Origin of the sequence: Nonomuraea sp. NPDC005692 (genome assembly GCF_040631115.1) — a bacterium.
In the GTDB taxonomy this organism is placed as follows: Bacteria; Actinomycetota; Actinomycetes; order Streptosporangiales; family Streptosporangiaceae; genus Nonomuraea.
Genome location: NZ_JBEXYU010000044.1, coordinates 1 through 57,671, shown reverse-complemented (window position 1 = coordinate 57,671; position 57,671 = coordinate 1). Strand labels below are relative to the sequence as shown.

The following is a 57,671-nucleotide window of genomic DNA, read 5'->3' as shown; positions in this document are numbered from 1 at the left end:
GGGCCGAGGTAGGAGAGGGTGCCGTCGTAGACGACGGTGCGGACCAGGTCGTCATGGGCATCGACGAAGTCGACGGTGTAGGTGGGGATGTTCACCACGACGTTCGCGGCGCTGCCGGTGACGCTGCCTGACGTGGGCCGGACCTCGCCGCGCACGATGCTCGGGTCGGTGACGGACACACAGACATTCCAAGTGCCGTCGCCGACGGCGTGTCCCGAGGCGAAGTTGACGTCGATGTCGTGATGGACGCTCTCGCAGACCACCGCGAACGTGTCCTGGGCGGAGGCGGGTGGGGAAGCAGCCAGGAGGGACGCTGCGCCGAGCGCGGAGATGGCGAACAGCCTACGAATATGCATGGGGGCCCTTTCGAGGGTGCGTGCAGCGTTTGACGAAAAGGAACAGTGATGGCCGGCGAGGTCTCGTCCGAGAGCGCGACGCCCGGCATGTCCTCACTGGGTATCGGTGCCGGTGATGGGGGCAGGACGGCGTGGCGGCCACTACGCCGCATGGATTCGGCGTTGCTCAGAGCAGACGGCACGGTGGCTGCCAGAGCCAGGCTGACTACGAGCCCGGTGAGGAGTCGGCGGATCGCGGACAGGGGCCAGCCACCTCTTCTGTCAGCCGATGTGGCTGGATACCCGAGATTTCGGCGAACGCCCTAGATGGACGTGATCTCTAACGTGACGGTGGAGTAGATGCTGGAGACGGTGCCGAGGCCGGCGGTACACAGCAGTACATCGGCCGAGGGGCCGGTCACGGTTTGCAGGACGCTGTCGCCGGCGAACAGTCCAGAGGTGACCGTGCCGGTGATGGTCACGACCAGGGCCGCGCCCACGATGGTGGTCGTTCTGTTGCCGGACACGGCACTGGTCTGGCCGGTGTTCCAGGTGATGGTGAATGTTGTCGTGCCCGCGCCGAGCAGGTCCAGGCAGGACCGGACGGAGGTGTTCTGGGCTCCGCGCGAGCCGGCGGTGAGGCCGGACACGCTGGTCGACAGACATGGCCCGTATTGCGTCGAGGCGGTCAGGGTGCTCGACTGGGCGGTCGGAGTCAGTGGTGGATCGTAGATGGCGGTGTCACTGCTGGGCGGAGAACAGGTGACGTCCAGGACACCGGCTGAGGCGGCCCCGGGGAGCAGCATGATCCCCGATGCGACCGAGAGCAGAATGGCGAGAATATGCACCAGTCGATACATCGAACGGCGCTCCGTTCGTTCGGGCAGATGAGTCGTCCGCCGAATCGCCAACCGGTCGGCCGCCGGCGTTGTGCCGCCGGTGCCCGAGCCATGGCTTTCAGCCGGGGCGGACGTGCGGGCTGTGACCGCTTATAGCGGAACAGGAGCCCGAAGGTCGGCTTAGTTGTGCCGTTCCAGACGTAAAATGTCGTAGACTGGCTTGCTGTCGACATAGGCGCGCACCTCGACGATGGTATCCCCGTCGAATCTGCATACCCACACGTAGATCTGATCGTATGGCTTTCCGTCCAGCGCGACCGTTCTGCTGGTCATCTCACCGATCGCGATGTCACCGTCGATGTGCACCCCCTCGATATTCATCTGAATACCGTTTTCGGTGAGCGGCGTCAGCCGCTCGTACGTCGCCCGGCGGAAATCCGCCTTGCTGTGGTATTCGCCGGCCAGCGGATGGTTGCCGAGCAGCAGCCACCGCACGTCGTCGGCGACCTGGTCGAAGAATCTGCTCGACGTGTCGGGGCTCTCGAGGTTCCTGAACAGTTCGTTGCGCTTGTCGCGTAGTTCGTCGGGCCGTTGCATGTTGTCTCCTGAGGTCGGCCCCCGGCCCGGCATGCCACCGACGCGTCACGTGGGTCGCATGCCGGGTTCGCCGGGAGGGGTGCTCTAGAACTTGGCCAGGCTGGGCCACTGGTCGAAGCCGCCGGGGCCCAGGACGACGGTGTCGGTGTGGGGTTCACCGCCGGTGACGGAGATGCGCACCCACTGGTTCCCTGAGAACACCCAGAACTGGCTGTGCTCATTGGGGACCGGGATGACCGCGTCGACATGGTCGAAGCCCTGCAGGCTGGGCCATTCGTCGAAGCCGCCCGGACCGCGCACGACCTCGTCGCCGTGCGGCTGGCCGTCCTTCAGGGCGATCCGCACCCAGTGGTTCCCGGAGAACAGCCAGAACTGGCCGTACTGGTCGGGGACGGGAATCGCGGCGTCGATCTTCTCGAAGCCCTGCAGGCTGGGCCACTGGTCGAAGCCGCCGGGGCCCAGGACGACGGTGTCGGTGTGGGGTTCACCGCCGGTGACGGAGATGCGCACCCACTGGTTCCCTGAGAACACCCAGAACTGGCTGTGCTCATTGGGGACCGGGATGACCGCGTCGACATGGTCGAAGCCCTGCAGGCTGGGCCATTCGTCGAAGCCGCCCGGACCGCGCACGACCTCGTCGCCGTGCGGCTGGCCGTCCTTCAGGGCGATCCGCACCCAGTGGTTCCCGGAGAACACCCAGAACTGGCCGTACTGATCGGGGACGGGAATCGCGGCGTCGATTTTGTTGGCCATTTCTTCCCCTTCTCTTCTCGATCGCCCGCCGATTTATGCGGGTTACCCTCATCGTATCCGGAGAATCCCATCGACCAATGCCTGCCGACCTTTTTTGATTTGCTATTTTGCCGAAATGTCAGCGGAAAATCAGCGGAGTCCGCGGAGAACGATTCCCAGAGCGTCATGTGGCGCCGTGAAGCAGTAGAAATGGTCTCCCGGAAGGATGGCGACCTCGAAATCCCCGGCAGTATGCCGTTTCCATTCCGGCGCCCACCTGCTGTCCATGTCCGGGTCGGCCGCACCATGCATCGCGGTGACCGGAGCGGTCAATCGGGCCATGGTCGGGTCGCGGTAGGAGCAGAGCATCGCCAGGTCGGCGTCGAGTGTCTCCGTGGCGAGATCCGCGAGCTGTTCGCGTTCGCCCTCCTCTGGTCCCCCGGGCAGCCAGCGGACCCGGGTGTCCGAGCGTTCTGCCGTGGTCACGGCGGCTATCCGGGCCGGCGGTGGGCTGCTGGAGACGAAGAGGTGCTGGGGAGCCGCGTGGCCGAGGCGCCGCAGCGCGTGGCACGTCTCGTACGCCAGTATCGCGCCCATGCTGTGCCCGAACAGTCTGTATGGCTGGTCGGTCACCCATTGCAAGGCGAAGGCGATGTGCTGGGCCATGGTCAGCACATCTTCGGCCGGTGGTTCGCCGAGGCGGTCTTCCCTGCCCGGATAGGCCACGCCCCAGAGTTCGCATCCAGAGGGGAGATGCGGCAGCCAGTTGCGAAAGGCGCTGGCACCGGCACCGGCGTGCGGAAGGCAGAGCAGTCTGGTCGAGATCGCGCCGCGACCGCCCAGCCTTCTCAGCCACTGCCCTGCGGGACCTCGCCCGTTCGGGCTGATCGGCGACTCGGTCACTACCGCTCTCCGAGGTACGACCCGCTCCGGGTCACCAGCTCGGCCATACCCGCCACCGTGGCTGCCTGCAGCAGGGCACGGAAGGGGATCTCGCGCCCGAAGCGGACACCGACGGCCGTCGAGAGACGCATCGCTCGCAGGCTGTCGCCGCCCAGGTCGAAGAAGCGGTCATGGCGTGAGGTCACCGGGCGGCCAAGGATGCGCGACCACTCCTCGGCCAACGTTTCTTCCGTACGGCCCTGGGGTGGTTCCGCGGGCGCGGTCGGCGCCTCTGGCGCCCCCCAGGCCGCCAGCGCCTGACGATCCACCTTGCCATTGCTGCCGAGCGGGAATTCGGGCAGCACCAGGTAGTGCGCCGGCCACGCGTACTGGGGCAGGCGGCTCTCGGTGTGCCGCTTGATCTCTGCGATGTCCATGGTCTCGCCTGCCGGCAGCAGGTAGGCGATCAGACGTCGGCTTCCACCCAGACCGGCGGCCACTGCAACGGCACGCGCGATGGCTGGGTGCGCTGCCAGAACTGCTTCGATCTCACCGAGCTCGATGCGGAAGCCATTGATCTTCACCTGGTGGTCGGCGCGTCCTTGGAACTCCAGGAGGCCGTCAGGCCAGTACCGGCCCAGGTCTCCCGTCCGATACCAGGGTTGCCCGCCATGCTCGACGAAACGCTCCGCCGTACGGGAGGGATCATTTCGGTAGCCGCGAGCGACCCCTGCCCCGCCGATCCACATCTCCCCCGTGACCCACTCGGGCCGGTCCCGGCCCTGCTCGTCAACTACGCGATATCGCTGGTTGCCCAACGGGCGGCCGTAGGGAATGGACGGCCATTGGGGATCGACGCGATCCACCTGGAAGTAGTTCGAGTAGATCGCTCCTTCGGTGGCGCCACCGCAGCCGACGAACACGCAGCCGGGGACAAGCGCGTGCAGTCGGCCAGGAAGGTCCATGCTGATCCAGTCGCCGCCGGTGAGCACCAATCGCAGGCTGCTGGGTGCCTGCCCCGTTTCTTCCGCGGTCGTGATGAGCATGTCCAGCAGTACCGGCACCGAGTCCCACACGGTGACGGAGTGGTCGCGGAGCAGTCTCACCCACGCCTGCGGCTCGCGTGCCGATTCGGCGCCGGGGATCACCACGGCGCCACCGGCCATGAGCGGACCGAAGATCTCGTACACGGACAGATCGAAGTCCAGTGCGGAGATGGCGATTCCGCGGTCGGAAGCGTCGACAGACCACCGGTCGTTGATGTCCTCCACCGTGTTGACCGCCGACCGGTGTGAGATTTCTACGCCTTTCGGCGAACCTGTCGAGCCTGAGGTGAAAATGATGTAGGCCAACGAGGAGGCCGGGACGGCGACGGGACGGACCAGCGGCTGGGCGGCGGCGGCCTGTTCCAGCGTCACCTGCCCCGGTGCGGTACGGTCGCCGATCGTCAGGCGCACGCCGGCGGTGCGCCGGATGGCCTCGTGGCGTCGGCTGGGCTGATCCGGACCGATCGGGACGTAACATGCACCCGCCGCCAGGATTCCGAGTACGGCGGCGATCTGGTCGATGACGTCCGCAAGGGAGACAGCGACCGGCTCGCCCGCGCGGACGCCCCTCGAACGTAGCAGGCCGGCCACTCGAAGCGCACGATCGGCCAGGGTGCCCCGGGAGACGATGGACCGCTCACCGATCAGCGCCGGCTCGTCCGGATCTGACGCGGCCAGCGCGAAGAAGCGCTCGTGCAGAAGCCACCCGCTCTCCGCTCGCCGGGTGTCGTTGACCAGGGCCCTGGTACGCCGCTGCGCCGCAGGCAGGTGGACCGGAGGCTTGTCGTCCCAGTTCGACGTGGCGAAGGCGGCCAGGACGTCGCCGCAGTACTCGGTCATCCCGTCGAGCATGCCGGGCGGGAAGATCTCCTCGGCCGCGTCCCAGGACAGCCGCACCCCGCCGTCCTCCTGTTGGGCCAGGCAGTCGAGCCACACCTGCGATGTCTGGGTGATCATGCAAGAGAGTCGCCCGAAGCAGCGTTGGGCCCGGTCGGGGATCAGGTCGACGTCGAGCAGGTCGGTGAAGACCACTCCGACTGGCGACACCGTTTCGTGCCGCTCACGCCATAGACGCCGCAGGGCCGCGGGAGCCGGTGCAAGGCGTGGCGACATCGCCGCGAGACGGCCCTGGTGTGTGATCTGCGCCAGTTGGCGGAGACTGACAGCGCTGTTCGGGGCGATGCTGAGCAAGTTCAGGCGGGTGAAGTCCCCCACGATGCGTTGAGCGTCGGGATGCGTCGCCGAGCGATCGAACGACGGCAGATTGAGCAGGAAATCCGGGCTTTGGCTCCACCGCCCCAGGGTGTGGGCGTAGGCAGCTAGCAGCACGGACCCCCCGCTCAGGCCCTCCGCGCGCGCCTTCCGCGTGATCTGCTCCCACAGCGCGGGAGAAAGCGTCATGTCCCGACGGGTGAAGCGGGCTCCGGAAACGCTCAGGGGAGCCTTGAGCAAGGCAAATTGGGGCGGCTGCAGGCTGCGCCCCTTGGTCAGACGCTCCCACCCGCGAATATCCGGTTCGGCAGGCTCAGGGTTCGCTTCCCGGTAGGCGGTGAAGTCGTAGTGCAGCGGAGGGAGGGTCCCGTCCGCGAGGTAGAGGTCGGTGAGATCGGCCAGCAGGATGCCGAGGCTCGGCGGGTCCGCGGCGAGCAGGTCCACATCCAGATGCAGTCGTGTGGCGCCGCCCGGCAGGAGCGACAGCCGTATGTCCATGACCTGGCCGCGATCCACCTCCAAAATCTGGGACGTCATGTGATCACGGACGTCGTCCGGGCGTGCCGTGCGTACTGTCGTCAGCCGCCCGACCGGCCCTTCCAGCGGCGTGCCGTGATCGGCCTCGTGGGAGAAGGCCGTGCGGAGCAGGGGATGCCGAGCCTGCAGGCGGATCAGAGCGGCGTCCAACCGCTCCGGTTCCACCCCGTGCCCGTCGAACTCGACGTACATGTGGCAGCCCACACCGCCGGCGGGCTCATCCACGCGGCGGCCCAGCACGTAGGACTGCTGGACTGATGTCAGTGGAAAGGGCTTCGTGGAGACGAACCGATCGCTGGGCGGGGTGACGCTGTGGCTGCGTGACATGGGATGTCCTCCTCTCTGGTCTGCTTCTACGTCAGCCCTGACGTGCTCGGCGCGTGGCCTCCGCGATGATGGCGATGCCTTCTCGCGCCTCCTGCTCGTCGAGGGTCAACGGAGGCATGATCCGGACACAGTTGTGGAACGTTCCGCCAGATCCCACCAGGAGCCCTCGTTCCCGGCAGTGCTCCTGAATGTCCGTCGCCATCTCAGGAGCCGGGCGCGTCGTCCCTGGATGGGTGTATTCGACGGCCTGCAACAGCCCCATCCCGCGGACCTCGCACACCCAGGGCTCGTCCTTGAGCTCCTGGCGCAGCCCCTCCAGCAGAAGGGCACCGGTTCTCCCCGCGCGGGCCGGCAGGTCGTGCGCGTCGATGTAGTCGAGTGTGGCGTGGGCCGCGGCGGTGGACAGGGGGTTGCCACCGAAGGAAGAGATCGACTGTGCGTCGTATGCCGACATGATGTCCTTGCGGGCGACCACACCGCCCATCGTCAGGCCGTTTCCGACGCCTTTGGCGAAGGTCAATATGTCGGGTTCGATCCCGTACCACTGATATCCCCAATAGCGGCCGGTCCGTCCCCATCCGGTCTGGACCTCGTCGGAGATCATCAGGATGTCGTTTTGCTTGCATACCTCCTGGTAAGCGGCTAGTTGGCCGGGTGCGGGGGGAATCGCACCGGCGATACCTTGGACCGGTTCGACGATCATGGCGGCCGTGCCCTGCGGCGTGGCGGTGTTGATCAGCTCCTCAAGGTCCTCGACGCATGCGCGCACATACTGCGAGTCGTCGAACGCTTCCATGCCTCCGTGTTTACGCTCGCCGCTACGCGCGAAGGCGACTCGAAGGGGAGACAGCCCTTGCGATTGCCAAGACCGATCGCCGGTGGACGACAATCCACCGAACGTACGTCCGTGGTAGGCGTACCGGAGCGCGATGATCTGCTGGCTCTGCCGGTAGTGCGTGGCGAGAAGCAGCGCGGTCTCCACCGCCTCACTACCGGAGCAGGTGAAGAAGACCATGGCGTCAGGGATGCCGGACAGAGCCGCGATCCGCTCGGCGACTTCTATCTGAGCACGGATCAGATAGAAGGTGGAGGTGTGCACGACCCCGGTGCGCAGCTGTGTTTCCAGGGCTTCGCGGAGCTCGGGGACGTTGTACCCGAGGATATTGGTGGAAATGCCCGAGTAGAAGTCGAGGTAGTCGTTCCCGTCCGAGTCGGTGACCCGACGCCCTCTGCCCTCGACGATCTCCAGAGGGTTCTGGTAAAAGAGCGGAACCCAGGGCGGCAGCACCGCGCGGTGGCGTCTGAGCAGGTTCTCGTTGCTGGGGCTGTGCGATTCCATGCTACGGAGTCCTTTCGCGTGCGCGGTCCTGACGCCGCAGCGCATCACGGAGCAGGTCGAAATTGCTGCGAGCGGCTTCCAGGTTGTTGCTTGCTGTGGTGATCGTCCTGTCCAGCAGTTCGGGCGTGCGATCGGCGTGATTGATGACGTTGAGCAGGTTTGCGGCCACGAGCATGGCCGGTCCGGCGACCTCGACGAACATCCGGTCGTGAACGGCAAGCGCCTCCGGCAGCTCGAGGGCGGTGCGGTTGAGCCGGTCATTGAGCATGACCGCCCACCATCGCGCGGCAGCCTGCCCGTCGTGTCCGGCCAGCTCGAGCAGCATGGCCAGATAACCCGTCCCCACGTCGCGCAGCCGGCTGAGTCGTAAGTCCTGGCAGGCGGCCTCGACGGCCGCCAGCAGTGCGCCGAGCAGGTATGCATCCGTGGGGATGCCGTCTCCTCTCTCGCACACACTTGCGTGGCCCAGTTCTGCCAGTGCGGAGGAGGCCTGTTCCGTCGTGATCAACAGCCCTTGGTCGTGCTCTCCCATCGGGACCTCGCCCTTCTGTCGGTGGGTAACGAAGCCGCCTCTGAACGAGGCGCTCAAGCCTGGGAACGGTTGAGAATGTGGAGCATCTGCCTTTCGAGCGCGGGCGACGGCGACAGGCCGGCTTCTCTGGCGAGAGCCACTCGGGCAAGGTGGTAGATGCCCAGCGCGTCCGCCGGGCGGCCCGCCCGGCAGAGGGCGGACATGAGCTGGGAGTAGAGCCGTTCCTCCAGCGGATTCCGCAGCACCAGTGCCTCGAGCTGAGGAATGATCTCGATGTGACGGCCCATGTCGAGACTGATCTCAACAAAGCTGGCAGTCATCAGCATCCGTTGACGCTCCAACCGCTGAGCGGCCTGATCTCTCATCGGAGCGGACGGCACGTTCTGCAGCGCCGGGCCGCGCCACAGTTCGAGCGCCTGGCGGAGCAGTGCCATCGCATCCTTCGGACTGGTGGACAGCAGAGCACTGGCCTTCGCACAAAGTTCATCAAACCGAACGGAGTCGATATGGTCGCCCGAGACCAGCAACGCGTATCCCGGAAACCGAGTCTGCAGTTCTATCGGCACTCCGGAGTCGGCACACCACCGCTTCACGGTGTGCCGCAGTCGAGATACATGCGCGTGCAGGGCGTTCTCCGCATGATCCGGTGGATCACCCCGCCAAAGCTCGACGATGAGATCATCCACGGACACCACCTCACCGTGTTTGAGGAGCAGAACGACAAGCAGACTGCGCCTCTTCCGGCCGGTGATCTCAAATCGATCGCCGTTCAGGCTGACTTCCACGAGCCCCAGCAAGTCAAACGAGATCATTTCGGCCCTCATCTCAAATGATTCATTTCGCCAAAGCGGGGAGAGAAGATAAAAGATCATTCGGCGGAGTCGCGCCGGGAGCGCGCTTCACAATACTCTGCAAACTCTTCTGATCAATGGCCCTTGTCTTTGAGCGTCGCAACCGTCTCCGACTTCTTCGGAGCTCCCGGCCTACCCACTGTCGATGACATGGAGGTGACACAGCGCTGACGCGACTCTGACATCGCCGACCGCATGGTTTGCCGCCCTACGGCCGCCCTCGAGCCCGCGCGCGCCGCGTTCCCCCTCCTAACAGCAAGCGCCCGAGAGAAGCCCGGTAACAGCGCTGATCGATTTGCGAGTATTGAGTTGAGTGAGCCCTTCTAGCCACGGGCCTGGCCCCCAAAAGATTCGAGGGCACAGTGCCGGAGAACGTTGTTCGGCGCGAAGGTGAGGGTAGGGCGGAGAGCCCGTACAACATGCGTATCGTGCTCATCATCTGCCCCTCTGTTGTGCTCACTGCCCCGGACCAGTGAGCACAACAGCCTCACCAAGGCCGAGCGCACCACTCCGTCCGTCCAGTGCCGGCTCCAGCCGAGTTTCGCGCGGGGAAAGGGTTTGCTCAGCGATTCGCCGAACGAACAGGGCTCTTAGGTCAGAATGTTCCGCCGGTACGCGCAGCCCCTTTCGGACCCGACATCGATCGTTCACACTCGTGCCGGTCTACCCACGCGCTGGAAGAATGGCGGTCCTTCTTCCTCGGTCTGATGTCAGCCGGCATGCGCGGCCGCCACTCGAAGCACCGACCACGCCAGGTGGCTGGTCGTGGTTGCTCAGGGCCGATCGAAAGGCGAGAAGTCTCTTCAGAGTGAGGACGCACTTATCTTTTGGCGGCATTTTTGTCGCACGGGAGCATATGGCCCCGCCATGATCCAAGTGGCAGCGTGGGCTGCCCCTGGCGAGGGCCGCCTCCGGTGGAAGGGATCCTATCCTTCCCCTCTTTATGGAGCATCCCATTGCGGGTACCCATTCATGCGCCATCGCTCACTGCACCCTTTCATCAGGGCAGCGGTCAGCACCCTACCCTTTATTACCGCCGCCTCGACCGACAGCTGCGCGGGCCCTCTCCAGCACATGCAGCAGCACGCACGCGCAAGATGTGTTCGCTGTGATTTGTGAGACCGTCCACCACGACATCCAGGTCAACTTCACCGCCGGGACTTCCCCGTTTACGCCGTCGGCTTCCTTGACCCCAGCGACGACCTGGTCCGCACCGTGACCTTCAGCGGGAGCCTCACCTACGTCGATCCGCTTCCCGGCGGGATGGTCGAGACGGTATCCGCTGTCTCCGGCACCAGCACCGTTGGAGCCGGCACTGCCACTCGTATCTGTCCTCCCGGCACCTTCTGCGACTACAGCGAGCAACACCGTCGCCTCCGTGGGGGTCGCCTACTGATCAGCCTCGCCCGGCCCGATCCTCCCTCACTCCTGTAAGGAGCCCTCGATGAAACGATTCCTGACCCGGTTGGTCCCCGTAGCTCTGCTGTCGTTGGTCCTGTTCCCGCTGCCCGCACAGGCCGCCGGCAGCGACGGAATCCTGACCTGTCCGCTGGGCACCATCACCAGCACCTACGACCCTCCGCTCAGTCCGGTCACCCAGCAGGTCGCGCTCGACATCAACGGCACGGTCACCGGATGCCTGCCCAACACCCAGAACATCACCGGAGGACAGTTCCACGCCGACTCCACCGGGAACATCAACTGCCTGACCGGCGGCCCCAGCATGGGGGTGTTCTCCTTCACCTGGAACACCGGCGAGGTCACCAAGGCGAGCTACCCCGAAATCACCATCAGCCCGCGCCCGGTCGGGGTGACCGTCATCCTGCTGACAGGTGAGGTGATCAGCGGCCCCTATGCAGGAGGCACCATGGTCCTGCAGACCACCGTGCTCGACTTCGACGTGACGGCGTGCCTGCGTGGCGACGTCGACGCCCTCGGAGGGGCCATCGAGGTGGTCTTCACCGACCTGTGATACCGAGATCAGGTCGGCCATACGCGGGCCTGATCTCATGTACGCAGTAGCGTCGGGGCCTTCTCGCCTCGCTCGCCGGCCTCAACTGCCGGCCTGACGGACCGACCTGATTGGACTAGCAACGCCATGGGTCATCATGAAAGCACCGCGCTGGTCTTCGGCCAGAGCCTGCACCGAGTGCTCAAAGAGATCGAAACGGCGCTCAGCCGGGCCGACCGTACCGTCGCAGCCGACTTCATCAATGAATTACGCGAGGCGAAAGCGGTCTACACCACCGGTGCCGGCCGGTCGGGACTGGCGGTCGCATCCTTCGCCATGCGACTGGTGCACCTGGGACTGACCGCCCATGTCGCCGGTGATGCGACGACTCCGAGCATCGGCCCAGGTGACCTCCTGGTCGCGTGCAGCGGTTCGGGGGAGAAACCGACGGTGCTGGTCCTGGCCGAGACCGCCAAACAGACCGGGGCGAGGGTGGTCGCGGTGACCGCAGCCGAACACTCCTCGCTGGCCTGGCTGGCGGATCTCGTCGTCACCCTGCCTGAGGGGCGTGGCGGCTATGACTCCTGCGACAGCGAGCAATTCATGGGCACGCTCTTCGAGCAGGCGGCGTATCTGTTCTTCGACAGCGTGGTGCTGACCATGCAGAAGCTTGCTGACATCGAGACCGACGAGATGCGCGACAGACACACGAATCTCGAATGACGGCCGGCCCTCCGCTCGAACCCGATGGCCGGTCATGACCAACCTTGTGGAGGAGCGATGCCCGACAACGCCGAGACATCCGACGGTAAGCCGTCCAGCATGGTGCCACGGCCCCTACCGGACTTTCTCACCGTGACGAACACGAAAATGCGGCTGGGCATGCATGGTCTGCGAAGCTGGATCAGCTCTCTGCTGCAGGAGTCGGACCGGCTCGCTGCGGTGGGATTGTTCGTGTTGGGGCCCTATCCGGCACTGGGGCAGATCGGTCGGCTTCTGGCGGGCAGCGGGCTGGCTTACGGCGCCCAGAACCTGTGGCCTGACGTACCGGAATGCACCGGAGAGGTGAGCGCGGGGCTGCTGGCCGAACTGGGCTGTGCCTACGTCATGGTGGGGCACGCCGACCGGCGGCGCGTCTTCGGCGAGGACGACGCTCTGATCGCCGCGAAGGCCGAATCCGCCGCACGGGCGGGGCTGGTGCCGGTTCTCTGCGTGGGGGAGAGCCGGCCCTGCAGCCGCCCTGAAGTGACACATGTGGTGATCGCCCAGATCGAGCCGGTCCTACGGCAGCTACCCCCCGACGCCGCGCTGGCGGTGATGTACGAGCCGGCATGGACGATCGGCGGCGACAGGGCCGCGGACCCCGCCGACGTGGCAGCCGTGTTCGACGCAGTGACCCAGCAGACCGCGCACCGCGCCGGGCCGACCCGCCTGTTGTACGGTGGCGCCGTGATGCCAGGAGTAATCACCCGACTGGCCTCCACCGTACGTCTGGACGGAATCGGTCTCGGGCGCGCCGCCTACGACACCGACATGCGCCGACGCATCCTGAACGAAGTCCTCGAACAGCGCTGAACCCTACTTCGACGCCTGGATGCCGACCGCGCCTCTTGACGGGCAGGTCACCAGCATGCGGGTTGCAGTGCTTCGCGCCTCGTTCGGTCGTGATCTGACCAGAGTTGGCGGCGGGAAAGCCCAGCGAAATGAGCTCCAACTGACGCAGCTGTGCATGGCTTCCCCTACTTGGCCACAAATCCGTTCGCTGCGGCCGTGCGGGCGCCAGCCGCCGTCGGGAATGTGGCCGAGTCGTCGACGTCCGCGTGGATCGTGTCGCCGGGTGCGGCACCATGGCAGCGGGTGCTGGGCCGGGTGGCACGGCTGGGGACGTCGTGGCGGCGCAGGATGCGGGGTGACGGTCACGTCTCGCTGTGTCGGGCACTTCAGCCGGCTGCATCAGGATGGGCCCTTCTCGTGGCCAGAGCTGTCCCCATGACATCGGCCAGTTCATGAATCGCTGCTCGGCCCTCGGGGACGAGGGAGGCGAACAGGTAGAAGTCATGCCACATGCCGCGGGTGAATCGATAAGTGACCGGCACCCCCTCAGTTCTGGCCCGTTCGGCAAGGGCCCGCGCTTGGTCTCGGAGAATTTCCCGCTCTCCGCAATAGATGATCAATGTGGGCAGCCCTGCCAGCGGACGCAGGGCAGGAGAAACCTGCTCGGGTGATGCTCCTGCTCGGTACAGGGCGGCCGAGAGCCGCAGGGCGCGTTGGGAGATCACCGGGTCAACAGCCGAGTGCCGGACGGCCGTCGCTGTCCAGGGCGACAGCAGCACGACGGCCGCCGGCCTTGCGTGCAGATCACGTGCTCTCATCGCCGCTTCCAGGGCGAGTGCCGCTCCGGAGGAGTCGCCGGCGATGACGAGGCTGTCAGGCGACTTCCCACAGGCGAGCAGCGCGCAATAGGCATCGCTCGCGTCCTCGGCAGGAACGGGATAGGGGTGTTCGGGGGCGCGCCGGTAATGCGGGAGAAAGACGGCTACATCGGCGGCCAGGGCCAGATGGGCGGCCAGAGACAGTGCCAGGCGGGGGGTTCCGGCCACGAATCCACCGCCGTGCAGGAAGAGGACCGTACCTGTGGGTTCGGCGGGTGGCGTCACCTCGAGCGCATCCAGATGCCCGAGTGTGGTGCGTCTGACGTGCACGGCGGCGGGGACGGGGATGGCCCACGCCATCATTGCGACCCACGCGCGCTGAAGCCTCAGCGGAAGAGGCGAGCTCATCACGGACTTCAGGGCGAGGCGTACCAGCCGCTCCATCAGCCAAGCGGGCAGCGAGATCACGAGATCGTGACCGCCAGGCTCTCAGCCACACACTGACCCAACAGATCTGAGTCACGGATCACGTTCGGGTCGATGTTGACAGTCAGGTGACAGGAGTGGCGATACGACAGCAAGGTGACGGTCAGCGCGGAGCCGAGTGTGGGAGCGATGGCGTAGATCTGGGTGGCCTGAGCCCGTCCGATGCTCAGAGGTGCGTCCGGGCCGGCCATGTTACTGACGACGAAGTCGTGGGAGGCGCACAGGCGCAGGAAGGCGGTTTCGAACACGGCCTGCGGGATCAACGGTGACAGGGTGGCGATGGCGCCCATCCAGTCGATGGAGTCACGATGGTAGGCCGTCTTGACGGCGTTGCGGACCATGGCGATGCGATCGGTGATTTCAGGCACGTTACCGGGGACGGCGAAGCGGACGATGAACCAGTGGTTGCCCGCCAGCGCGGGATCGTGTCCGCCGCCTGTCGGCGGACGTCCGTATGGGGAGAAGACCCGCATGTGCCTTCGTGCCGTCCGATGATGCTGGTTGTAGCGCCGGCAGCCCTCCATGACGGCGGCGACCAGCGCGTCGTGAACGGTGCCACCGCCGGCGAGGGCCAGTTGCTTGAAGGGGGCAAGCGGTACGACTGTGGTGTAGAAGCGCCTGGCGAAGTGGCCGTCGGCGGGGGGTACTGGATGGGGCAGGTTGAGCATGTCGCGCCCGGCCTGCGCGAGGAACCATCCGGCCTTGCCGCCGCGCCTGGCCAGGTCCCACCACGAACGTTTCTCTCGCTGTGGCGGGGCGGGCGGGAGCATCGGGTCGATGACGGACCAGTCCGCACCGGCGTGGGTGGCGTCGTTGGCGGCGTGGCGCAAGAACAACTCGCGCAGACGGATGCCGTCGGCCATACTGTGGGAGATTTTTAGCAGATAGGCCGAGCGGCCGCCGTCCAGTCCTTCGATCAGGTAGCCGTCCCAGGGGGATCTACCGTGTTTGAAGGGCACCTCGGCCAGGGTCTCCGCGGTGTCCAGCAGGTCTCGTTGCAAGCCTTTCCCCTTCACCGGCACCCGCTTGAGGTGATGGGACAGTTCGAAGTCGGGGTCTGGCGTCCAGTGGGACCGGCGAAGGAGCCCACGGTGGTTGACGACCTTGGCACGCATGCGTGGCATGAGTGCGATCAGCCCTTCATGCCAGGTGATGAGTTCCTGCCAGTCCAGGGGGCCGTCGAATTCCATGATGGCCAGGATGACCGGCCTGGCCCGATGGCCGGTTTCCAGGCGCCAGACCATCTGGTCCTTTGGGCTCATTTCGTCGGCGTCGTCACGAATGCTGTGACGGTTGGCGGTGAACATCTGTCGTCTCCTGTCGGCCGTGCTAGGGAGCCAGTTCCAACCCATCGATCCGGATGATTACCTCGCCTTGCGGTGTCGTGGCGATGGCCTGAATGCCGCCATGGGTGGCGGCCACCGGAACTCCGGCGGGATGACGGCTGAGCACCTGCAGGTCGTTGAGCTGAGCGGTTGGCTCGATGCGGAGGATGCGATGGGGGGTGGGCCGGCGGCTGGAGCCCGGTGTCGTGCCGGCCGCCTGCAGGACCGCGTCGAGCAGGAGCCAGGGCAGCCGCATGAGCGAGAAGTGTTGCTGTTGCCTCTCGGGCAGTTCCGCCCGCCAGGTGGCTCGCACGCCGTCGGCGGCGTACCGGACGTCGCGCAGGCCGTCGAACGGCCTCGCGAACTCGGTGTCCGCTGATGTCGGATCCCCGTGGCCGCTGATGCTGTCCAGCGCTTCGATGGCAGTGGTGAGGACGGGCACGGCAGAGTCGGCGGCATGCGGCACCCACGGCAGGTCAGTGACGATGTCGGCCTGGAAGTGCAGGCTCGATCGCAGGGCGGGCGCGGGTCTGGAGCGGATTTCTGCGCGTACGACGCCGTCTGCATAGGAGGCAAGGAGATGGTACTCGCTCCGCTCGGGCGCCAGGGCAATGGGGGCGCGGAACCATGCGTCGCGAACGACCAGGAGTGGTGCTCCTCCGGTGAGCCAGGATGCCGCCTGGGCCGCCAGTTCGATGGCCAGCGCCCCGGGCAGAATGCAACGGCCGCGGCGCCGGTGGCCGCGCAGATAGTCGTGGCCGCGCAGATCCAGCTTCCACGACACCAAGGTTCCGTTTCCTTCGACGGGCATGGTGAGGTAGGCGTTGCCGTCGGCGGGCAGCCGGGGAAACTGCGTGCGGATCGTGTGGTGTTCGGCCAGGCCCAGGTGCACGATCACCGCGTGCTGCGGGCCCCGATCTGCGCGGAGTTCGTCGCCGAACAGCCGCTGCCCTTCCAGATCGGACAGGAGACTGAGCCGTCCGGTAGAACGGGTGTATTCGGTGAAACCTGAACGAGGCCCGAGCCCGGACTCGCCCCACATGGTCCAGCAGATGGCAAGCTCACGACATCCGAAGTGGGTACTTTCATAGCGGGCGGCCAGGTTCAGCAGGTCGTTGGCGGGGCCATAGTCGCTCTCACCGGTCAGGCCGATGGCTCCGGCGATGGAACTGAAGCTGCACCACAGCTCGGGAGGCGGCGAACAGAAGGCCGATTTCAAGTGGCGATATCCGTCGATCTTCACGCCGCGCACGCGGCGGAAGACGTCAAGGGATTTGCCGGCGAGCGCGCGGGCGCCGCCGATGCCGGCGGCGTTGACCAGCAGGTCCACGCGTGAATGCGCCCCATACACCTGTGCGGCGGCTGCGTCCACGGCCGCCGGGTCGGTGACGTCACAGGTGAGATAGTGCACGTTCGCAGCGCCGCAGCGCGCTCTCATCGCCCTCAACATCCGCCGCATCTCGGCGATGCGGCGCAGCCGCTCGTACTCCTTGCCGTGCTCGGCGGGGTGAGAGCCAGGTGAACGGCGCAGGCTCTCGCGTATGTAGCTGGCGCGGTCGACACCTTCCGGAAGTGTCGTCGAGCGGGTGAGGTCGGTCGCGGGAGTGCTGCCCAGCAGCCACAGGGTCGGCCGGGCAGTGCCGAGCAGGCCCAGCAGCGCGGTCGCGGTGATACCTCGCGCACCACCTGCGGCCACCACGATGCTGTCGTCAGTGAGGACCGGTGCGCCGCTCGCCGCGGTGAGCGGCGCAGGAACAAGCCGTTCCTCCCACCGCCGACCGTGCCGATAATGGGCGACGGGCAGTCCCCGCTGATACGTGGACTCCACCTCGAGCTGGCCGAACGCCTGATCCATCGGCGCGTCGGTGACGACAGCGTACGTCTCGTGGCCGGTCAGCTCCCAGGTGGCGCACTTGACGAACCCCGTCAGCAGAGCCGAGTGCGGGTGTGGCACGCCGCGGAGCAGCGGATCCAGCACCAAGACAGCCAGCGATCTGCCGACCGGTGCGGTGATGGTGGCCATCCGGCGCGCGGCCAGGAACAGCAGTTCCTGCAAGGTGAGCAGCCGCTCAGGGACCGATCTCGGCCAAGGGGCGTCGTGCAGCGACGTGATCGCACACACCCGTGCAAGGGCGTTCTCGGGTGTGCCGACGAAGGTGTCCTCGGTCGCGTGCGTGATGATCTGACCTGTCCGAGCGCTGGGGTCAGTGCACACGACCGTCGTCTGAGTCGCCTCCGGCATGGCGGAGATCTGCTCGGCGAGACAGGGTGTGTCGGTGAGGACCAGCGTGCCCGGAGGCAGGGCAGGGATGGGGGGCCGGATGGGCATGCCCGGCCGCGGATGAAACACCGCCAGGTGGCGCTCTAGCATGGCCTTCCTTGTCCGCTCGTCTGCGGGACGATGGTGATCGCCGGGCTGTACGGGCCGGTGATGGTGCGGGCCGTGCCGGCCTCGGCGGCGCGCAGCACGTCGACAATCGCGTCGGCGGCCAGATAGGTGGGCCGCTGCGGCGCACAGGCCGGTGCCGCCCAGACGGTAGGGGGGGAGGTGGCGCGTAGCAGCGCGGAAACCGGCCAGCGGCGTTGTCGGGCGAGCTGTAGCCGGGTGAGAACCAGCAGGAACGCGCCCTCCGCGATCTGACCAGGGTCCACGCTGTGATGGCGGGCATGCTGCTCGGCGGGGCCGGTGTTGAGGCCGATCACAAGGGCCAGATCAACCTCGGCGCGCCGCAGGTAGGCGATCGCGACGTGCAGGGCGCTGAGTCCGGAGGAGAGACCGGAGTCCACCATCATGGTGGGCCCGTGCAAATTGTTCCGGTTGGCGATCCAGCCCAATGCCACGCAGGGCATCCGGCCAGGAAGGGTGTAGGCGCCGATGGGCGGGGTCGTGTCGCGATGCCGGGCGAAGAAGGCGGCGCCAGCCGGATCCTCGTCGGTCCCGGCCAGGGCGTGCTCGATGCGGTCGGCAAAGCAGCGCAACGCCGAGTCGCAGGCGAGATGGGTGGGGCCATAGTGTGCGCCGAAGACGGCGGTGCGTTCCTCGAGCCCCTTCCAGAATCGGCCATGCCGATCCGCAAGGTCAGCGGTCACTGACAGCGCCATGAGTTGGCTCCGGTCGAGTTGCGAGGCGATGCCGGGGGCCACTCGAATGCGCTCGAAGGGCGGCACCATATAGCTTTCACCGAAGTGCGGCTCGGCGCTCAGCGGCGAGCCGGCGGCGAGATTGCGCCGCACCTCCTCCCAATCGGGGCCGCCCGGCAGATGAGCGCTCCACCCGATGAGTCCCACCTCATCGGTGAGCGCGGGCGGGCTTGAGACAAGTCCTCGACTGGGCCGCTCGGGATGTTGCAGAAGCAGATACCCGTTGATGCCGCCCAGGCCGCAGGCGAAGACGCCGACCACCGGGCGAGGCTCGGGGAAGGCCGTGTCTCTCCGTGGGATCCTGGCGGGTGAGTTCGCATCGGCCGCCCGCGGCGCGGTGAAGCGGTGCTGCACGGGGACGGTTCCGTGCGCCAAGCCGGACAGCGCCTGGACGACCGAGACGACGCCGCAGGCCATCCCGGTGTGGCCGACGATGGACTTGTTCGAGGTCACCCATGTCCCGCCGGGATATGCACTGGCGATCGAGTGCAGTTCGATCTGGTCGCCGGTGATGGTCGCGGTACCGTGCGCGATGGTCCACGCGACATGCTCGGCGGGCAGATCGTTGACCAGATGTGCTCGCCGTATCGCCCTGACCTGGCCTTGCGAATGCGGCGCGAAGATCGCCTTCCCCTGCCCGTCGCTGGCACCGCCGAAGCCCACCAGAAGTCCGAGTACGTCATCGCCGTCGCGCCGCGCGTCGTCCAGGCGTTTGAGCGCCACCATCGCCGCGCCATCGGAGAACATCGTGCCGTCGGCGTCCGCGTCGAAGGCCCGCACGTCGCCGGAGCGCGACAGTGCTCCCACCTTGGCGAAGTAGACTTGGCGCAGCGGGCCGTGGCTGCTCACGCCGCCACAGAACACGACCTTGGCCTCACCGTCGAGCAACCGCTTGACCCCCAGGTCGACGGCGTAGAGCGCGGCAGGGCAGATGTTGTCCACCACAAGGACTTGGGCGTGGCCGGGCAGCAGGCCATCCACGGCGCGCAGTACCTGAGCATGAGGCAAGAAATCGGCGTGGGGCCGTTGCGCGCACGAATCAGCCTCGGCCAGGACGCGCCGCAGACGGTGGCGGTGCTGTTCAGGATCGCCGTCCAGAAGACGGGCCACACCGTCGGCCGCGAGGTCCGCGGCCAGGGCGATGTCGAGTTCGTGGCTCGCCTCGGTGCTGGCCGCCACGATCACTGCGCACGGCGCTTCTGCTGCGACGGCCACGGTGTCGAGAGTCTGGAGCAGGCTGTGCCGTAACCATGCCACCTGCAGATCGCTGCGTGAGCGTGCCCAGACGGATTCCAGACGCGGATGCGGACTCCAGTCGATAATCTCACCATACATACGGCCATAGGTACGGTCTTCGGCAGCGGGATCGGCGGAGTAGAAGTCACGCGCGTTGAAGCGGCGTGGCTCGCGGAAGACCGGCACGGGCTGCCGGGTGAGGTTCCAGAATTCCTCTGGACTGCTCGCGCCGGGCACGACCAGGCCCGCCCCGACCACTGCTACCAGCGCCGACGTTCCTCCTTCGCTGTTCACGTAGCGTTGAGAAGTTGATCGGCGATCGCCTCCACCGTCAGGGGAGTCGGCTGGTCGTGATCCTTCGGAGTGAAGTGGAAACGGTCCATGACGCGGGCCATGACGAGCCGGTGCTGGAGTGAGTCCAGGCCGAGTTCGGCCTCCAGGTCGATGTCGCTGGTGACGATCTCTGCGGGATATTCCAGCACTTGGGCGTACATTGTCCTGAGCTGCGCGATCAGTTCTTGACGAGTGGGACTCATCTCTTTCCTCCTATGGGCGGCCGGGCATGCCGAGAGTGGCGCGGATGTGGGCCGGAGTCGTTCGCGTCCTGAACGGCGCGATGGCCTGGGCGCTGGGCACAGCCGCCTCCACCAGGTCGCACAGTGTGCGCTTCAGGCCGCACTCCACGAAGGTCCGCACGCCGCTCGCGTGTAGTTCTCTGACGGCGCTCAGAAAGTCGACCGGCAAAATCATCTGCAGGGCCAGAGACAGGGCGAGGTCGTCACAGCCGAGGTAATAGCGACCCAGGACCGGCGAGTAGACCAGGCAGCTCAGCGGTTTCGGCTTGATGCTCCCCAGGCTTTGCAGATAGTCCTGGTAGGCCCGGGCGAGCAGGGGATGGTGTTGCGGGTAGGCGCCGGTACGCAGCCGCTTGGCGGGGCCGACCTGGCCATCGCTGTCGCGCAGCAGCCGGTCGATCTCTTCTGCCGGTCCGGACAGCACCACTTGTTCCGGACCGTTGATCGCCGCGATCACTGTCTGCCCGTAGGCCGCCACCTGTTGGCGGGCTTGCCGGGGAGTAAGGGACAGCGCCAGCATCGCGCCCGCAGGGATGGCATGACGGCGAAGGGTAGCGCCGCGCTCGCACAGCAGCGTGGCGCCGTCGGTGACCGACAGCCCGCCGGCGGCGACGAGCGCCGCGTACTCGCCGAGGCTATGGCCGAACAGCACGTCAGCGGCGAGGCTGCCACTCTGCGCAAGCAGGCGATGGCAGATGACCTCGGCGGCGAACACCGCCAGCACCATCAGGTCCTCGCCGGGTGGTTGTCCGCCTGCGGCGGGCGCGTGAAGGAGTGCGGGAGTCATCGAGGGCAGGCCGTATGGCCGTGACGCGGAGTCAACCTGCGCCGCAACCTCTTCGACGATCCGGCGCCCCTGCGGGCATGCCGAGAACGCGGCGGGGAAATAGGAGCCGAGGCCGGGGAACATCAAGGCCGTGCGTCCCATCATCGCTCTCCGAAAAGCAGGATCGGCTTGAGGCTGACGCCCTGTTCGCAGTCCGCGGCTGCCCGGTTGATCTCGTCGAACGGATAAGCGGTGATCATTTTGTCGAACGGCAGGCGCCCTTGGGCGTGCAACTGGGCCAGAAGCGGGATGAAGACCTGGGGAACACTGTCGCCCTCGACGATGCCGCGGATCTGACGGCCGAACATCAGACCGGACATCTCCAACGCCACCTCGGTGCCGGGAGCGGCGCCCCCCAGCAGGCCACACGCACCGTGAGCAGTGAGCGAGTCGACCGCCATGCGCAACACGGACGGCACCCCGGCGGCCTCGATGCTGTAGTCGACGCCCTGGTTCGCCGTCAGCGCCCGCACTTCCTTGACGGGATCGGTCTTGGCCAGGTCGATGGTGTGGGTGGCCCCAAGTTCTTCGGCCAGCCGCAGCCGGGCGGGGTTACGTCCGACCGCGACGATGGGCGCGCATCCGGCGATCACCGCCGCCATCACCGCACTGCAGCCGACCGCGCCCGCCCCGAACACGGCGATGCTACTGCCGGGTTCACAGCGCAAGCTGTTGAGCACGCTGCCGGCTCCGGTCTGCACGCCGCAGCCCAGGGGCCCGAGCAGGTCGAGGGGAAGCTCTTCGGGAACCTTGCTGACGCAGCGCAGCGATGCCAGGGAGTGGGTGGCGAAGGAGGACTGGCCGAAGAAGCCGTGCACGGGCGCCCCGGCGAGCCGGATCGCGGTCGTGCCATCCCGCCTGGTGCCACTGAAGTTGCGCGGTACGAAGTTCGCGCAATAGGCCGGGGCGCCCTGCAGGCAGGACCGGCAGGTGCCGCAGGAATCGAAGCTGAGGACGACGTGGTCGCCTACGCTGAGCGCCGTGTCGCCAGCCGGACCGGCTCCGATCGCCTCGACTATGCCGGCGCCTTCGTGTCCGAGCACGACGGGCAGAGGCACCGGATACCACTGATCACGGACGATGAGGTCGCTGCGGCAGATCCCCGAACTCACCAGCCGGACGAGAACCTCTCCGGCGGACGGTTCTGCCAATTCGACCTGCCGTAATTCAAACGGGGCTCCGGCCGCCTTGGTCACGGCCGCGGTCATCAACATCGAGCTGCTTTCCCTCACTTGTGCTGCACGCTCAGTCATCAGGTCGAGGCATAAAACTGCCGCGGCTGCCATGGCGAGCAAATCACTCTTCAGGCAATCATGCATTTACTCATGTGTCAATGATGCGTGAATTTGCATGTTGACGCACTGCATGCGCCCCACAATTACCATCGAGCAAGCTCTGTACCTTTTACGAACAGACGTTACAGTGCGAAAAGGAATATTGTGTGTATGATGACCTGAGATTATGGAGGTGTATTTTGACAACCGACCCATCCCCAGCGGAGTATGTCGTGGTCGGAGGAGGATCAGCAGGCAGCGTCCTGGTTCGCAGGCTGCTGGACGCGGGGCACTCGGTCCACCTTCTGGAAGCGGGCGGCCCAGACACGGGTCCCCTTACCGGCCCACTCATCCGCGATCCTCGCGGCTGGCCCCTGCTGTTGCTGAGCCGTCATACCGCTAACTTGGCGACCATCCCGCAGCGAGAGGCGTATCGACGCCGACTGCGCTGGACGCGCGGTACCGTGCTGGGCGGCGGCAGCGCGGTCAACGCCGCAGTCTACGTGCGCGGCCACGCTCACGACTTCGACGCCTGGGCGCAGGCAGGCTGCCATGGGTGGAGCTGGCAGGACGTACTGCCGCTGTTCAAGCGCTCAGAAGACTATGCGCTCGGCCCTGCGCTCCACCACGGCAGCGGCGGCCCGCTGCCCGTCGAGCCCATCACCGACCCCAACCCGCTCTCCCTGGCCTTTCTTCAAGCGGCCCAGGAATACGGCCATCCGCTCACTCATGATTTCAACGGCGAGAACATGACCGGCGTCGGCTGCAATCACCTCAACACCCGCGACGGGCGACGCGTCTCCGCCTGGAACGGCTTCGCCGGTCCGCTTCTGAATCACCGGTTGCTTACTGTCACCACCGGCGTCCTGGCGCACCGCATCCTGTTCAACGCCGGTCGCGCGGTGGGAGTGCAGTACTCGCAGCGCCACCAGTCGAAGCCGGGTCGCATCGTGACGGGCAGTGCACGGACTCACGTCGCCAGAGCGCACACCGAAGTGATCGTGTGCGCGGGCGTCATCGGTTCGCCTGCGCTGTTGCTGCGCAGTGGCATAGGGCCGGCCGAACACCTACGGGCGCTGGATCTGCCCGTCATCACCGACCTGCCGGGGGTCGGCCAAAACCTGCACGACCATCTGCTGGTTCCCGTGGTCTACAGGTCAGCCCGCTGGCTACCCTGGCGCACGCGCAATTTCGCTGAGGCTCAACTGTTTGCCCACAGTGGTCGGCATCCGGGGCCGGCCCCGGATCTCATGCCGGTCCTGATGCACCTGGTCTACCCGCCCAGACTGCTACCGCCACCCGGTCACGGCTACACCATCGCAGCCGGGCTGGTACGGCCGTTGTCGCGCGGAACGTTGCGGCTCGCTGGCGCCGACCCAGATGTTGCCGTGCGGGCCGACCCTCAGGTCCTGACCGAGCCCGCTGATCTGGAGGTGCTGGTGCAGGCCGTGCGGATGTGCCGCGACATCGGCGATCAGGCACCGCTGCGCAACTGGCGCAGCGTCGAAGTGCTGCCAGGCCCCAGCGTGAAGGACGACTCGGATCTGCGGGCGTTCGTCCGGCAGACGGTCAGCACCTATCATCATCAGGCGGGAACCTGTCGGATGGGAACGGATCCGCGAGCCGTCGTGGCTCCTGACCTGCGCATCCATGGCGTGGACGGCCTCCGGGTGGCCGACGCCTCTATCATGCCCCGCGTTCCTTCAGCCAATATCAACGCTGCTACGATCATGATCGGGGAGAAGGCGGCTGACCTGGTGCTCTCCTGATCGGCGCAGATGGCCGATCAGCGCTTGCGCAGCAGGTGGACGGCCAGTGCCCCGGCCAGCAGCGACGCTGAGCCGATGCCGAGCTTCTTGAGTAAGCTCCCCCCCACGTCGGGCTGCAACCCCTTGCGGACCTGCACGGACAATTCCTGATCGGCCAGGTCGTGCACGACACTGCGGATGCTGTCGTAGCCGGTTGTGGCGGTCAGCATGAGGTCGGTGAACAATTTGGCGGTCTGCGCTGGAGAGAAGAGCTCGGCCGCGAGCTCGAACAGGATGCCGGGCAGTTCCTCCTGGAACACCTCGACTACCATCAGCTCCGGAGCCAGGTAGCGGACCGCCCCCTCCAGATTGGCGAAGGACTTGGCCAGGATCGAGACCATGGGACTGGTGGCGATCCCCCGCTTGGCCGACTGCCTCAGCACGGTGCCGAGGGTGACGCCGAAGTTCAGCTCTTCAAGCGAGGCCGCATGCACCTTGGGCACGATAAGAGCCATGTCCGAGGCGAACGCCCGCAACTGCGTCCACTGAGTCAGGTACCCCATCTCGGTCCACGCTCTCGCGGCTGTGGGAGCGTCGTTGAGCACCAGACCGAGCAGGACTCGCACCATCGAGTGGCTGAGATGGCGGTCAATGCTGCCCACCATTCCCCAGTCGATGATCGATGCCTTCTCCCCCGGCGCGACGAAGATGTTGCCTGGATGTGGATCGGCATGGAATGTGCGATGGATGAAGTAGCTGTGAAACATCAGGGCGAGCAGATCCCGGCCTATCTCCAGGCGTTCGTCCAATAGGAAGTCCGGCCGCTTGGCGTCCCTGATCGAATATCCGGGCGCCAGCCCCTGAATCAGCACCCGCGGTGTCGCGTGCAGCACCTCAGGAACGCTCAGCGTCTCGAACTGCCCGACTATCGGCCGTGCCCGATCCATGTTGCCGGCCTCCAGGCGGAAGTCCAGTTCCGGTCGCATGGCATCGAAGATCACGCCAAGCATCGCGTCGAGGTCCAGGACGCTGGTGAACTTGGGCGCACAGCGCCCAACCAGCCGCGTCGCCCGACGCAAGATGGCCATGTCCGCGCGGATGATGGGCTCGATGTCCGGCCGCTGCACCTTGATCACCGCTGGCCGTCGATCCCGCAAGGTGACTCGGTAAACCTGGGCGAGGGAAGCCGCTCCCAGCGGCCTAGCGGTCTCGATTTCCCGAAAATTCCGCCGCCAGTCCAGACCGAGTTCCTCCTCCAGGACGGGTTCGAAGACGGTGAACGGGGCCGGTGTCACCTGATCGTGCAGCTTGCCCAGCTCCTGCCGAACGGGCTCAGACACGAGGTCTGGGCGCGTTGACAGGATTTGGCCGACCTTGGTGTAGAACGGTCCCAGTTCTTCGAACGCCTTCCTGATCGCCTGGGGACGCCACTGCTCGAACTCCCAGGCTGAACCTCTCTCGCTCCTGAACACCTTGCCTCGCTGTTTGAGCTCCTCGGCCATCAGCCCGGCCATGACGCTCACGACTTTGTGTAACCGGCCTCCGCTCACCGAAGTCGACCCTGTCCGGAGCTCTTGCGGGACGTCACCGCGGGCGCCTACTCCGGGCCGTCCTGTTGAGAAGCGGAGATGTCATCCAGCCTGCGCGACAGGCGGCTCAGTTCGTCGCGAAGCTCGCCGAGTCTCTGCCTCAACTCGTCGTCGAGTTCATAACGACGGTGGTCATCCTCCTCAAAGCGGTATGCCCGGCGGCTCTGACGTGGACGGCTAGCCCGCTCGTCCAGCGCCCGGCGTGCCGACCTTCGCACCCCCCTTTCGAAGTCGTATCCACGATCGAGAACGTCGTCGAGAAAGTCTCTCGTCTCGTCGATGACGTTTCCTAGATAGCGGCTCACACTCGGGCGAGATCGAGTTGTGTCTGGCTCTCGATAATCGACGTAGCGTCTGCTCGTTCTGGACACCCGCACATCCTCCTTAAGGTCAGGACTCTCGGCATGGTATCGCCAGCTTTGCGCTTCTTCTATCAACAGAATGGCTAGAGTAGTGTGGATTTCACGAGAGGCTTATAAGTGTCTTTCGAATCCAATGAACGGGTTTCCGTCAATCGGGCAGGGCGAAGATCTCAGCGACCGACGCGGCCAGCAGCGCCCGGCGTCGCGCGGTGGCCACGGCCGGGCCGCTCGCGCCATTCGTAGTAACCCGAGCGGGACACGCCCAGCCAAGCACGCATCCGGGCAATTGCGTGATGCGCCTTCTCCACGTCGACGAGCTCGCACTTGGCGAGCGTCATCGGGTCTCCGATACGGGGAAGGCGCCCGCTTTTTCAGGGAGATCAACGTCTCGCGGAGCTCGGCGTTCTCCCGCTCTACACCGGGGAATCCACTCCGCCGCAGTCCTGATGAACTCGATAGGGAGCAGCATCGACACAGTCGCCCCGGCGCACGAAGCAGATCCGGTGGTCGCCCATGACCATGTTGAGAATTGCACAGGCATCGCGGTCATCGTAGTGACCCGGCTTGCCAAGCAGGTTGACCAGGTAGCGGTGTTCCCAGGGAAAAGCACACCGACGACGAGGCCGACGCCCAGGAGTTCGTCGATGGTCAGCCTTTGGGACGTGACGGTTCACTCGACGCGCCCGAGTCTCGGTCCAGGTTTGACCGACGATCACCGTCGGAGATTCGCTGCCGCATGGATGGCTGACTCGGATTCACGCATCAGCAGTTGCTGACAGCATGAGCGGAGAGTCGAGCTGATAACGGCGGCCGGCTTCCGCGAGAAGCGCCGCCAGCCATCCGAGGCTGTCCAGCGACCACTCGACCAGGGTGCCGTCGACGGTCACCCGGTGCAGGGCCGGGCCGAACCACAACTCATCGGTAATGGCAGGGCACAGCAGGACAGGGTCATCGTCGGTGAGGAAGAAGTCGTCAAAGACGTCTTGCTTCAGCTCTCGCAGCCAGTCGATCATGTCCGGTGCCACAGATCGAATCGACGCATTCTGTCCGCCGTCCAGCGTCACCCGTACGCGCGTTCTCTCCCGTGATCGAAGGTCGGCGAACCAGCCGATCTCCTGCAGAAGTCGCACCACGGCGCCGGTGCGCCGGGCCTCGACTCCAGGCGAGACCAGGCTTTGCACCGGCAGCAGAACCTGAAGGGCCTTCAGATGCAGCACGCCCACGTGAGCGGCGACACTCTGTGCACAGGCCAGGAACGGCTGGACAGGCAGCGGTCGATCGACCCCGGTCGGCGTGGGCAGCGACACCTGGAACCAGGCAGCACGGGAGTGTCGAAGACCGGCCGAAGAGTCGAACCCGGCGTCGTTCATCCCCCACAGGCCGCAGTCGTCTCCGGTGGGCTCGGTGAGCCATCCCATCGCCGACGATCGAGCGGCGAACAGACTGTAGGCGTCGGGAGCCGGAGTCGACTCTCGCCATGAGTAAGGCGTCAGTTCGCCATGCAAGGCTGCGAACATCGTACTGTCGACTGCAACGCTCACGGTCACCTCTCGTCCTACTGCCTGCAGCGGATGTTCCGCCCGCCCGTGGTGAGCGTGTTCGGCGGGTCGAGCACGCTGACGACGTCCACGTCGATGACGCTACGCCACTCCGTCACAGTGCTGCTGTGACATGTTGCTCGACCGGTGGCGCGGTGGCCAGCACCACCGCCGGATCGGACCGTGGCTTTGCCTGCCGTACCGGCATCTCGCCACTCACCGTCAATGCGCTGCTGCAACTGCACTGTGACGACCGCCGTCGTCGCGTTGCAGTTGATGTTGACCCACCATCCGTGTCCGGACGCTTCCCAGACAGAAGACGAGAGATGGACGTAATCGCCTCTGGTCTCAAAACCGCATATGCCTGCTCGGGCCGGAGTGAAGGTCTCATATCGGTTGCTGAGTCCGGGGGCTGCCGCAGCAACAGCCGGAGCGGGCATAAGGGGCGCGGAGGCGACGACAAGCACAGCGGAGAGCAGAACTACGGATCCGGGGGAAGGAGCCACGAAAAGCCTCCTGATGGCGGGAAATCAGGAACCTTGCTGAATGCAATCACACTATCACGCAGAGTACATGGATCGATTAGTACAACGGCTGACGGTTTCTCCATGTCGCGTGACGTCCAACCGTCACCGGCAGCGAACGCCCCCTCAGCCACGCCGCGAGGGAGCAGCACCTAGCGAAACCGATCAGCAATGAAGGACCGATCCAAGCCGAAATGCCTGATGCCCGCACGTCCGACGCATCAGCTCATCCCAATTCCCCCGTCGCGCCTGCCCTCTTGACCAGTCGCCCCCATCGTGACGAGCGCTCGAACTGCCGGGCAATCACCGCCCCAGTTGGAAGTTGTCCTTGTTCATGCGCAATCGTCGTGGCCCATGCCCAAGCCCTGCGCTGGAGCGCTCGCTCCCCTTCCGAAGAGGTCGATGTGAAAGACCCCCTCATCGGCCCTTCCGACCGCGATGTCTCATGGCGGAGGGTGCCACGCCCTGATTCGGCACGGTCAGCAGATTGCCGGACCTGGCACATCAACATCTCGTATGCGCCGATAAGCGCCAGGCTGGGCCAGCCGGCGATCAGCCGAGCGATCACCGTCGGTTCCGCCACCGCAACGTTCGCCCCGATGCTCGCCAAGCTACTGATGATCAACAGAGCCCATGGGAGAAGACCGCCGCGAAGCCCCTGCCTGCTGGCGCCGAGGAGCGACATCGAAGCCGCCACAATCGTGCCGTCCACCGCCAGCGGAATGAGCGCAGCGGCGAGCTCGTCCTCGCCGTGGGCCAGAGCCAGCTCACGCATGTGCCGGTACGACACGACGGCAGCGATCGCGGCCAGTACGAACACAGCTCCTGTGGTCGTACGTCGAATCCACCGGTCTGACGACGGCTTCTCCACGACTGGCAGTCGCGTCATCGAGGCGGGGTGCCCCTCGGAACCCGGCGGATTCTGGACGGGAGCAACGGACTCGACAACTGCCCCGCTCACTTCTGGTCACCCGCCTGCGGCGATCGGCCCTTGCAGTACGACCACACCGCAAGCGACCGGACCCTCTTGACCGTCGCCTGAGAACACCATGTCCATCTCGGCATGAACCGCACGACAGGCAACGCGCCCACTGCCAGAGCGTCGCCAGAGACAGATGGTCGGCGCGGCACGAATTGGGCATCGTATTGCCGGTTCTCAGTGCAGGCGCGGCCGAACCAGGCCACCGGGAGAAGAATCTCGGTGGCCTGGCCCGCCTCGTCCCCCTTGGCGTGATGCCAAGAGGAACTCACGGCTGGTGTCGCTCGAACGGGCAACGCAGAACCTCCCAGACGGCTTCAGGCTGCCGCGCCTCGATCTCGTCGCCTTCCGCTCTATCGATCGGGTGGCGTCGACGGGCAAGGCCGACCGCCCGCTTCGCGGTTGACCAGGCCCTGCAGACTACGCCGCCGAAGCCCGTTCGGGAGGCCCTGAGCAGGCCCTATGTAACCTTCCAGTCACTCTCGGAACTCATCGAAGTCGAGTCGGCGACGGCGGCAAGGATGCGAGCGCGGGCGAGCTCGCAGAACTGTTCGCTGAGTTCGATCCCGATGAATGATCTGTTGAGTTGCCGTGCGGCAAGTGCCGTGGTTGCCGCTCCGGCGAACGGGTCGCAGACCGTGCCGTGGGGCCGGCAGCCGGCGGCAATGGCCCGTAGTGGGATATCGATGGGGAATGCCGCGAAGTGTGCCGCCTTGAGGGGGCGGGTGGAGATGGACCAGACGTCTCCGGGATTTCGGCCCTGTGGGTGCCCGGCGGTATGCCGTTGCCCCGTCGCTGACATGGAGGTGCCGTGGCGCTTGCCGCAGAAGGCGCCTTGGTCCTCGCGGTATTTGCCGTCATCAGGCCAGGGTGTCGCGATGCTGTTGGGCTCGTTGCCGCCCTGGTGCGCGCGGCGAGACAGAGAGCGGTCGCCTGCACAGGGCTCCCGGATGGCATCCAGGTCGAACCAGTAGCGGCGTTGTTTCACGAGCAGGAAGAGCATCTCGTATCGGGTGGAGACGCGATCGAGCACGGACTGCGGCATCGCGTTCGGCTTGTGCCAGACGATGGCGTTCCGCAGGATCCAGCCGTCCTCCTGCAATGCGAAGGCGACGCGCCACGGCATGCCGAGCAGGTTCTTGGGCGGCACGGACTGCCGGGAACGGGGGCGGACCATGGGTTGGAGTTCGTTGTAGCCGGCACCTCGGGCCCAGCCGTCCGAGTTCGAGGCGTAACAGTCGCCGATGTTGAGCCAGAGCGTCCCGTCATCGGCCAGCACTCTGCGCGCCTCACGGAAGGTTGTCCTGAGGGTCTCGACGTAGGCGGCCGGACTGTCCTCTTGGCCGTACTGCCCGTCCACGCCGTAGTCGCGAAGGCCGTAGTACGGAGGGCTGGTGACCAGGCAGTCCACCGACGCGCCCGGGAGCTCTGCGAGCATCTCCCGCGCATCGGCGAGGTAGAGGGTGGTGGGACCGTCGGTCCAGTAGGGCTGCCTCATCGCGCCACCCCCTGGGCGGCATAGCCGAGGAGCAGCCGCAGGACCGGAGTCAGAGACGACCTCGCTTCCTTTCGGCCATCCGAAACGGATGAACCCGAGATCTTGGACGTCGATGATGCGGCATGCGTGCGCGTAGTCATCGCTTGTTGGGGCGGGCCTCAGATCCGCACGCCCATGTCCCGCGGTGAACCGCTGTAGGGCGCCTTCACAGGCCAACAAGAACCTTCGGCGAGCCTCTGGCGCAGCTCTGACATGCCATCAGCGGCAGACGGCGACATCTGGCGGCGCCAAGGGCCGATTGTCAGCGCAAGGCCACTGGCGAAGGACCGCCAGAGGGATGCCAGAAGTAGCTCCTAAACCGGGTTGCGAGACCGAAATTCCTCTCGCAGTGGAGCAGCCCGATGAGTACCGACCTTCGCGAGACGCCCTTCAGGAACCGCTCACCCCTCGATGTCGCCGAGCACGTCTTCCAACTCCTGGCGTGCGCTCCCGGCGGCTTGGCCCTCGACGGCAGGGACCTCCCCCACGGCCTGCCCCGACGTCCCGTCCTGCTGACGGAGCTTCGCGATCTGCTGAGCGCACCTACCCTGCCCGACTCGACGAAGGATGGCGCCTGGCGCGAGCTCGTGATCCGGGCACGCGGTGAAGGCCGGCAATGGCTGGTCGCAACGGCCGGGATGGCCGAGCCGGCCCTACGGAAGATCTGCGGCCGACTCGGCCTCTATCTCGCACGCGGGAAACGGGACGACGTCGAGGCCGCTGTGCTGGCCGCCTTCATCAGCGCCGTCAAGAACATCGACCTCGCCCCGTGCAACGTCCTGCAGCGGCTCTGCGCCGCGGCTCGCGGCGCAGGCGAGCGGGCCCGGCAGAAGGCTGAGGCCGAAGCGGCCCACCACCCTGACATGCCCGGGCCGGCATCCGGATCAGACCAGGCACGGCAACGGCGTCACGACTCGATTCTTGCCGATGCCGTTCTTGCCGGCGACCTCGATCCAGCTCTGGCCCGAGCCGTCACCTCCGCCATCCGCAGACGGGCGGAGAACACCCCCAAGACTTCCGCGCGGGGCCGGATCACCTCAGATCCGAAGCCCGGCATCATCAAGCAGAAGGGAGGCTGGGGCACCCCCACCGGCTCCGCGCGGAACCTCTCATCACCACGACCCCGGCGCTATTTCCTCCGCGCCATCGTGATGGCGGCAACGGTTGCCGTCGTTCTCGCCGCCGCGGCACAGGCGGCGGCAGCCGAGCCCACGCGTCATCTATACGCCGCGGCAGTGCCGAAGGATCTCAACACGGTCTTCGACAATCTCCGGAACTGGCTCATCGGGCTGCTTGCCGGACTGGCAACGCTCATGCTCACCATCGGCGGTCTGCGTTACCTGGTGGCAGGCGGGGATCCCGGCGAAGTCCAGAAGGCCAAGGCGGCACTCAAGGCCGCCGCGTTCGGCTACGGCCTTGCCATCCTGGCGCCGCTGTTCGTCAGCGTGCTCAAGCGGATCGTGGGCGGCGGGTGACCCCCATGACGTCGTCTGCCATCGCAGCGGCAACCGCTCGCGTCCTCCTGATTGCCGTCGCTGCCGCCTCTCTGATCGGGCTATCGGCCGGCATCGCGTGGGCAGAACCCACGCCCCCGCCCGTTCCCGGGTTTCCGTCCTTCCCATCCCCGGTCAGCTTCGGCATCGGCGACTGGATCATCAAGCAGATCAACGGCTGGTTCGCCGCTCTCGCCGCGTCGGCCATCAAGCCACTGCTCCAGATGCTCGGGGCGACGTTGCTGGCCACACCCCAGGTGTCCAGCTCCGACCGGATCTTCGACGTGTGGCAGGCGACCGTCGTCATCGCGAACTCCGCCTTCGCCCTTCTGGCCACGATCGGCGCCATCATCGCGATGGGGCATCAGACCGTCCAGACCCGCTACACGGTCAAAGAGGTGCTGCCCAGGCTGGCGATGGCCATCCTGGTGACTAACGCCAGCTTCCTGATCTGCGGCAAGCTCATCGAGACCGCGAACGCTCTGTCCACAGCCCTCCTCGGGCAGGACTTCGACACCAAGCGGGCGGCGGAGCAGATCCAGATGCTCCTCCTGATGCCGTCGAGCACCACGCAGATCTTCTACATCCTGCTCATCCTCGTCGCGATCATCTTGCTGGTCCTGCTGTTGATCAGCTTCGTCACGCGCACAGCACTGGTCCTGCTCCTGGTGGTTGCCGCGCCTCTGGCCCTGGCCTGCCACGCGCTGCCGCACACCGAAGGCGTGGCGAGGTTCTGGTGGCGGGCGATCACCGGCCTACTCGTCATTCAGGTCGCTCAGTCGCTCACGCTGGTCATGGCCGTCCGCATCTTCTTCAACCAGGACGGCAGGCGGCTCCTGGGGCTGACCGCCACCGGGCAGCTGGTCAACCTCGTCCTGGTTCTCTGCCTGTTGATCATCTTGGTGCGGATCCCCGGTTGGATCTCACGGCGGATCTTCAGCAAGGGTGGCAGCCGGTCGGCGGTTGTGAGCATCGTCAAGTACGCCCTGCTGTCCAAGCTCACCTCGCCCGTCCTCAAGGCTGTCCACCTTCGCGGCGGCAGAAGCGGAGGCAGCATCGGCAAGAGGGCCAAGCTGGCTGTCGCTGGAAGGGTCATCGGCGGCGCCATCGGTGGTCCTGCCGGAACTGCCGCGGCAACAACACTTACTGCCATCTCCGCCGCCCGAAGCGGTCAAGGCCCGGCGAAGCATGCTCCGACCTGGGCACGACGCCCGGTTCGAGCAGCGGACTGGGAACCGGCGCCGATCAAGCACGCGCCGACCGGGCCGGCCATCCAGGGCCGTTACAAGCCCGCTCCGGTCGTCAAGCCGCCTGTGTCCCCGACCACCCCGGTCTACGGATATCCGCGGGAGGTCTACTACTCCAACGGCCCCGCCGGCCTCGCTCAGATGCAAACGCTCAGGGACAGAGCGGTCTCCAACCCCCGACGCGCGGTCGAACCGCCCAGGACTCAACGTCCGGTGCGGCCGATCGTGCCCCCCAACGCCCCGATCCCGGGACAGGTGGAGTGGCCGGAGAACCGGGGCCGTACCCCTGACCGATCCGGCCGTCGCGCACGCACGCCGCGGAAGGATGGCGGCAAGTGAGCTGGGACGACTCCATCGCGCGGATCCCGGCCGACGTCGAGCAGCCGGACAAGATCATCGCGTCGCTCACCGCCCGGCAGGTGGCCATCCTCGTCGGCACCGGGGCCGGACTGTACGCGGCGTACGTGGCCGTCGGCGATCACGTGCCCCTCGTGGTCTGCGCAGCAGTCGCTCTTCCGGTGGCGATCGCCGCGATTCTCCTGGCGATCGGCCAGCACGACGGCATCTCCCTGGACCGCTACGTACTGGCCGCCCTCCAGCATCAGCGCTCCCCCAAGCATCTGATCTCCACATACGAGGACATCCCCATGCCACCTACCTGGATCGGGGCGAGCACTCCACGTCCGCCCGCGCCGCTCAAACTTCCCGCCCGAGGTGTCACCGGAAACGGCCTGATCGACCTCGGCCCCGATGGCGTCGCCGCGATCGCCGAGGTCTCCACCGTCAGCTTCGCCCTCCGGACCCCCGACGAGCAGGATGCCCTGGTCGCCGTCTTCGGCCGCTGGCTCAACTCCCTGTCCGGCCCCGCTCACATCCTCGTTCGTGCAGAACGCGTCGACCTGAACGACACCATCGCGACGCTGCGCGACAACGCCCGCCGGCTACCGCACCCCGCGCTCGCCTCCGCCGCCTTGGAGCATGCCGCGTTCCTCGGTGACCTGTCCGCGCGCCATGACCTGCTCCGGCGCCAGGTCCTGCTGGTCGTCCGAGAGCCCGTGGCAGGTGCGAAGGGACGCGACGCGGCCGCCGCGCGAGCGCTGCGCCGACTGGACGAAGCGTTCAGAGTGCTCAGCTCGTGCGGGCTCACCGCCCGCCTTCTGGGCGCCCGCGCCGTCACCGCGCTGCTGGCCTCCTGCTTCGACCCCTCCGCGCCTCCATTCCCCGACGACGACATCGCCCTTCCCGGCGAGGTCATCACGACGGGAGGCACCTGGTGAGACCCCGTCGTACCGCTCCCCCGCCCACCGGCTTCGGCCCACAGGCGGTGAACGTCGATGCCCGGCACGTACAGGTCGGAGACGGCGTGTGCGCCACCCTGGCGATCACCGGCTATCCCCGGGAAGTGGCCCCCGGCTGGCTGGAACCGCTGCTCACCTACCCGGGCCGGCTGGATGTGTCCTTGCACATCGAGCCCGTGCCGTCGCTCGTGGCCGCCGACCGGCTGCGCAAGCAACTGGCCCGGCTGGAGTCCGGCCTGCGGTCCGATCACGAGCACGGCCGGCTGCTGGATCCCGGCGCCGAGGCAGCCGCCGAAGACGCGCAGGACCTCGCCTCCCGGATCGCTCGCGGCCAGGCCAAGCTGTTCCGCGCCTCCATCTATCTCACCGTCCACGCCACCTCCGCCGCCGAACTGGATGACGCCTGCGCCCAAGTACGCGCCCTGGCCGCATCCCTGCTCCTGGACGCCCGCCAGGTGACCTACCGCCAGCTGCAGGGCTGGGTCTCCTCCCTCCCGTTCGCCTACGACAACCTCGGCATGCGGCGTACGTTCGACACGCCCGCGCTGGCCGCGGCGTTCCCGTTCACCAGCCCTGACCTGACCACCGAACTGGGCGACACCGCCGTCCTGTACGGCGCCAACCTCGCCAGCGCCTCCCTGGTCGCCTGGGACAGGTTCGCCCAGGACAACCACAACTCCGTCACCTTGGCCCGCTCAGGCAGCGGCAAGAGCTACCTGACCAAGTTGGAGGCCCTGCGTTCCCTGTACGCGGGCATCGAGGTGGCGGTCATCGACCCCGAGGACGAATACGCCCGCCTCGCCCACGCGGTCGGCGGCGCCTACGTCCATCTCGGCGCTCCCAAGGTTCGCCTCAACCCCCTCGACCTGCCCCCGAAGAACCAGCAAGGCGAGGATCCGCTCACCCGGCGGGCAATGTTCCTGCACACGCTGATCGCGGTCATGCTCGGCGAACCCCTCGGCAACACCGGCAAGGCGGCACTCGACCGCGCCATTCTCGCCGCGTACCGGCAAGCGGGCATCACCCACGCGCCACAGACGTGGAGCCGGCGGCCACCTCTCCTGAAGGATCTGGCGGCGATCCTCGAAGAGGATCCCGACCCGAAGGCCAAGGAGCTCGCGGCCGGCCTGGCCCCCTTCGTCTCCGGCAGCCATCGGCAGTTGTTCGACGGCCACACGACCACCCGCCCCGATTCGCATCTGATCGTCTTCTCCCTGCGCGATCTACCCGAGGAGCTCAAGGCGGTCGGGACCCTCCTGACCTTGGACGCGATCTGGCGTCGCGTCTCCGACCCCTACGACCGGCGCCCTCGCCTGGTCGTGGTCGACGAGGCCTGGCTGCTGATGAAGATCCCCGAGGGTGCGCAGTTCCTGCTCCGTATGGCCAAGTCCGCACGCAAGCACTGGGCCGGCCTGTCCGTGGTGACCCAGGACGCGGCCGACCTGCTCGGGTCCGAGCTCGGCCAGGCCATCGTCGCCAACTCCACCACCCAGATCCTGCTGCGACAGGCACCACAGGCCATCGACACCGTCAGCGAGGCGTTCCGGCTCTCCGACGGCGAGCGGCAACTGCTCCTCTCGGCGGAAAGGGGCACCGGCCTCCTCACAGCCGGCGCGAGCGGCCAGCGCTGCCCGCTCCAGGTGATCGCCAGCGCCCGTGAGCACGAGCTCGTGACCTCCTCGCCCCAGGAACTGGCCGACCTCGAATACGAGGAGGCGGACCTGTGATCTACGACCTCCTCACCGATCCCGACGCGTTCCTGGATCAGGTACTCGGATGGCTGACCGCCCATGCGTGGCAGCTCGGCTCAGCTTTGATTTGTGCCGAGGTGCTGGCCGTCCTGCTGCGTACCTGTGTCGTACGGCTGCGTCACCGCGGTCTCGTCCGCGGCGCCAGGCGCGTGGAGATCCTGGCTCCACCCATGGCCAGCATGCCGGGCGCCGAAGCGCTTTGGGGCAATCTCGTCGGACTGCTCAGGCCGGCTTGGAAGCGGGTCGTGTTCGGACAGCCGCACCTCGCCTTCGAGTACGTCTTCGGGTCAGGGGGCGTACAGATCAACCTCTGGGTACCAGGCTCAGTTCCTCAGAACCTGGTCGAGCACGCGATCGAGGCTGCGTGGCCGTCCTGCCGCACGGTCATTCACCAGGCGGATCCCCCTGTTCCCCTCAGCGGCTACGCCACCGGCGGTCAACTGGTCCTGGCCCGCGGCGAGCGACTGCCGATCCGGCACGATCACCGTACTGACCCGCTGCGAGCCCTCACCGGTGCGGCGGTCGGCATGCCCGGATGGCAGCACGCGTGCGTGCAGGTCCTCGCCCGACCGGCAACCGGGAGCCGGCTCACCAGCAGGGGCAACGCGGCAGCCTGGCTGCTGCGGCGCCTCCTCGACTTCCTCGTCCCAGGACCACGCAACCTGACCCGGCCGCTCACCGACCGCGCTGAACGGCTGGAGGAGCTCAACGAAGCACGGGCAATCAGGGACAAGGCCCACCGCCCGCGCTACGAAGTCACGATCCGCTACGCCGTACAAGCCGATGAGCCGGCTCCCGCCAAAGCTGCGCGCAAGGCCCGCCAGAACGCCATCCGAGGGCGCGCCCATGCTCTGGCCTCGGTGTTCGCCCTCTTCAGCGGCCACAACCGGTTGGAGCGACGTCGACTGCTCCGGCCGGCGAGCCGCCTGGCCTCCCGCCGGATGAACCGGGGCTACCTGCTTTCGGTGCCTGAGCTGTCCGCGATCGCCCATCTCCCCTTGGACGTCGCGGTACCAGGACTGCAACGGGCAGGAGCCAACTCCGTCCCACCATCGCCGAAGATCTCCCATGGCGGGAAGCACGCCAAGGCGCTCGGCGTCTCCGACGCGGGTCATCAGCGGTCAGTAGCGCTGCGGGTCGCCGACTCCTTCCATCACGTGCACGTGATGGGTCCCAACGGCACCGGTAAGTCCACCCTGCTCGCTCAGATGATCCTCTCCGACATCGAGGCCGGCCGCGGCGTGGTGGTCATCGAAGCGAAGGGCGACCTCGTACGCGACCTGCTCGGGCTGATGCCCGAGAACAGGGCTGACGACGTAGTGCTGATCGATCCAGACGACCGGCATCCGAGGCCGTCCCTCAACGTCCTTCGCGGATCCGACCTGGCCACAGGCGTGGACAACCTCGTCGGCATCTTCCACGAGATCTACGCCGACTACTGGGGGCCGCGCACCGACGACATCCTGCGTGGTTGCGCGCTCACCCTGGCTCGCAACGACGGCACTCTGGCCGACATCCCGACCCTGCTGACCGATGAGTCCTTCCGCCGTCGGCAAGTCGCCACTATTGGCGATCCGCTCCTGCGTGGGTTCTGGAGTTGGTACGCCTCCCTGTCCGAGTCGGCTCAGGCCAACGTCACGGCGCCCATTATGAACAAGCTTCGGGCGTTCCTGCTGCGCCCCTTCATCCGGGACGTGCTCGGCTCTACGAGCTCCACGTTCGACCTGGGTGAAGTGCTCGACGGCAAGATCCTCCTGGCTCGGCTGCCGAAAGGCGTGCTCGGTGACGACTCCGCCCGGCTGCTCGGCTCGATGGTGCTCGCCCAGGTCTGGCAGGCCGCCTCCCGCCGCGCCAAGACGGGCCACGCGCGGCCCGCCTCCGCCTTGTACGTGGACGAATGCCACAACTTCCTGACTTTGCCGCACGCACTGGCCGACATGCTCGCCGAAGCCCGCGCGTACCGCGTCTCCCTCACCCTCGCCCACCAGCACCTCGCTCAGCTCCCCCGGCAGCTGCGCCAGGCGATCTCCTCCGACGCCCGCAACAAGATCTACTTCTCGCTCTCGCCCGACGACGCTCGCGAGGTCGAACACCACTTCACGCCCTTCCTGACCGCGCACGACCTGGCCAACTTCGACGCCTTCCAGGCCGCCGCCCGCCTGGTCGTCCGTTCGGCGGAGGCTCCTCCGTTCACGCTGCGCACCAGACCGCTCCCCGAACCCTCCAGCGACGTCGCCCAGCACATCCGGAGCGCCGCCGCGCAAGCCCACGGCCGCACGGCAGCCGCGGCCACTCCCAAGCCGGATGCCCGGCGCACCTTCTGAAAGGAGACCATCGTGTCCATCCGCTACACCCCGAGGATGCTCGGCGAGCTGGCCGTCCGCCTCACCCAGCGAGACCGCACCCTGATCCGCCTGATCCGCGACTTCCGCGTCCTGACCTCGGCCCAGGTGAGTCAGATGTTCTTCGACACCGACGACGCCGCCCGGCGTCGACTGCTGGCGCTGACCCGGATGGGTGTGCTGGAGCGCTTCCGCCCCAACCTCCCGCCCGCTATGGGAACCGCGCCCTACCACTACGTCATCGGCGAGACCGCCGCCGCGGTGCTCGCCTCGGAGGAAGGCGTCGACCTGGCCGACTTCGGCTATCGCCGTGACCGCGTCCTCAGCATCGTCTACAGCCAGAAGCTTGCCCACACCGTAGGAACCAACGGAATCGCCGCCGGCCTGTACGGGTTCGCCCGGCGCCATCCGGTAGCCGAGCTGACCACATGGTGGCCCGAACAACGCTGCGCCAAGGAGTGGGGCTCCGTGGCTCGTCCAGACTCTTACTGCCGATGGACCGAGGGACCTCACAGCATCGAGTTCTTCCTCGAGTACGACACCGGCACCGAACCCCTGGATCGGGTGGCTCACAAACTCGACGGCTACGCCCGGCTGACCGAGTCCAGCCGCATCGTCACGCCTGTCCTGTTCTGGGTGCAGGGCGAACGCCGGGAAGCCAACCTCCGCAACAAGCTCAAGCGCCACCCCGGCAACATGTTCGTCCCGATGGCCACCGGCCACGCCGACACCGTGAGCGGGACGGTGGATGACGGACCGGCCGGCGCCCGATGGCTGCCGACGGATCTGGAACGCCCACGCTGCCGGCTGGCCGAACTGGCCAAGCACTGGCCTGGACTCGGTCCCCAGATCGCTCCGGAGCCAGTCGAGGAGGCGGCCGAATGATCCTCGAACTCGGTCTGGCCAAGGTCATCGCCGTCGGAGGCTGCCTTGTCTCCAGCATCGCCCTCATCGCCGGAATTGCCGGCGGAGGCCACTACGCCGCCGCCAAGGCCGAACCTGGCCGGCTCAAGTCCGCTGTTTGCGCGTACACCGACAGGAAGTCTTCGCATCCACTCAAGGCGAGCCGCCTTTCCGCCCGGCTCCACCTGACTCCAGCACAGGTGCGGAACGCACGAACCATCATCGAGACAGCCGAGAAGCTGGGGCTGCCACCCCGCGCCGCCGTCATCGGCCTCGCCACCGCCTGGCAGGAATCCGGCTTGAGCAGCGCAGCCGTGGGCGATCACGGCCAGGCGTTCGGCATCTTCCAGCAGCATCCGCAGTACGGCTGGGGCACGCGAGCCCAGGTCTCCACCGCCGCCTATGCCAGCAAGGCGTTCTTCTCCCGACTCGCCACTGTCGATGGCTGGACCAGAAAGCCGCTCACAGTCGTCGCCCAAGCCATCCAGCGGTCAGCGACTCCGAATGCCTACGCCAAGCACGAGACACGCGCCAAACGCCTCTTCGCGGCGTTGACCAGGTCAGGCGCACCGAAGAAACCCACCGACACAGTGCAGCTGTCCTCAGCGGACTTCCGGGCAGTCCGAAACAGCCTGGAGATGGCCACCGCTCTGGGAGTGAGCCGCGCCACGGTCGTCGCCGATATCCAAGAAGCCCTCAACGCCGGCAAGCTCCCTAGCGTACGCCGGACAGGAAAGACTTCGGACCTGGCCGAGAAGGTCTTCAAAACGGTCGCCGAGAAGCTCTGCCAGGAGCTGACTCAGAGGATCGACGAGGCGCTGGATCCAGCGGCTCTCGCTGCGCTCCAGACCTCAGGCAGAGGCTCCGTCGCCCTTGCCGCCGCCTTCAAGATGATCGGAGTGCCCTACTCGTGGGGCGGAGGCGGCCCGAACGGACCAAGCTACGGGACCGCGCAAGGCGCCGGAATCAACGGCTTCGACTGCTCGGGCCTGTCCGAATACGCCTGGGCCAAGGCAGGCGTGCGGATCGGCAGCGACACGTCCGCGCAATGGCGGGCGGGCGTCCGAGTACGGCGCTCGCAACTCAAGCCAGGCGATCTCATCTTCTTCGCCACCAACCCCAAGGACGCCTCGACCATCCATCACGTCGTCATGAACATCGACGGAAGGCGCTACATACACGCACCGAGCACGGGCAGCCGTGTCCGAGTCGACACCTGGACCTCGTACCGAGAGGCCGAATACGCGGGAGCCGTACGGCCCGGATGACCTCGGCGTAAGCTGGAGACGACCGCTCTCACCTTTTGACCAATCGGTAGGAGCAGGTCAACGGGGAGGATCTCGCGCCTAGCGCGGGTCCTCCCCGTCCTCGTCCGGGAAGCAAGCCTGCAACAGTACGTGGCCCGGCATATGCTCAGCCGGACGTACCCCGATCGTGAACATCTCCGGATCATCGAACACCGGCTCGCCGCTGGGCCGGCGGGTGTACGGAACCCGCCCGTAGTCCACCCCGTCGCCCTGGTCGAAGCTCATCCAGGTGATCGCTTCCTGTTCCCCTTCGCGGAGGGGATGGCTGGACATCGCACGGCTGTAGACCTTGTCCGGAGTGATCAGCCACACCTGGGGAACGGCGAGGATCCATCGGGTGGCCCCGACCTCCCGCACCTTGTCAGCGGCACGCGTCTCGAACGCTGCGGCAGCCTGCTCGTCACGAAGGTAGTCATAATCGCTGAGCACGAGCAGCCGCTCCGCCTGCAGGGCGACGATCGCGGGGCGCTCGCGAGCGGCGATGTTCTTTTCGAGGCGCTCGACCACGTCGAAGAGCAATGCTGCCGTCTCGTCGTTCATGGCGCCCTCCGAACTTCGCGATCCCCCGATCCTGCCATGAGGGGTGGAGTGTGGGCCGCCGTTCAGGCGGCCCACACTTTACGCGTCAGGCGACCTTACGAAGGACGGATCGGTCGAGCACTCTCTCCAGCGTCTGGAGCGTGCTCAGATCGAGCTCATCCACGCCGCCTGTCACCATGCGAAGCATGTTGCGTTCGGCCCGTACGGCTCCTCGCACGACCTGCTCGTGATGGGCGAAGGTGTTGACGGCCTGAATGACGCCGAACGCGGTTCCCTTCCACGGGGTGACCCGATCGTCGTGGTTCCAGAGACGGTTCAGGCCGGCACGCTTGGTCTCCGCCAGGGTGCGCTTGCGGCCACGTTCGCGGGGGATCGGTACCTGAACGTCAAGGAAGGAGTTCCACTGCGCACCGGACACGTTGACCTGGCACAGCCGCTTGACCTCCTCGGCGAAGTCGTCGGCGACGCGATGGATGATGCCCAGAGCGTCTCGGACCTCGGCGATCCGGTGCAGAGAGTTGCGGGAGTGCTTGACCTTGATCCGCTTTGCGGAGCCTTCGGCCAGCGACGCGGAGAGGGTGTTGTCACACCGGATCACCTGGGCGCCGGTCTGGTAGGTCGACGCCAGTGAGCCGTCGAGAGAGGTGGCCGCGGAGAGGAAGGGGCGGAAGGTGATCCCCTCGGGAGTCGTGCAGGACTCGGGCACCTCGACCTGGACCCACGCCACGGCACCGTTCTTGAGCAGCCCCGCGGAACCGATGAACAGTTCGTCGTCCAGAATCGTTTCAAGGTTCTCCAGGAGCCAGCGCTTGTACTCGTGGACTCGGAACTTCTGGCTGAAGACGCCGAGGACGGTTCCGGTGTCCGGGCGAATGATCGTCTTCCGGGTGGGGTCGGTGATACGGGTCACCCCGTCGTCGGTCAGGTAGCTGGTCTCTACCGTCCCCTCGATCGGCGTCCAGGCGAACAGGCGCCGCTTGACGTCGTCGACGGGGATCGGCCCGCTGTAGTGGTTCGGCTCGTCGCCCTGCTCGCTGGCCCGATAGTGCCAAGCGCTCCCACGCTTGGCGGTGAAGCCGATCAGCGTGTTCTGGTTGAGCCATCGCAGTGATTCCCTGGACATGTGCCCTCCTGACAGGCGAACGGCGCCGGGCAGGGTGCCCGGCGCCAGGGGTCGGCAGTGTGGTCAGGTCGTGGTGGGGTGGGGAGGAAGGATCGGCCGTGCTCCCAGTGGTTGCTTGGCCGCGAGCTCCGCGATCACGTGTGCCTGGGCGGCCCAGTCCACCTCTGCGAGCTGCGCGGGAGGTATACCGACGTCCAGCCCGAAGCTGATCAGGCGGGCGAACCGGTACTCAGGATCGACTGTCAGCGCCCGTTCCACGGCGACGCGGGCCAGGGCTCCGTCGCCAGCGCCAAGGGCGATGAAAGCCAGGTTGGTCGCGGGGGCTGGGACGTACTCGGGCTCGACTCGGCGGACCACCTCTGTCCACAGCTGTCGGCACACCGCGTATCCACGGCGGGCGATCTCCGTCATCGCGACGTCGCGGATCTGGATACCGGTCAGCAGCACGCCGAGCCAGGCGACGTCATCGGCTGGGAGTTCGCGGTTGGCCTCGACATGAGCGAAGCAGACTTCGACGTGACGAAGTCCCTCCGCGAACCAGTACGTATCCTTCTGCGTCCGCAGCAGGCCGTGCGCACGAGCGCGAGCCAGTGCCGTGGCCTGCCGCATCTCTTCACGATCAGCCCCACTCACAGGGGCAAGGGAAGCGATCAGAGCGTCACGGCTGGGCAGCGCGACGGCCCCCTTGGCCACCGCTTCCGCGGCGACTTGGTGGCTTGTGAGGTCGTACGGTGTGCCCTCGACCGGACAGCAGCCCAGGTCGGAGCACGTGTAGGACCAGTATCGCCCCCCATCGCAGCGGAGGGCCTCGACGATCTTGACGTCCGTCTCACGAAGCGCCTCGCGGACAGCGTCCATGGTGGGGGTCACCTGCCCGCCGCTCCCGTAGCCGATCAGAACCGCCGACGGGACGCGCTCTCGGGTGAGGACAGCACGACAGTTGGCTGCGATCTGATCTACGCCCTCGGCGCCTTCCGGCAGGTCGTAGCGGATCACGCTGGATACCGATCCGGCGTGACCGATGCTCATGGCCACCAGGCTCAGCACTGGATGGAAGCCGAGCAGGTAAGGCAGGGCAGCGAGCAGGTCGGACGGCGCGGTCAGGACGATCGCCTTACCATCGGGACCGGTGGGGATGTTCATGTCTTCCGCCTCCAGGAATGACGAAGCTCCGGCTCGGTCAGCCGGGGCAGGGGATGTCAGGGCTTGGTTTCGCCTTCAGCAACACTCGGGATGCGCAGCGAGGCCGCAGAGAGGGGTTCCGCGATGCCTTCCGAGGCGGGCTGCTGAACCAGAACCGCCGCGTCCAGCGCCCGCCTGTCTGGTCGTGATCACATCTCGCCGAATCAGATGGATGCACAACCAGGGGAGGCGTGATCTCCTCTGCAGTAGGCGCAGAGGTCGTCCATGGCATAGCCGGACAGCGCCTCGGCGAATTGATCGCGCCACTTCAGTTGCGCCCGCGTGTAGTGGCTGAAGTACTCCTCGTCCGTGTCGCCCTCACCAAGGGTGAGGAACGCCAGCACAGTCCGACCTGTGGCGATCAGCGACTCGGTGCTCAAGGTGCCACCGATCGGTGAGCTGATATCGGTAGACGTGAAGATCGTCCGTCCGTAGCGGGACAGCCGGTAGAGCCAGCTGAGCCGCCCGTCGGTGCTGCGGCCGCACGGCCACAGCTCCAGCAGGTGCTCACCGTCGATGGGCCAGCCGGGGAGCAGCCGCGGCGTGATCCTCCATCTCGGCGGCAGAGTGACGCCGTCAAGCACGGCCATATGGGTGACCTCCTCGTGGTCGGCGCTCATGTGATGACGACTGAGATTCCTGGTCATCGGGGACGGCGTCGGCCAGCCGGGTGCCGTACTGGAGCGCGTCCGTGAGGCACTTGTGGAACAGCACCCCGGAAAGCGCTGACGGATCTGGTCCAGGTCCGTCACGGTCCCGCTCCAGTCCCCTGGCAGACCGGGCTGAGGCGGGATGAACAGATGCCGGAAGGCGCAGTCCGATGCGTGTGCCTCAGGCGCGAGATCCGGGCACAGCACCAAGATCAGTAGAGGTTCTGAGGGCGTTACGTCCAACGGCGGTTCCTCCTTCGGATGTGTTGTCTCGTCCGGACGGCCTTGCGGGGCCGCCCGGACGAGGAGTGAGGACGGGAGAGGCGCTGGAGCCGGAATCCGCGCCGCACCCGGCGCTCACCTGCTGGTCATTCCAGGCGGACGGCCTGGACGCTGGCTTGGTAGAACTGACCGGCGACCTGCACCTTGCCAGCGGCCCGATAGCCCCTCCATCCACGGACGGACTCGCGCTGAACAAGGCGAGAGGCCACGAGGCCGGCCAGCCCAGCGACCATGTCCTCTCTCGTGGCCATGACCTTCGATGCCGGGTTGCTCCGGGAACGGACCAGCACGGCTTGGGCTTGTGCCCGGTACCGGATCTCCTCGGCGACGACCTCGCCTGCGACGTAGAAGCCTCTGGAGCCAGTGGAGAACTCCGTTGCCTCCAGTTCGGCATTGATCAGGATCACCAGGGCAAGGCTGATTTTCATGTAATCCCCTGCACTGCCATGGTTCGGACCTTGTGCCAGAACCACATTCGTGAGGCGACGCCAAAGGCCATACAGGGAACATCAGCGCAAGCGCCCAATGCGACCATCGCAGTCGCTCGGCTCTCACTTAAATACGGTGGCGGACAAGCTCCAAGCGTCCGCGAACCTTCTCGACTTTCCGGTCCAAGACGTTTGCTCGGACCCTCGTGAGGCGCGAGAGCGAATTGGCTCTCACTTAAATACGGCAGCCGAACCGCCCCAGACGTCCGCCGAAGTCGATATTTCTTCCGCGAATACGAAAAGCCCTGGAGATGGAACCTCCAGGGCTTTGTGTGCGGGCGCTTCAGTCGCCCAGGACTGAATCCTCACCGGCATGAACCAGATTGCCCCTTGCGTCGTCCAGGCGCTCCGAGAGCTCGCGCAGCTCTGACCGCGCCGCGTCCCGAACACGGATGACAGCACGGCGTGAGCCGTAGACGCCGCCTTCTCGCTCCTGCGCGACGGTCGCGAGGATGCCTGCGCGCCCGAGGTCGTCCGCCTGTTCGGCCTTCGAGATGATCTCTCGGAGAACGGGGAACTCCTGTCCGTCGCCGAATGCCTGCCGGAAGATCTCCGCGCTGTGCTGAGCCGTGGAGAAGGAGACGGCCGCGTATGTCGCGTTCTCCACATGCGGGAGTCCTCGCATGAGCTGCGCTCCTGGAGTGCTATCCACTTCGGTCGGAGGCACGTCCACCCGATAGCCGTTGCGCGCCGCGGCGTCGCGAACGGCCCAGCGCTGGAGCGTTGTCCGGGTGATGACCATCTCCGTTCCGTCACGCCGTACGTAGGTCCATGCCTGGCTCTCCCGCGTCGAACCGCTCCCGGTGGTGGGCTGACACTTGCCCAGCACATCCCGGAGTCGCTGGGCGAACAGGAGAACCGCGTCCTGATTGACGTCGTCAGAGACGTCGTCGGTGCCATAGGGGGCGTGACCGGCCTTCACGATCGTGGCGCTACCATCCATGCGCTTGCGGGACCGCGTGGCGTCGACCGTACGGCAGTAGCCGCGAGCCAGCTTACGAATTTCCGCCCAGTCCTCCGGCGTGACGCGCGCCATGTCTTCGGGGGTGAGACTCCCGCCGGGAAGTGTCGTCGGTACGTGCTTTCCGAAAGCGCCCTTGGCCATGACCACTCCGATCTCTTTGCGTCTCCGCGCTATCGCGAAGACCTCACCTTTTGACCACTTCAATTCAATCTCAAAATACAGATCAAATCAATCGGCTTACCAGATCATTTACCTAGTTTCCGCAGGCCAGTCGGCCAGTCGAATGAAATTAGGCGTGATATGCCTAGTGGCCAAGTCGAAGAAATACGTGAATTCGAATGCCTCACATTTGCGCGAATCGCAATTCTGTCTGTCGGATTTTATCGCCGCTTCGATCGCTCCTTCGTTAGCGGTGACTGCACCACGAGTTCGTTAGCGGTGACTGCACCACGAGTCGGAGCGCACCACAGGTCTCGGACCAGCACGTGACCTCGCGATATACCCTGCCTACTTCCCACCACTTAATCTGGAGGGGTATTCGCGCAACAATTCGAAGCCCTATCGGAACGCCAAGCAGCGCAGGGAGATCGTCGGCCTGGTACGCGATGAGAGACAGTCTTGCGATGGCACACGCTGTGCCCGCCTGCCTCCACATGTGGCATGAGCTGCTTGGAGGTGACCTGCGCCAATCGCGCCGAGGAGTGCCCCGAGCCTGAGCTGCTGCGCCCGGCCGCCGACATTCTCAGCGCCAACGGCTGCCCGTCGGTTCCTCAACCCGTGGTCCGCGAAGCGGGCGACCACACGCACGGGAAGCGATTGATCAGATACGCCTCGTTATCTACGCTGTCATCATGACACTCCCCACCGAGCCGATCGGCAGCATCCCCCGCCCGCCTGCCCTGCTGGCCATCGCAGCCTCCGAACCGGCCGAGGGAGCGTCCGCGCTGGCCGAGGCGCAGGAACAGGCCGTCCGCGACACCGTCCACCGTCTCCAAGAGCTGGGTTCGCCGGTGGTCACCGACGGCGAGCAGGCCAAGCCCAGCTTCGCCACCTACCCGCTCGCCGGGCTCGCCGGACTCGTCCCGGACGGCGTGGTGATCCCCTTCGCCGACGGGCACCAGCGGCAGTTGCCCCGGCTGACGGCCGGACCGTTCCGCTACCAGGTCCACGCCGAGCACTACCTGCGCGCCGCCCAGCGCCACGCGAGCGTGCCGGTCAAGCAGGCCGTCATCGCGCCGTCGGCGCTGAGCCTGCTCTACCCGGCCGAGGGCATCGACGGCTACCCGCGCGAGGCGTTCCTGGCCGACCTGGCCAACCAGACCGAGGCCGACATCCGCGGCTGCCTGGAGGCCGGGGCGCACGTGGTGCAACTCGACTTCACCGAAGGCCGGCTCTCGCTCAAGCTCGACCCGAGCGGCGGGGTGCTGGACGACTTCGTCGCGTTCAACAACAGCGTGCTGGAACGCTTCACCGACGCAGAACGCGCGCGCATCGGGGTGCACACCTGCCCCGGCGGCGACCAGGACTCCACCCACAGCCTCGACGTCGACTATGCGGCCCTGCTGCCCCAGCTGTTCCGGCTCAAGGCGGGCAACTTCTACCTCCAACTGGCCAGCGAGGCCGACCCGGACAAGGTCCTGACGGTCGCCGCCGAACACCTACCCGCCGACGCGCGCGTCTTCGTCGGCGTGATCAACCCGGTGGACCCGCGTGTCGAGACCGCCGAGGAGGTCCGCGACCGCGTCCTGACCGCCGCCCGCCACCTGCCCGCCGACCGGCTGGGCACCTGTGACGACTGCGGGTTCGCGCCCTTCGCCGACGACACCTCCACCTCGCGGGAGACGGCGTTCGCCAAGATCCGGGCCCGGCTGGAGGGCACAGAGCTGGCCTCGGCCGAGCTCGGCATCTGATCGTTCCGCCTGCCCGTCCGTGAGAACGTTGCCCAAGGCCGAGCAGGTTACCCGCAAGGAGTTGGGCGGGGTACGGCGCACGGACCGCAGCATTACCCGCCTACTAAGTGCTGAACCGCGCCGACCGCCATCCAGGCTGTGACCAGCCTGCCCGCTCCCGCGGACGCTGACGTCGACCGGCCAGTCGACTCGGTCGACGTCGTCACCGACGTCAGCGCCCGCTTCGCCACGCACCTGAAGGTGCTCGCCCACCAACTCGGCGAGAGCGTCCTAACCAGCGCCGAGCCCGAGCGCCTGGCCGCCGCGCTGGCCGGCGTGTAGTGGATGGTGGCCAGGGTGAGCGCGGCCGCCGGTCGCGTCACGAATGGCCGGTCAGGCGGCGATCTTCCTCATTCGTGGCCGGATTGTAAGACCCGCCGACCTGCGCTTTGAGGGCCGCCCCGGAAGCTGCAACTCGTCAAGGAGGGCCGCTACTCAGGATAAAAGAGGCTCACAGCTGGAACATTCGCAGGTCGCGGTCACCCCTGCCCTCAGACACCCTCGCCTTCCGAGGATGCCGGGCAGTACTGCCAGACGAATTCCAGCCACGGCGGGGCCACGCCCGTGAAGTGCGCCCAACTGCCCGGTTCCGCACCCGGGTAGTCACCTCGGACCTCGGAAAGGAGCCTCAGCATGAAGCCTTCCCGGATCAGGCTGTTGACGATCCGGCTCAGTGTCTGCCTGTACTCCAGGGGTTCGCGAATGTGGGGGCCGGCCGGCTTGCGGTCGTAGACCCAGTCCTGGTCGGGATAGCAGGTCGCGGCCTCGTCCGTGTAGGGGTGCTTCAGCGTGTAGCCCTCCCCGTTCCACGAGTGGTGAGTGAGCCCGGAGAAGAACGGGTTGGCGCACATCAGGTAGTAGTGGCCGCCTTCGTCGACGACTCTCGCGACCTCGCGGAAAACGATCCGGGAGTCCGGGACGAAGGTCAGCGAGTACGGATGCCAGACCAGATCGAACGAGGAGTCGTCAAGGGCCGACAGGTCCCGCATGTCTCCCTGGATCGTGCGGATGCCGATGCTGTAGCGCTCAGCGGCCAAGCGGTCCCGCTCCAGCTGCCCGGACGAGATGTCGAGAACCGTCACGTCGGCTCCGAGCAGAGCGAAGGCCGCAGACTGCTGCCCGCCCCCTCCCGCCAGGCAGAGCACCTTCCGGCCCGCCAGGTCGCCGGGGATGCCCAGCCTCTCCAGGCCCAGATATGCCTGAGCCTTTTCCGCGTCCAGGTCGAGCATAGGACGGGTGAACAACGCCTCCGCCCCCGCAAGGGCTTCCCAACGTTCCTTGTTGTAGTGGTAGACCTCGTCCTGCATGGCGGACACCCTAGCTGTCGTCCAACGGCCGGGACGAACCATATTCGGTCGGGCCTTGCTCCTCCGCCGTCCTCCTCCACCAGTCCACCCGCCATGAACTGCCACTTCAGGATGGAAGGCCTCGCTGTAGCACTCGTACTAGGCACGGTCATGAAGAGCGGTAAGGCTGAAAGCTCCGCTTGCGGCAAGTCGCTCTCATCGACGAGATCACCAGTCGACTCGGATGCGCCGATGCCTTCCGACGTCCTTGTGTGTCCCTCCATGTCATCCTGACAGCGTTCAGTCGCAGGCCATCTACTGACAGCAGTCAAATCCTCCGACGTACCAGCTCGATCGGTACGGCTGCTATCAGAAAGGGATCCCAGATGGCCAAGTCCTCGGCTCTGTCAGTCGCTGAAGCGGTATCCATCCGCCGTGGGGAGCCGTTGGTCGGCTCCATTCGAGTCGATGGCTCGAAAAACGCGGCCCTCCCCCTGATCGCGGCGGCCGCAGCGGTGGGACGACTCGTGCACCTGAGCAACGTGCCGCAGTGCCAGGACGTGGAGACCATGCTCGGTCTCCTCCAGCAGTGCGGCTACAGCGTCGCCCGATCGGTCACCAATCCTGAGGAGGTGGTGATTCAGCCCATCTCGTTCAATGGACAACCGCCTGAACTCGCCGACGCCGCCCGCATCCGCGCCTCGTACTACCTGGTGCCTGCACTCCTCGCCTCCTGCGGACAAGCACGCCTGCCATGGCCCGGCGGCTGTGCCATCGGAGAGCGGGGAATGGATCTGCACTTCCGGGTCTACGAGGCCTTCGCGGATCGAGTGCTCCTGCACAGCGAGGGCTATCAGGTTCAGAGGGCAGCGACCAGAACGATCTCGATGGAGATCTCACTGCCGTTCCGGTCTCGTGGCGCCACCGTGGCGGCCATGCTCCGAGCGGTCGTCGACCGCTGCCGGCTGACCATCTTCCAGCCGAACCTGTCACCTGAGGTGGTGGAGATCATGGCGTTCCTCCGGGAAGCCGGCTGGGACGTGTGCGGGGACGAGGTCGCGGTGAATCTCGTGCCACCGTCCGACGATGTCTGGGCTCCGCTCCTCTGGGAGGTGCCTGGGGACAAGGTCGAGGCGGTCACGCTGGCCTGCGCGGTCGCGGTGAGCCGGGGATGTGCGGTGATCAAGGGAGTCCGGGCGGTGGACGTCCTGCCGGCCATCGAGGCGTTCGACTGGCTCGGCATCCCCGCCCATGCCGGTGCGAACACGCTGACGGTGCAGGCGATCGACACCCAACTGAGCGGACAGCCGCTGCGCGCTGTCGCGTCCCTGGCGCCGGACGGGCTGGACGCCGACTTCGAGCCGCCGCTGATGGCCGTGGCCCTGGGGGCGCCGGGAGTGCACCTGTTCGCCGATGCCATCAACCCGGGGCGGCACGGCAACCTGATCCCGCAACTTGCCCGGCTCGGTGCCGTCATCGAGCAGTTGTCGGCGACCCAGTGCCGGTTCTCCGGTCCCCAGAGGCTCGTCGGTGCCCAGGTGACGGCCAACGACATCCGCAGCGGGTCCACCCTCATCATCGCCGCCTTGACCGCCACGGGGGTAACCACCGTAAGGGGCATGGCCCAACTACGTCGTGGGCATGCCGATCTGCCGAGCAAGCTGCGGCTGCTCGGCGCGGACATCACCGAGGAAGCGGCATGACCGATCACCGCGTGCTGGAGAGCATCGTGGCCACCACCGATGTTCACTCCAGCTTCGACCGGTCGCTGCCCATGCTTACGCACCTGCACGCGGTACGTGATCGGGCGCTGATCGTCGATTGCGGCGATTTCTTCGAGGGCAGCGGCTACTACCGGCTCGGCGGCGGATACATCGAGCGGCAGGCTCTGGTGTTGCTCTACGACGTCATCGCTCCCGGCAATCACGGTTGGCGACACCATCTCGACCCCGACATCCGCTCGCTCACTGTGTGTGCCAACACGATCGACGCCGGCACGGGAGAACCGCTGTTCCGGCCACTCCACATCGCGGAGATCAGTGGTCGGCGGGTGGGCGTGACCGCCGTACTGGGCGAACAGGCATTCCTCACCATCCCCCTCGAAGATCGCAGCGATCACGCCGTCCTTCCTCCTGTCCCTGCCCTCCAAGCGCTCTGGCACCGGTACGCCGAGGACGTCGGCGACTGGATCCTGCTCAGCCACTCCGGCTTCCAGAGCGACCTTGCCCTGGCCGCCGCCTGCCCGTTCATCTCAGTGATCTTTTCCGGTCACTGCCACAGCGAGCAGTACGGGCCGGTGCGCGTAGGGGACACGATCGTGGTCAAGGGCTACGAGCTGAGCGCGGGTTATGCAGAAGCCGCCCCCGATGGCCAGCACTGGGCAGCTCGGGCTCAGATCTTCTCGGAACCCACTGGCGTGGCCGATCCAGTGGCTCGTCTGGGCGCGCAGATCCACGCCCTGTCGGCTCGCCTGGCCATGCCACGCGGCACTCTTGCCATGCCCTTCCGCGATACGCCCCTCGACCGCCGCGAGCTCTTGACGCAGATCGCGCGACAGCTCCGCTCGCACCTTCAGGTGGAGGCCGTCGTCCTCAACGAAACCTGCCTCCGTCCGACTCCTCTCGGCAGCGTTCTCCTTGAAGGAGACCTCCTGACCATCGAGCCGCACGGCAACGAGCTCGTCTACGCCACGTTGCCGGAGACCCGCACCTGGGATGCGCTTCTCGGCGAGCTCGCCCTCCCGCTCGGACCACTTGTCGTCGCTCGTGATCCGCGCATCAGGCAACCACGGCAGACCATCACCACCCAGTACCTGGCCGACACCTTCCTCGGCGGGCACTGGAGGGGGCCGAAGCTGCCACTCGATCAAGCCGTACAGGCCGTTCTGACGGGTCAAGGAGGCGACGCCCGGTGATTCTCACAGGGCCTGAGATCAGTGCCGCGGCCGACGACGGCCGCATCAGAATCCACCCGTTCAGCCCTGAGCAGGTCAACCCCAACAGCTACAACATCCGGCTCGGGCCCACCTTGCTGACCTACACCGCGCCCGTGATCGACGCCTACGAGCTCAACCCCACGCAGGCTGTCACTATCGGCAGCGAAGGCCGCGTTCTGCTCCCAGGGGAGCTCTATCTCGGTCATACCGTTGAAGAGGTCGGCTCCGACACCTTCGTGCCACTGCTGTTCGGCCGATCGTCAGTCGGACGGCTCGGCCTGTTCGTCGAGATCACCGCGCCGATCGGCGATCTCGGCTTCCACGGCCAGTGGACCCTGATGCTCTCCCCGTACGCCCGCTGAGGGTCTACCCCGGCATGAAGATCGGACAAATCATGTTCTTCGTGTCCGCCGGCGCCGTCGCCCTGTATCGCGGCAAGTATCAAGACTCCGTTGGCCCACAACCGTCCCAGTATTGGCGCGACCGGCTGAAGGCAGGTGCGTCATGATCTTGACCGGAGCTGCCATCGGCGCCGCGATCGATCGGGGCCACATCACCATCGAGCCTTACGATCCTCGGCGGCTGTCTCCCAACGCCTACGACTGGCGCTTGGGCGATCGCATCAGGATCTGCGATAGGGCCTTGGACGTCGCCCGCCCGGCCGACTTCGAGGAACTCGCCATCCCCGAAACCGGCCAGCTTCTCAACGGCAATCGCACCATCGGAGCCCTGGGCATCTGGGTCCATGTCTCCGCTCCGCTCGGCCACACCGGGCACGCCATCCCCTGGACCTTGGAGATCAGAGTCGCACGTCCGTCCGGGTCTATCCCGGCATGACCTTCGGCAAGCTCGTGTTCCTCCATATCTTTGGCACTTCATCGAGCTACCAGGAACACGGCAGCAAGTACACCGCCAGCACCGGCATCGACGTCTCCCGTCTCTACCTGGAGATCCGCTCGGGCGGAGGCCATCCATGAACCCCGTCGTCACCGCTCTGGACCTCCCTCTGGGAAGCGCCGGCGGCAGCGTTGAGCTGCTCCACGATCTCTACGGCGGCGCAGAGCCGTTGATCTCCGCACGCGTGTTCATGCTCGACAACGGCAGTACTCCAGAACCGCCCTTCGAAGCCCTGAAGGTCGAGGGCAAGTGCCTGACGGGGCCGCGTTTCTGGACCTACGTCCATGCCCTCAGCACCGCGATGGCCAACGTCCTCAGGCCTGACGACGGAGCTGTCACACATCTGCAGCACCTGACCTTTGGCGCCACACCTGCGCTGCTTCGTGCGCTCCCCCGGCGTCCGACTATCGCCCTTGTCCACGGCACAGACCTGCTCTGCGCCACCTCCAACGCGACGCAGCGCCAAGTCCTGCGCCAGAGCGCCCACTGGGCGACCGCGATCGTGGTGCCGACGCCCGCGATGGCTGACGCCCTGCGTGGCATGGCCCCAGCCTTGGAGGTCGCCAAGGTGGAACACATCCCGTGGGGCATCCCCGACCATCTTCTGCAACAGCCCCCGAGACCGTGCAGATCGAGCGATGAGCCCTTCCGCCTGCTCTACGCGGGGCGGCTCACAGCCGAAAAGGGCGTTGCAGCCCTGGCGGCGGCATGCGCGGACATCGGTGACATGACCTTGAGCATCGCGGCCCCGGTCCACGAGTACGCGCGCTTCGCCGAACAGCTTCGTCGAACCGGTTGCGATCATCGCTACCTGGGCTGGCTCGATCGTCCTCAGCTGTGGGCCACCTTCAGCGACCACGACGCGCTGGCGGTGCCGTCCACCATATTGGAAGCCTTCGGCCTGGTCGCCGTCGAAGCTCAAGCCTGCGGCCTACCCGTCCTCTACCAGCCCGTCCCCGGTCTCACCGACGTCCTGGGCGACACGGCGCTCCAGACAGACTTCACCCAGCCAGCGGCGCTCGCCTCCACGATGAAGGCCTTGAAGCGCGATCAAAGCACGCGAGCCGAGCTGAGCACCGCAGGCCTCGCCAACGCACGCCGCTTCCCCATCAGCAGCGCCGCCCAAGCACTCTCCAGGCTGGGCGACCAGATCACCTGACCATCCGTCCGTGCGGCTCGCCGACCATCGCCGGAGTCCATTACTACGCTGGCAACCGCAGCCACCCATCGAGAGGGAGATCATGACGCCCGATCCCGACCGCATCGAGAATCTCCTCCAGCAGGGCGTCCACCAGGAGGTCTATCCCGGCGCGGCCTGGGCCGTCGGCGACGGCGAGGGCACTCAACTCACCGGTGCGTGCGGTCTGCTCGATCCCCCTGACCCGGACCACCCCATGACCCAGGACACCGTCTTCGACGTCGCCAGTCTCACCAAAATCATCGCCGTCTGGTCGGTCATCGGCATGCTCTGGGAGCAGGAACGCCTCAGCCTGGACGACCCGCTCTCGCTTCACATGCCGGAGCTGGACGGCTTCGAGCTCGGCCCGGTCACCGTACGCCAACTCCTCACCCACACCGCGGGCCTGCCTCTGCGGGCCAACCTCAAGAACCTCTACGGCAGCGACCCGCGCCAGATCCGGGATGGCGTCCTCCGCGAAGCCCTGCACCGCCCACCCGGCCAGGCCGTCGAGTACACCGACCGGGCCGCCCTCATCCTCGGGTTCCTCGCCGAACATCTCGCTGGCGCTCCGCTGGACCAACTCGCTCAGGCGCACGTCTGGCGCCCCATGGGGATGACCACCACCACCTTCGGCCCCCTTCCACCCACGCTCATCGGGCGCTGCGCCCCCACTGAATACGACGAGGAGACCGGCCGACACCTCAAGGGCACAGCCCATGACTTCTCAGCTCGGCTGCTCGGCGGGGTGTGCGGAATCGCCGGCGTCTTCTCCACCTTGCCTGATCTGGCGCAGTACCTGCGGCATCTACTCGTTCCCAGCCCCGGGCGGGGGTTCGGCGCCGCCTGGACCCAGGAATCCCTCCAAGTGCACACAGGAGATCTACAGCCGGCGCGAGGCCTGTTCTGGCACCCGGCCGCCGGAACCGATCCCGCTGACGGCATCTTCGTCCACTACGGCTTTACCGGGACCGGAATGTGGATCTCGCCCAAGCAAGATCGATGGGCGGTGCTGCTGACCAACAAGCTCTACTACGGTCGCGATCGCCAGCCGCTGACCGAGATCCGCAACGCCTTCCGCGCCCTGGCGTTCGCGTAGGCGGCGTCACCTGTGGAGCACCTCGCTCAAGCGTTTCTCCGTCCGATAGTCCCCCGGCACGCCAAGGCTGCGCTGGTGCTGACGGAGCAGCTCGGCGGTCCGCGAGGCATCGTCGCGCCGGTCGAGCCGCAGTTGCAACCGGATGATGCGGAAGTACGTCTCTTCGGTATCGGGGTCCAGCTCGCGGGCACGCTCCAGCGCGGCCAACGCGCCCTCGGCGTCCACGTCAGTGAGATGTTCCGCCAGTTGAGCAAGAACGTCGGCCTGGGAGCGGGTCAACGGATACCGCTGGTCCTCGATCCACTCCGCGGTGAGCCCTTCCGCCAGCTCGCCGGCGCACAGCTCGGCCGCCTTCGTGAGGGCACCGAGACGGTCGGCCGGCTCAACGGCCGACCTGATCCGCTCCAGCGCCTTCTCGTAGTCCCAGAGGTCAACGCTGATGAGGTCGCGATCGATGCGGTAGACCGCGGAGTCCTTCGTGGTCGAGGCACTGATGAACGGTGCCCGCTTCGCTTCGACGCTCTTGTGCCCTGTCGCAGCCATAAGTGCGCCTCGGAGATGTCGGAGAGCGTTGTGGATGTCCTTGCCGAGATCGTCGGGCCAGAGCGCGGTGGCCAGCTGATCACGGGTCACACCGTTCGGATGCAGGGCGAGATAGGTCAACGTGTTCAGCTGCAGCCAACTCAGCGTCAGTGCTTCTGACCGGCCACGAACGTGTACGGCAGGATGACCGAGAACCGTCAGGCGAACAGGCGTTGAAGCCGGCCAATCACATGGTTCTTCGCCTGTCGCAGGCGCAGGACTGTCCTCCTTGTCCGGAATAAGCTGGCGTAGATGAGCCGCAGCCTCGTCCTTGTTGATGTGGAACATGAGCGCGTCCATCAACGAGTCGTTGCCACCCCCTTCGACGCGATGTGTCTCGCCGATGTCGTAAGTGATGCCCTCTGGCCAGGACCCCAAGAACAAGCCGCCCACCCCTGCACGCCGGCCGGCTGTGAGAGGCACCGTGGCGTGCTCGTGGACCTCGTCATCGAGTTCGGCGATGAGCAAGATGGCAGGTAGGGCCTCGCCTGGATCGTTTCGGCGTACTTCGCCGATGTCCGTCGACTCGCGTTCGAGCACCATCCGTATGCGCATGAAGTACGTCTCCTCGAACTGCCGCAAGGCGTCCTCATGCGAGGCGGCAAGCAGGAGCCCCGGCAGCGCGGCGCCGATCTGCTCGACCTCCTTTCCAGACAGACCGAACAGCTTCTCCACCAGGGCCGAGCAGATGATGATCTGAACGCGGTAGTTGCTCGACTGGCGAAGCAGGTCGACGATCAGATAGCGAACGACGTCATGTGCTCCAGCACCGCTGAGACCAAGCCCAGGTCCTTCAAGGGCGACCCGTAGCGGCGAGCCGTCCCCTCTCTGTCCCAGATGGATCTGGCCGGGGACATCGATCGAGTGCTCCTGCTGGATCAGCTCCCCATCGGCGGGTACCGGCTCGGCCCGTTGGGCAAACGCTCGGCGGTGGGCACGGTGCAGCTCCAGGACAGGGGCGGGCAGTTCCGGCTCAGGAGTGATGGCCACAGGTTCGTCAGACGTTGGGGGAATTCGCCGCCGGCGTCGATGGAGACGACCAGCGACATAGGCGGTGCTGATCCCAGCGGCGTAGGACAGGGCCACCAACGAGCCCGATGAGAGCTGAACGACATCATCGCTTTCACGCTGCTGGAACGGCGTGATCGACGGTTTGGCCGGACTCGGTTCTGCCGCAGGCGGCTGCTGCCTCGGCGGCGTTGTACGGGAAGTCTCTACGCGCTTGAGCGGAATGCGAAGCTTCCATCCAGGGTGGATCATGCCTGGATCCCTGAAGGTCCGGCCATGTGGTTGCCGTGACCCTGCGTTGGCCTTCCAGATTTTCGGCCAGCGGCGTGGGCTGCCCAGTTCCTCGTCGGCGATGCCCCAGAGAGAGTCACCTTCCTTCACGGTCACGTCCACGGACGTGGTGTATGAGTCGATCTTCGCGTGATCCTATTTCTGCAGGTTAAGCGGTAAGTGTCTGCGGGAGTGGGTTCTGGGCC

General features: G+C 66.4%; 49 protein-coding genes (1 of these 49 running past the window's edge). 20 read left to right on the top strand and 29 right to left on the bottom strand.

What is annotated here, in order from left to right; translation table 11 throughout:
• The 9 genes from ABZ459_RS47565 to ABZ459_RS47525 form a co-directional block, all read right to left on the bottom strand.
• On the bottom strand, positions 1-356 hold the 5' portion of the coding sequence (locus ABZ459_RS47565; protein ID WP_357986343.1) for a hypothetical protein. Its footprint begins 145 nt before the window's first position; only the first 356 of its 501 coding nucleotides appear in the window; the start codon lies at positions 354-356; the stop codon falls past the left edge of the window.
• Between the two features lie 302 nt (positions 357-658).
• Positions 659-1,195, bottom strand: a complete 537-nt coding sequence (locus ABZ459_RS47560; RefSeq protein WP_357986340.1) for a hypothetical protein — start codon at positions 1,193-1,195, stop codon at positions 659-661.
• Positions 1,196-1,354: 159 nt separating this feature from the next.
• Positions 1,355-1,771: a nuclear transport factor 2 family protein gene (locus ABZ459_RS47555; protein ID WP_357986337.1), complete on the bottom strand. Its 417-nt coding sequence runs from the start codon at positions 1,769-1,771 to the stop codon at positions 1,355-1,357.
• An 84-nt stretch (positions 1,772-1,855) separates the two neighbouring features.
• Positions 1,856-2,524, bottom strand: a complete 669-nt coding sequence (locus ABZ459_RS47550; RefSeq protein WP_357986334.1) for a hypothetical protein — start codon at positions 2,522-2,524, stop codon at positions 1,856-1,858.
• Between the two features lie 129 nt (positions 2,525-2,653).
• On the bottom strand, positions 2,654-3,406 hold the full coding sequence (locus ABZ459_RS47545) for an alpha/beta fold hydrolase (RefSeq protein WP_357986331.1): 753 nt from the start codon (positions 3,404-3,406) through the stop codon (positions 2,654-2,656).
• Complete coding sequence (locus ABZ459_RS47540; RefSeq protein WP_357986328.1) at positions 3,406-6,507, bottom strand: amino acid adenylation domain-containing protein; 3,102 nt, start codon at positions 6,505-6,507, stop codon at positions 3,406-3,408. Before ABZ459_RS47540 ends, ABZ459_RS47545 begins: the two co-directional genes overlap by 1 nt.
• A 31-nt stretch (positions 6,508-6,538) precedes the next feature.
• Positions 6,539-7,846 (bottom strand): aspartate aminotransferase family protein, encoded by a 1,308-nt coding sequence (locus tag ABZ459_RS47535; RefSeq protein WP_357986325.1) that lies wholly within the window; start codon positions 7,844-7,846, stop codon positions 6,539-6,541.
• Between the two features lies 1 nt (position 7,847).
• Entirely contained in the window at positions 7,848-8,435 is a 588-nt protein-coding gene (locus ABZ459_RS47530) for a hypothetical protein (RefSeq protein WP_357986322.1), read from the bottom strand.
• Positions 8,432-9,190 carry a BTAD domain-containing putative transcriptional regulator gene (locus tag ABZ459_RS47525; RefSeq protein WP_357986319.1) on the bottom strand — a complete coding sequence of 253 codons (759 nt, stop codon included), beginning with the start codon at positions 9,188-9,190 and terminating at the stop codon, positions 8,432-8,434. Before ABZ459_RS47525 ends, ABZ459_RS47530 begins: the two co-directional genes overlap by 4 nt.
• Before the next feature lie 1,483 nt (positions 9,191-10,673).
• Between ABZ459_RS47525 and ABZ459_RS47520 the strand changes: the two genes are divergently transcribed.
• The 3 genes from ABZ459_RS47520 (at position 10,674) to ABZ459_RS47510 (ending at position 12,755) form a co-directional block, all read left to right on the top strand.
• The gene (locus ABZ459_RS47520) at positions 10,674-11,201 is read left to right on the top strand and encodes a hypothetical protein (protein WP_357986316.1); all 528 of its coding nucleotides are present in this window, start codon (positions 10,674-10,676) and stop codon (positions 11,199-11,201) included.
• 126 nt (positions 11,202-11,327) lie between these two features.
• Positions 11,328-11,903 carry a 6-phospho-3-hexuloisomerase gene (gene hxlB / locus ABZ459_RS47515; RefSeq protein WP_357986313.1) on the top strand — a complete coding sequence of 192 codons (576 nt, stop codon included), beginning with the start codon at positions 11,328-11,330 and terminating at the stop codon, positions 11,901-11,903.
• A gap of 57 nt (positions 11,904-11,960) precedes the next feature.
• Positions 11,961-12,755, top strand: coding sequence for a triose-phosphate isomerase family protein (locus ABZ459_RS47510; RefSeq protein ID WP_357986310.1), 795 nt, complete (start codon positions 11,961-11,963; stop codon positions 12,753-12,755).
• Positions 12,756-13,120: 365 nt separating this feature from the next.
• On the opposite strand, the gene ABZ459_RS47505 is transcribed toward ABZ459_RS47510, so the two are convergent.
• The 7 genes from ABZ459_RS47505 to ABZ459_RS47475 are packed head-to-tail and all read right to left on the bottom strand — an operon-like array spanning position 13,121 to position 22,394.
• Positions 13,121-14,020 (bottom strand): alpha/beta hydrolase fold domain-containing protein, encoded by a 900-nt coding sequence (locus ABZ459_RS47505; protein WP_357986307.1) that lies wholly within the window; start codon positions 14,018-14,020, stop codon positions 13,121-13,123.
• Positions 14,017-15,345, bottom strand: coding sequence for a wax ester/triacylglycerol synthase domain-containing protein (locus tag ABZ459_RS47500; RefSeq protein ID WP_357986304.1), 1,329 nt, complete (start codon positions 15,343-15,345; stop codon positions 14,017-14,019). The genes ABZ459_RS47505 and ABZ459_RS47500 overlap by 4 nt, the downstream gene beginning before the upstream one ends.
• Before the next feature lie 22 nt (positions 15,346-15,367).
• Positions 15,368-17,734, bottom strand: a complete 2,367-nt coding sequence (locus ABZ459_RS47495; RefSeq protein ID WP_357986301.1) for an SDR family NAD(P)-dependent oxidoreductase — start codon at positions 17,732-17,734, stop codon at positions 15,368-15,370.
• Positions 17,728-20,034 (bottom strand): beta-ketoacyl synthase N-terminal-like domain-containing protein, encoded by a 2,307-nt coding sequence (locus ABZ459_RS47490; RefSeq protein ID WP_357986298.1) that lies wholly within the window; start codon positions 20,032-20,034, stop codon positions 17,728-17,730. Before ABZ459_RS47490 ends, ABZ459_RS47495 begins: the two co-directional genes overlap by 7 nt.
• Positions 20,031-20,276 carry an acyl carrier protein gene (locus tag ABZ459_RS47485; RefSeq protein ID WP_357986296.1) on the bottom strand — a complete coding sequence of 82 codons (246 nt, stop codon included), beginning with the start codon at positions 20,274-20,276 and terminating at the stop codon, positions 20,031-20,033. Before ABZ459_RS47485 ends, ABZ459_RS47490 begins: the two co-directional genes overlap by 4 nt.
• 10 nt (positions 20,277-20,286) lie before the next feature.
• Positions 20,287-21,246 carry an acyltransferase domain-containing protein gene (locus ABZ459_RS47480; protein ID WP_357986293.1) on the bottom strand — a complete coding sequence of 320 codons (960 nt, stop codon included), beginning with the start codon at positions 21,244-21,246 and terminating at the stop codon, positions 20,287-20,289.
• Positions 21,243-22,394 (bottom strand): NAD(P)-dependent alcohol dehydrogenase, encoded by a 1,152-nt coding sequence (locus tag ABZ459_RS47475; RefSeq protein ID WP_357986291.1) that lies wholly within the window; start codon positions 22,392-22,394, stop codon positions 21,243-21,245. The genes ABZ459_RS47480 and ABZ459_RS47475 overlap by 4 nt, the downstream gene beginning before the upstream one ends.
• A gap of 188 nt (positions 22,395-22,582) precedes the next feature.
• On the opposite strand from ABZ459_RS47475, the gene ABZ459_RS47470 reads away from it, so the two are divergent.
• The gene (locus ABZ459_RS47470) at positions 22,583-24,184 is read left to right on the top strand and encodes a GMC family oxidoreductase N-terminal domain-containing protein (protein WP_357986288.1); all 1,602 of its coding nucleotides are present in this window, start codon (positions 22,583-22,585) and stop codon (positions 24,182-24,184) included.
• A 17-nt stretch (positions 24,185-24,201) separates the two neighbouring features.
• On the opposite strand, the gene ABZ459_RS47465 is transcribed toward ABZ459_RS47470, so the two are convergent.
• The 5 genes from ABZ459_RS47465 to ABZ459_RS47445 form a co-directional block, all read right to left on the bottom strand.
• Complete coding sequence (locus ABZ459_RS47465) at positions 24,202-25,677, bottom strand: AarF/UbiB family protein (protein WP_357986285.1); 1,476 nt, start codon at positions 25,675-25,677, stop codon at positions 24,202-24,204.
• Positions 25,678-26,284: 607 nt separating this feature from the next.
• Positions 26,285-26,452, bottom strand: coding sequence for a hypothetical protein (locus ABZ459_RS47460; protein WP_357986282.1), 168 nt, complete (start codon positions 26,450-26,452; stop codon positions 26,285-26,287).
• A 417-nt stretch (positions 26,453-26,869) separates the two neighbouring features.
• The gene (locus ABZ459_RS47455; RefSeq protein ID WP_357986279.1) at positions 26,870-27,655 is read right to left on the bottom strand and encodes a hypothetical protein; all 786 of its coding nucleotides are present in this window, start codon (positions 27,653-27,655) and stop codon (positions 26,870-26,872) included.
• Positions 27,656-28,402: 747 nt separating this feature from the next.
• Positions 28,403-28,996: a DUF2637 domain-containing protein gene (locus ABZ459_RS47450; RefSeq protein WP_357986276.1), complete on the bottom strand. Its 594-nt coding sequence runs from the start codon at positions 28,994-28,996 to the stop codon at positions 28,403-28,405.
• Between the two features lie 619 nt (positions 28,997-29,615).
• A complete protein-coding gene (locus ABZ459_RS47445; RefSeq protein WP_357986273.1) occupies positions 29,616-30,653 on the bottom strand; it encodes a site-specific DNA-methyltransferase in 1,038 nt (345 codons plus the stop codon).
• A gap of 401 nt (positions 30,654-31,054) precedes the next feature.
• On the opposite strand from ABZ459_RS47445, the gene ABZ459_RS47440 reads away from it, so the two are divergent.
• Genes ABZ459_RS47440 through ABZ459_RS47410 form a run of 7 tightly spaced genes read left to right on the top strand, consistent with a single transcriptional unit; the run spans position 31,055 to position 40,994 of the window.
• Positions 31,055-32,167 carry a pilin gene (locus ABZ459_RS47440; RefSeq protein ID WP_357986270.1) on the top strand — a complete coding sequence of 371 codons (1,113 nt, stop codon included), beginning with the start codon at positions 31,055-31,057 and terminating at the stop codon, positions 32,165-32,167.
• Positions 32,168-32,172: 5 nt separating this feature from the next.
• Complete coding sequence (locus tag ABZ459_RS47435) at positions 32,173-33,771, top strand: conjugal transfer protein TrbL family protein (protein WP_357986267.1); 1,599 nt, start codon at positions 32,173-32,175, stop codon at positions 33,769-33,771.
• Positions 33,768-34,709 (top strand): PrgI family protein, encoded by a 942-nt coding sequence (locus ABZ459_RS47430; protein WP_357986263.1) that lies wholly within the window; start codon positions 33,768-33,770, stop codon positions 34,707-34,709. Before ABZ459_RS47435 ends, ABZ459_RS47430 begins: the two co-directional genes overlap by 4 nt.
• Positions 34,706-36,457 (top strand): ATP-binding protein, encoded by a 1,752-nt coding sequence (locus ABZ459_RS47425; RefSeq protein WP_357986260.1) that lies wholly within the window; start codon positions 34,706-34,708, stop codon positions 36,455-36,457. Before ABZ459_RS47430 ends, ABZ459_RS47425 begins: the two co-directional genes overlap by 4 nt.
• On the top strand, positions 36,454-38,805 hold the full coding sequence (locus tag ABZ459_RS47420) for an ATP-binding protein (RefSeq protein ID WP_357986257.1): 2,352 nt from the start codon (positions 36,454-36,456) through the stop codon (positions 38,803-38,805). The genes ABZ459_RS47425 and ABZ459_RS47420 overlap by 4 nt, the downstream gene beginning before the upstream one ends.
• A 36-nt stretch (positions 38,806-38,841) precedes the next feature.
• On the top strand, positions 38,842-39,708 hold the full coding sequence (locus ABZ459_RS47415) for a replication-relaxation family protein (protein ID WP_357986254.1): 867 nt from the start codon (positions 38,842-38,844) through the stop codon (positions 39,706-39,708).
• Complete coding sequence (locus ABZ459_RS47410; protein ID WP_357986251.1) at positions 39,705-40,994, top strand: C40 family peptidase; 1,290 nt, start codon at positions 39,705-39,707, stop codon at positions 40,992-40,994. The genes ABZ459_RS47415 and ABZ459_RS47410 overlap by 4 nt, the downstream gene beginning before the upstream one ends.
• Positions 40,995-41,072: 78 nt before the next feature.
• Here the strand turns inward: ABZ459_RS47410 and ABZ459_RS47405 are convergent, their stop codons facing one another.
• The 6 genes from ABZ459_RS47405 to ABZ459_RS47380 form a co-directional block, all read right to left on the bottom strand.
• Complete coding sequence (locus ABZ459_RS47405) at positions 41,073-41,573, bottom strand: hypothetical protein (protein ID WP_357986248.1); 501 nt, start codon at positions 41,571-41,573, stop codon at positions 41,073-41,075.
• A gap of 85 nt (positions 41,574-41,658) precedes the next feature.
• Positions 41,659-42,696, bottom strand: a complete 1,038-nt coding sequence (locus ABZ459_RS47400; RefSeq protein ID WP_357986245.1) for a DUF932 domain-containing protein — start codon at positions 42,694-42,696, stop codon at positions 41,659-41,661.
• A gap of 63 nt (positions 42,697-42,759) precedes the next feature.
• Positions 42,760-43,839, bottom strand: a complete 1,080-nt coding sequence (locus tag ABZ459_RS47395; protein WP_357986242.1) for a DUF4192 domain-containing protein — start codon at positions 43,837-43,839, stop codon at positions 42,760-42,762.
• A gap of 203 nt (positions 43,840-44,042) precedes the next feature.
• Positions 44,043-44,498 carry a hypothetical protein gene (locus ABZ459_RS47390; protein WP_357986239.1) on the bottom strand — a complete coding sequence of 152 codons (456 nt, stop codon included), beginning with the start codon at positions 44,496-44,498 and terminating at the stop codon, positions 44,043-44,045.
• Between the two features lie 398 nt (positions 44,499-44,896).
• Complete coding sequence (locus tag ABZ459_RS47385; protein ID WP_357986236.1) at positions 44,897-45,238, bottom strand: hypothetical protein; 342 nt, start codon at positions 45,236-45,238, stop codon at positions 44,897-44,899.
• 343 nt (positions 45,239-45,581) lie between these two features.
• Complete coding sequence (locus ABZ459_RS47380; RefSeq protein WP_357986233.1) at positions 45,582-46,403, bottom strand: hypothetical protein; 822 nt, start codon at positions 46,401-46,403, stop codon at positions 45,582-45,584.
• Positions 46,404-47,113: 710 nt separating this feature from the next.
• On the opposite strand from ABZ459_RS47380, the gene ABZ459_RS47375 reads away from it, so the two are divergent.
• Both ABZ459_RS47375 and ABZ459_RS47370 read left to right on the top strand, forming a co-directional pair.
• Complete coding sequence (locus tag ABZ459_RS47375) at positions 47,114-48,172, top strand: cobalamin-independent methionine synthase II family protein (RefSeq protein ID WP_357986229.1); 1,059 nt, start codon at positions 47,114-47,116, stop codon at positions 48,170-48,172.
• Between the two features lie 138 nt (positions 48,173-48,310).
• Positions 48,311-48,493, top strand: coding sequence for a hypothetical protein (locus tag ABZ459_RS47370; protein WP_357986226.1), 183 nt, complete (start codon positions 48,311-48,313; stop codon positions 48,491-48,493).
• A gap of 209 nt (positions 48,494-48,702) precedes the next feature.
• Here ABZ459_RS47370 and ABZ459_RS47365 read toward each other — a convergent pair whose 3' ends face one another.
• On the bottom strand, positions 48,703-49,518 hold the full coding sequence (locus ABZ459_RS47365; protein WP_357986223.1) for a class I SAM-dependent methyltransferase: 816 nt from the start codon (positions 49,516-49,518) through the stop codon (positions 48,703-48,705).
• A 365-nt stretch (positions 49,519-49,883) separates the two neighbouring features.
• Between ABZ459_RS47365 and ABZ459_RS47360 the strand changes: the two genes are divergently transcribed.
• The 7 genes from ABZ459_RS47360 to ABZ459_RS47330 all read left to right on the top strand — a co-directional run bounded on the left by ABZ459_RS47360 (position 49,884) and on the right by ABZ459_RS47330 (position 55,605).
• On the top strand, positions 49,884-51,200 hold the full coding sequence (locus ABZ459_RS47360; RefSeq protein ID WP_357986220.1) for a hypothetical protein: 1,317 nt from the start codon (positions 49,884-49,886) through the stop codon (positions 51,198-51,200).
• On the top strand, positions 51,197-52,411 hold the full coding sequence (locus tag ABZ459_RS47355) for a metallophosphoesterase (protein WP_357986217.1): 1,215 nt from the start codon (positions 51,197-51,199) through the stop codon (positions 52,409-52,411). Before ABZ459_RS47360 ends, ABZ459_RS47355 begins: the two co-directional genes overlap by 4 nt.
• On the top strand, positions 52,408-52,794 hold the full coding sequence (locus ABZ459_RS47350; protein WP_357986214.1) for a hypothetical protein: 387 nt from the start codon (positions 52,408-52,410) through the stop codon (positions 52,792-52,794). Before ABZ459_RS47355 ends, ABZ459_RS47350 begins: the two co-directional genes overlap by 4 nt.
• A gap of 142 nt (positions 52,795-52,936) precedes the next feature.
• Positions 52,937-53,269 (top strand): hypothetical protein, encoded by a 333-nt coding sequence (locus ABZ459_RS47345; RefSeq protein WP_357986211.1) that lies wholly within the window; start codon positions 52,937-52,939, stop codon positions 53,267-53,269.
• Positions 53,266-53,409 (top strand): hypothetical protein, encoded by a 144-nt coding sequence (locus ABZ459_RS47340; RefSeq protein WP_357986208.1) that lies wholly within the window; start codon positions 53,266-53,268, stop codon positions 53,407-53,409. Before ABZ459_RS47345 ends, ABZ459_RS47340 begins: the two co-directional genes overlap by 4 nt.
• Positions 53,406-54,488, top strand: a complete 1,083-nt coding sequence (locus ABZ459_RS47335) for a glycosyltransferase family 4 protein (RefSeq protein WP_357986205.1) — start codon at positions 53,406-53,408, stop codon at positions 54,486-54,488. Before ABZ459_RS47340 ends, ABZ459_RS47335 begins: the two co-directional genes overlap by 4 nt.
• Positions 54,489-54,498: 10 nt before the next feature.
• Positions 54,499-55,605: a serine hydrolase domain-containing protein gene (locus ABZ459_RS47330; RefSeq protein WP_357986202.1), complete on the top strand. Its 1,107-nt coding sequence runs from the start codon at positions 54,499-54,501 to the stop codon at positions 55,603-55,605.
• Between the two features lie 6 nt (positions 55,606-55,611).
• Here ABZ459_RS47330 and ABZ459_RS47325 read toward each other — a convergent pair whose 3' ends face one another.
• Positions 55,612-57,588: a LysM peptidoglycan-binding domain-containing protein gene (locus tag ABZ459_RS47325; RefSeq protein WP_357986199.1), complete on the bottom strand. Its 1,977-nt coding sequence runs from the start codon at positions 57,586-57,588 to the stop codon at positions 55,612-55,614.
• Positions 57,589-57,671: the final 83 nt, after the last annotated feature.

Excerpts from the sequence above, each read along its gene's own strand:
- ABZ459_RS47415 (WP_357986254.1), top strand. The coding sequence starts at position 38,842 with ATGCTCGGCGAGCTGGCCGTCCGCCTCACCCAGCGAGACCGCACCCTG.
- ABZ459_RS47390 (WP_357986239.1), bottom strand. The coding sequence starts at position 44,498 with ATGAGCGCCGACCACGAGGAGGTCACCCATATGGCCGTGCTTGACGGC.
- ABZ459_RS47365 (WP_357986223.1), bottom strand. The coding sequence starts at position 49,518 with ATGCAGGACGAGGTCTACCACTACAACAAGGAACGTTGGGAAGCCCTT.
- ABZ459_RS47345 (WP_357986211.1), top strand. The coding sequence starts at position 52,937 with ATGATCTTGACCGGAGCTGCCATCGGCGCCGCGATCGATCGGGGCCAC.
- ABZ459_RS47475 (WP_357986291.1), bottom strand. The coding sequence starts at position 22,394 with ATGACTGAGCGTGCAGCACAAGTGAGGGAAAGCAGCTCGATGTTGATG.
- ABZ459_RS47440 (WP_357986270.1), top strand. The coding sequence starts at position 31,055 with ATGAGTACCGACCTTCGCGAGACGCCCTTCAGGAACCGCTCACCCCTC.
- ABZ459_RS47335 (WP_357986205.1), top strand. The coding sequence starts at position 53,406 with ATGAACCCCGTCGTCACCGCTCTGGACCTCCCTCTGGGAAGCGCCGGC.
- hxlB (WP_357986313.1), top strand. The coding sequence starts at position 11,328 with ATGGGTCATCATGAAAGCACCGCGCTGGTCTTCGGCCAGAGCCTGCAC.
- ABZ459_RS47535 (WP_357986325.1), bottom strand. The coding sequence starts at position 7,846 with ATGGAATCGCACAGCCCCAGCAACGAGAACCTGCTCAGACGCCACCGC.
- ABZ459_RS47375 (WP_357986229.1), top strand. The coding sequence starts at position 47,114 with ATGACACTCCCCACCGAGCCGATCGGCAGCATCCCCCGCCCGCCTGCC.
- ABZ459_RS47445 (WP_357986273.1), bottom strand. The coding sequence starts at position 30,653 with ATGAGGCAGCCCTACTGGACCGACGGTCCCACCACCCTCTACCTCGCC.
- ABZ459_RS47360 (WP_357986220.1), top strand. The coding sequence starts at position 49,884 with ATGGCCAAGTCCTCGGCTCTGTCAGTCGCTGAAGCGGTATCCATCCGC.
- ABZ459_RS47560 (WP_357986340.1), bottom strand. The coding sequence starts at position 1,195 with ATGTATCGACTGGTGCATATTCTCGCCATTCTGCTCTCGGTCGCATCG.
- ABZ459_RS47495 (WP_357986301.1), bottom strand. The coding sequence starts at position 17,734 with ATGCTAGAGCGCCACCTGGCGGTGTTTCATCCGCGGCCGGGCATGCCC.
- ABZ459_RS47340 (WP_357986208.1), top strand. The coding sequence starts at position 53,266 with ATGACCTTCGGCAAGCTCGTGTTCCTCCATATCTTTGGCACTTCATCG.
- ABZ459_RS47525 (WP_357986319.1), bottom strand. The coding sequence starts at position 9,190 with ATGATCTCGTTTGACTTGCTGGGGCTCGTGGAAGTCAGCCTGAACGGC.
- ABZ459_RS47555 (WP_357986337.1), bottom strand. The coding sequence starts at position 1,771 with ATGCAACGGCCCGACGAACTACGCGACAAGCGCAACGAACTGTTCAGG.
- ABZ459_RS47500 (WP_357986304.1), bottom strand. The coding sequence starts at position 15,345 with ATGTTCACCGCCAACCGTCACAGCATTCGTGACGACGCCGACGAAATG.
- ABZ459_RS47400 (WP_357986245.1), bottom strand. The coding sequence starts at position 42,696 with ATGTCCAGGGAATCACTGCGATGGCTCAACCAGAACACGCTGATCGGC.
- ABZ459_RS47405 (WP_357986248.1), bottom strand. The coding sequence starts at position 41,573 with ATGAACGACGAGACGGCAGCATTGCTCTTCGACGTGGTCGAGCGCCTC.
- ABZ459_RS47485 (WP_357986296.1), bottom strand. The coding sequence starts at position 20,276 with ATGAGTCCCACTCGTCAAGAACTGATCGCGCAGCTCAGGACAATGTAC.
- ABZ459_RS47435 (WP_357986267.1), top strand. The coding sequence starts at position 32,173 with ATGACGTCGTCTGCCATCGCAGCGGCAACCGCTCGCGTCCTCCTGATT.
- ABZ459_RS47510 (WP_357986310.1), top strand. The coding sequence starts at position 11,961 with ATGCCCGACAACGCCGAGACATCCGACGGTAAGCCGTCCAGCATGGTG.
- ABZ459_RS47540 (WP_357986328.1), bottom strand. The coding sequence starts at position 6,507 with ATGTCACGCAGCCACAGCGTCACCCCGCCCAGCGATCGGTTCGTCTCC.
- ABZ459_RS47480 (WP_357986293.1), bottom strand. The coding sequence starts at position 21,246 with ATGATGGGACGCACGGCCTTGATGTTCCCCGGCCTCGGCTCCTATTTC.
- ABZ459_RS47380 (WP_357986233.1), bottom strand. The coding sequence starts at position 46,403 with ATGGCCAAGGGCGCTTTCGGAAAGCACGTACCGACGACACTTCCCGGC.
- ABZ459_RS47460 (WP_357986282.1), bottom strand. The coding sequence starts at position 26,452 with ATGACGCTCGCCAAGTGCGAGCTCGTCGACGTGGAGAAGGCGCATCAC.
- ABZ459_RS47465 (WP_357986285.1), bottom strand. The coding sequence starts at position 25,677 with ATGGCCGGGCTGATGGCCGAGGAGCTCAAACAGCGAGGCAAGGTGTTC.
- ABZ459_RS47520 (WP_357986316.1), top strand. The coding sequence starts at position 10,674 with ATGAAACGATTCCTGACCCGGTTGGTCCCCGTAGCTCTGCTGTCGTTG.
- ABZ459_RS47355 (WP_357986217.1), top strand. The coding sequence starts at position 51,197 with ATGACCGATCACCGCGTGCTGGAGAGCATCGTGGCCACCACCGATGTT.
- ABZ459_RS47395 (WP_357986242.1), bottom strand. The coding sequence starts at position 43,839 with ATGAACATCCCCACCGGTCCCGATGGTAAGGCGATCGTCCTGACCGCG.
- ABZ459_RS47385 (WP_357986236.1), bottom strand. The coding sequence starts at position 45,238 with ATGAAAATCAGCCTTGCCCTGGTGATCCTGATCAATGCCGAACTGGAG.
- ABZ459_RS47410 (WP_357986251.1), top strand. The coding sequence starts at position 39,705 with ATGATCCTCGAACTCGGTCTGGCCAAGGTCATCGCCGTCGGAGGCTGC.
- ABZ459_RS47550 (WP_357986334.1), bottom strand. The coding sequence starts at position 2,524 with ATGGCCAACAAAATCGACGCCGCGATTCCCGTCCCCGATCAGTACGGC.